This is a genomic window from Streptomyces sp. NPDC087844, assembly GCF_044742785.1.
Classification (GTDB): domain Bacteria; phylum Actinomycetota; class Actinomycetes; order Streptomycetales; family Streptomycetaceae; genus Streptomyces.
Genome location: NZ_JBIUVD010000032.1, coordinates 1 through 57,671, shown reverse-complemented (window position 1 = coordinate 57,671; position 57,671 = coordinate 1). Strand labels below are relative to the sequence as shown.

The following is a 57,671-nucleotide window of genomic DNA, read 5'->3' as shown; positions in this document are numbered from 1 at the left end:
CGAGACAGCGCAACTGCCGCAGTTCCACATCCATGACCCAAGCGTATAGATGGACCCATCGATGCATTTTGCGCATGCCCGCGACCGGCGCAGCATCGGAGCATGCACGCAGCCTCCGCGCCCTCACCGACGTCGCCCTCGCCGACGTCCATGCGGCACCTGCCCGCGGCGCCCACGACTCCGGCGCCCGGGGGCGGGCGCCTGGCGGCTCTGTGCACGCTGCTCGGCAGCGGTCTGTCCAACCAGACCGGCGCGGCGATCGGTTCGCTGGCCTTCCCCGTCCTCGGCCCCCTCGGTGTCGTCGCGGTACGCCAGTACGTGGCCGCGATCGCCCTGTTCGCGGTCGCCAGGCCCCCGCTGCGCTCGTTCACCAGGCACCAGTGGTGGCCGGTCCTGCTGCTGGCCCTGGTGTTCGGGACGATGAACCTGTCCCTCTACACCGCCATCGACCGCATCGGGCTCGGTCTTGCGGTGACCCTGGAGTTCCTCGGCCCGCTCGCCATCGCGCTGTCCGCCGCGCGCCGGCGGATCGACGCCTGCTGCGCGCTGGTCGCCGCGGCGGGCGTCGTCACCCTGATGCGCCCCCAGCCGTCGGCGGACTACCTCGGCATGGGCCTCGGTCTGCTCGCCGCGGTCTGCTGGGCCTCCTACATCCTGCTCAACCGCACGGTGGGCCGCCGCGTCCCCGGAGCGCAGGGCTCCGCCGCCGCGGCGGCCGTCTCCGCGTTGATGTTCCTGCCGGTCGGTGTCGTCCTGGCACTCCGGAACCCGCCGACACCCACGGCTCTGGGGTACGCCGTCGCGGCGGGCGTGCTCGCCTCCGCGGTGCCGTACCTGGCGGACATGTTCACCCTGCGCCGCGTCCCCGCCGCTGCCTTCGGCCTCTTCATGAGTGTCAACCCGGTACTGGCGGGTCTGGTCGGCTGGATCGTCCTGGGCCAGAGCCTGGGCCCCGTGGAGTGGGCCGCCGTCGGCGCGGTCGTCGCCGCCAACGCGCTCAGCATCCTCACGGCCCGGCGCTGAACCGGGCGGACGCCGCCTACTCGGCGTAGAACGTCGCGTCCGCCTTGGCCGCCGTCGTGTCGGCCGGCTGCGTGACGAGCAGGTACTCGTAGTGCCGGAGGTAACTGCCCGCCACGTTGTACGACTCGAAGGAGACGCCCGCGGACGCGTCGGCCAGGCCGGCCCGCCGGTAGAAGCTCGCGTCGCCCTTGAACGCCGTACTCCCGTCGCTCTTGTCCACCCACACCTCGCCGTTGGCGCGGTGGCGGAGGTAGTAACCGGGGAAGTTCGCCGATTCGAGCGAGACGGTCCCGGTGCCGGCCAGGCCGGTCACCACACGGAACTGCGAGTCGGCGAGGTTGGTGACGTTCGGCTCGATCTTCGCCCGGTACTCCCAGTGCCGGACGTACCGGTCGGGGAAGTTGTACGAGGAGAAGCGGACCGGGGTGACGCCGTCTGCCACCGGGATGCCGAAGTTCGGGGTGCCGTCGGCGTTCCAGTACAGCTTCTGGTAACGGGTGCGCCGGTTGGGGTCGTTGAGCGGGTCGCCGCTGATGTCCTTGTAGTTGCGGTCGTGGTAGACGAGGATGTCGGACTTGCCGTCCTCGGACGTGGTGAAGGTGTTGTGGCCCGGTCCGTACTGGCCGGTGGCCGCGTTGCTGGTGAAGACCGGGGTGGGCGTCTTGGCCCAGGACGCCGCGTTCATCAGGTCGGCGGAGGCGGACGCGGTCAGCAGGCCGAGGCAGTAGTTGCTGTCGGTGGCGCTCGCCGAGAAGGTCATGAAGACCTTGCCGCCGCGCTGGATGACCGCGGGGCCCTCGTTGACCGTGTGGCCGACCTTCTCCCAGGCGTTGGTGGGCCGGGAGATCATGACCGGGCTGCCGCTGACGGTCCAGGGGTCGGACAGCTTGGCCAGATAGATGTTGGTGCCGTCGCCGACCGCCGGGTCGTTCTGCGCCCAGCTCAGATAGCGGGTGGCGCCGACGGTGAAGGTCGTCGCGTCCAGCGAGAAGGTGTCGAGCGGGAGGGCGATACGGCCCTTCTCGGTCCAGGTCCCGGTCAGCGGATTGGCCGCGCCGGTCTCCAGGACGTACGGCCGGATCTTCCAGATGTCACTGGTGGAACCGGCGGCGAAGTAGACGTACCACTTGCCGCCGATGTAGTGGATCTCCGGTGCCCAGATGTGCGCGCCCATGTCACCACTGGCGTGCTTGGTCCAGATCGTCGTCTCGGCGGCCGTGGACAGCCCCTGGAGGGTGGTGGCCCGCCGCATCACGATCCTGTCGTACGCGGGCACGGTCGCGGTGAAGTAGTAGTAGCCGTCGGTGTGCTTGACGATGTGCGGGTCGGCCCGCTGCTCGGCGACGGGGTTGGTGTAGGTGACGGCAGGCGAGGCGGGTGCGGCGGCCTCGGCGACGCCGGAGGCCGGCGCGGCCAGGATGACGAACAGGGCCGTCACCACCCATGCGATCGTGCGTCTCACGGTGTTCCTCCCGGGTGGGTTCGCTCACATGCTGGGCTCACGTGGGTGCTCTTCGAGTGGACGACTGTTCGAAATACCGTACGGCGTGCGTAACTTCGACCAGAAGATAAGCAGGCGACCTGTACACGTCAACGGTTCCGACGCGATTGGTTTCCGCCCCCGAACCCCCGTTCGCGCAGTTCCCCGCGCCCCCGAAGGGGCGCGGGGAACTGCGCGGCCAACCCCCTTACGTCTTACGTCTTATGTCTTATGTCTTATGTCTTACGACGGGACGTCATCGTCCGTTGGATCAGGATGAACGCGCACAACAGCACACCCGTCGCGATCTTCGTCCACCACGAACTCAACGTGCCCTCGAACTGGATCAGGCTCTTGATCAGACCGAGCACCAGGACACCGAACAACGTGCCCACCACATACCCGGACCCGCCGGTCAACAAGGTGCCGCCGATGACGACCGCCGCGATCGCGTCCAGTTCGAGGCCCGTGGCGTGCAGCGGATCCCCGGACTGGATGTACAGCGTGAACAGCAGCCCGGCCAGCGCGGAGCAGAACCCGCTCATCGTGTACACCGCGATCTTCGTACCGCCCTGCGGAAGCCCCATCAGCAGCGCGGACTGCTCGTTGCCTCCGATGGCGTACACCCGTCGGCCGAAGCGCGTGTAGTGCAGGACGTAGAAGGCCGCGGCCAGTACCACCAGCGAGACGATGGCCCCGATCGAGAGGAACCCGCCCCCCAGGGACACCTGGGCCTGGGCCATGCTGCTCACCGAGGAGTCGCCGATCGAGATCGACTCCTTGCTGATGACCAGGCACAGGCCGCGGAAGAGGAACAGGCCCGCGAGGGTCACGATGAAGGGCTGGATCTCGAAGTTCTGGATCACATAGCCCATCAGGTAGCCGCCGAAGGCTCCGACGGCCAGGGCCATGGGGATGACGATCACCAGCGGCAGGCCCTGACGCTCCACCAGCCATGCCGTGAACATGGTGGTGAAGCCGATGACCGAGCCGACGGAGAGGTCGATGCCGCCGGAGAGGATCACGAAGGTGGCACCGACGGCCGCGACCAGCAGGTAGCTGTTGTCGATGAACAGGTTCAGGAACACCTGCGTCTCGGCGAACCCGTAGTTCTGGTACCGGCCGAGGCCGATGGCGTACATCACGAGGAAGAGCCCGGCCGTCACCAGGACGGGCAGGCGCCGGTCGGCGAGGACGCGTGCGGCTCTGCCCGGCGCACGGGTGTCCGGCGCCGCCGGCTTCCGGGTGGTCGTGGTCATCACGACACCTCCATCTTGCGTACGGTCTCGGGCGTCGCGGCTGCGTCCGCCGGGACCGCGGCCTGCTTGGCGTCCCCCTTGCCGCCGAAGCGACCGCCGCCGAACACCTTGGCGCGGAACTTCGGGGACTGCATCAGGCAGACGACGATGACGACGGCGGCCTTGAAGACCAGATTGGTCTGGGTGGGCACACCGATGGTGTAGATCGTGGTGGTGAGGGTCTGGATGACGAGCGCGCCGACGACCGTGCCGCCGATGGAGAACCGGCCGCCCAGCAGCGACGTACCGCCGATGACCACGGCGAGGATCGCGTCCAGTTCGATCCACAGACCGGCGTTGTTGCCGTCCGCGGCCGAGGTGTTGGAGCTGATCATCAGGCCCGCGATCCCGGCGCACAGCGCGCAGAACACGTACACCATGATCTTGATGCGGCGGGAGCGGATGCCGACCAGGCGGCTGGCCTCGGCGTTGCCGCCGACCGACTCGACGAGCAGGCCCAGCGCCGTGCGGCGGGTCAGCGCCACGGTGACGGCGACCACGGCGGCCACCACGAAGATGGAGAAGGGCAGCGTCAGCCAGTAGCCGCCGCCGATCAGTTTGTACGGCTCGCTGTTGACGGTGATGATCTGCCCGTCGGTGATGAGCTGGGCGACACCGCGGCCGGCGACCATGATGATCAGCGTGGCGATGATCGGCTGGATGCCCATCCTGGCGACCAGGAAGCCGTTCCAGAGGCCGCAGACGACCGCGGCCACCAGGCCGATGCCCATCGCGAGCAGCACTCCGGAGAGTGCCTCCTGGTCGGCCTGGTCACTGATGTACGAACAGGTCAGGGCGCCGGTGATGGCGACCACCGCGCCGACGGACAGGTCGATGCCCCCGGTGGCGATGACCAGCGTCATGCCGACGGCGACCAGGATGAGGGGCGAACCGAACAGCACGATCGAGACGAGACTGCCGTAGAGGTGGCCGTCGGTCATCTTGATCGAGAAGAAGTCGGGTGTGAAGGGAACGTTGACGAGCAGCAGGATGACCAGCACGGCGACCGGCCAGAACAGGTGATGACGGGTCAGCTGCCGCCATCGGGGAGTGGTGGTCACTGGTGCTCTCCGCTCGCGATGGTCTCCAGGATCCGGGTGGGGGTGATCTCGGGCCCGTTGGCCAGCTGGGCCACGAGCTTGCGGTCGCGCAGCACGCCGATGGTGTGGCTGAGCCGCAGGACCTCCTCCAGTTCGGCCGCGATGTACAGCACGGCCATGCCTTCCTCGGAGAGGGAGACCACCAGTTTCTGGATCTCCGCCTTCGCGCCCACGTCGATGCCGCGCGTCGGCTCGTCCAGGATCAGCAGCTTCGGCCTCGTGATCAGCCAGCGGGCGAGCAGGACCTTCTGCTGGTTGCCGCCGCTGAGTTGACCCACCCTGGCCTCGGGGTTGGCCGGCCGGATGTCCAGCGCCTTGATGTACTTGGCGACGAGTTCGTCGCGCTGGGCGACCGGGATGGGCCGGGTCCAGCCGCGGGTGGCCTGCAGCGCGAGGATGATGTTCTCCCGCACCGTCAGGTCGGGTACGAGGCCTTCGGTCTTGCGGTTCTCCGAGCAGAACGCGACGCCCGCGGCGATGGCGTCGTTCGGGGCGCTCATCGAGACCTGCTTGCCGCCGATGGTCACCTTGCCGGTGTCCGGCTGGTCGGCGCCGAAGAGCAGCCGGGCCAGTTCGGTGCGGCCCGAGCCGAGCAGTCCGGCGAGTCCGACGACCTCGCCCTTCTTGATCTCCAGGTCGAAGGGGGCGATGCCGCCGGTCCGGCCGACGCCGTCGGCCTTGAGCAACGACTCCCCCACATCGGCGTGGAGTTGGTGGTCGTGCAGCTCCTCCAGCTGGTCCAGGGCCTTGCCGATCATCAGCTGGACGAGGCCGACCTGGTCGAGGTCGCGGACCATGTGCTCGCCGACGAGGGTGCCGTTGCGCAGGACCGTCATCCGGTCGCAGACCTCGTAGATCTGGTCGAGGAAGTGCGAGACGAACAGGATCGCCACGCCGTCGCCCTTCAACCGCCGCATCAGGGCGAAGAGTTCGAGCACTTCGTCGCGGTCGAGGCTGGAGGTCGGCTCGTCGAGGATCAGCACCTTGGTGCCCGACCCCGAGCCGTCGCTGTCACCGGTCCCCACCGCCCGCACGATCGCGACCAGTTGCTGCACGGCCAGCGGGTACGAGGACAGCGGGGCCTCGACGTCGATGTCGAGGCCGAGCCGGTCGACCAGCTCGGCTGCCTCGCGGCGCAGCCGCTTCCACTGGATGCGGCCGAAGCGGGTGGGTTCGCGCCCGATGAAGATGTTCTCCGCCACCGACAGGTTGGGGCAGAGGTTGACCTCCTGGTAGACCGTGCTGATCCCGGCCTGCTGGGCCTGTGACGGGCTGTGGAACCGTACGGACGTGCCGTTCAGGGTGACGGTGCCGCCGTCCAGGGAGTAGACCCCGGTCAGCACCTTGATGAGGGTGGACTTGCCGGCGCCGTTCTCGCCGAGCAGGGCGTGGATCTCGCCGGGGAAGAGCCGGAAGTCGACACCCGACAGAGCCCGTACCCCCGGAAACTCTTTGACTATGCCCGTCATCTCCAGGACGGGCAGCGGCTCTGCCATGGCAGCGCTCCTCATGGATATTCGTTTCGGACCCGGATGGTCGTTCAGGTCCGGATGTTCGTTCAGGCCCGCAGGGAGCCCCCTCGGACGGAGGCTCCCTGGCGGTAGGTGCGGTCTATCAGTACGTGCCGGTCAGTACGTGCCGGTCAGTGCGTGCGGGTCAGTACTTGCGGGTCGGGAGGGCGTCCTTGGCCTGCTCCTGCAGGAAGTCGCCCTCCTTCGTCTTGATCCGGCGTTCGACCGTCTCACCGTCGTCGACCTTCTTGACGAGTTCCATCAGCTGGGGGCCGAGCAGCGGGTTGCACTCGACGATGCCGTTGATCTTGCCCTCGGACATCGCGACGAAGCCGTCCTTCACGCCGTCGACCGAGACGATCAGGATGTCCTTGCCGGGCTTCTTGCCGGCCGCCTCGATGGACTGGATGGCGCCCAGAGCCATGTCGTCGTTGTGCGCGTAGAGCACGTTGATGTCCGGGTTGGACTGCAGGAAGGCCGCCATGACCTGCTTGCCGCCGGCCCTGGTGAAGTCGCCGGTCTGGCTGACGACGACCTTCCAGTCGTCCTTGTGCTCGGCGTCCATGATCTCTTTGAAGCCCTTGGCGCGCTCGATCGCGGGGGCGGCACCGGTGGTGCCCTCCAGCTGTGCGATCTTCACGGCGCCCTTGTGGCCGGCCTTCTCCAGGACCTTCTCCAGCATCTTGGCCGCGCGGCGGCCCTCGTCGATGAAGTCGGAGCCGATGAAGGAGACGTACAGGGAGTCGTCGGAGGTCTCGATGGAGCGGTCGGTGAGGATGACCGGGATCTTCGCGGTCTTGGCCTCCTTGAGCACCGCGTCCCAGCCCGTGACGACCACCGGCGAGAAGGCTATGACGTTCACCTTCTGGGCGATGTAGCTGCGGATCGCCGAGATCTGGTTCTCCTGCTTCTGCTGGGCGTCGGAGAACTTGAGGGTGTAACCGGCTTCCTTGGCCGCTTCCTTGACGGACTTGGTGTTGGCGGTGCGCCAGCCGCTCTCGGAGCCGACCTGGGCGAAGCCGAGGGAGATCTTCTTGCCGCCACCGCTGCCGGCGTCGGAGCCGGAGGAGCCCTCGTCCTCCTTGGCACAGGCCGCCAGGCCGCCCGCGGCCGCCACGCCGACCGCCGCGGTGAGGAAGTTCCTTCTGTTGAGCATGTTCTTCTCCTTTGAAGAGCCGGCCCTGAAAGGCCTGCTGGTACTCGTGCTGCTCTCAGGGACACGTCCCACCATGTCCAGCATGTCGATCATCGTTCGAAATATCGGTCATACAGGGGTGGGTGGGAAATGGCCTTCGAGGTGGTGCGACAAACGGGCAGGCAGGGCTTCAGACAGGTGGAGCGCCCTGGTCGGAGGTGTACGGGAAGGTGCTGGCGCGGACGACGAGTTGGGGTTCGATGGCGATCCGCGGAGCCCCGGACGGCTCCCTGCCCTCGATGAGGTCCAGGAGCAGGGCGATGCTCCGTTTGCCGACCGCCGCGAAGTCCTGCCGGACGGTGGTGAGCGGCGGCGCGAAGAACTCCGACTCCGGAATGTCGTCGAAGCCCGCCACCGCCACGTCCTGGGGAGTGCGCACCCCCGCTTCCCGCAGGGCGCGCAACACACCGAGCGCCATCTGGTCGTTGGCGACGAAGACCGCGGTCAGCCCCCGGCCCAGCCAGCCGGCCAGTTCCTGGCCCGCCCGGTAGCCCGACAGCGGACTCCAGTCCCCTCGCAGGATCAACGGCGGTTCCACGCCCGCCGCTTCGAGGGTGGCCCGCCAGCCCGCGGCCCGGTCTGCGGCCTCCTGCCAGTCCTCGGGTCCGGCGAGGTGCCAGACCGTACGGTGGCCGGCGGCCAGCAGGTGACGGGTGGCCAGGCGGGCGCCCAGCCGCTGGTCCACGTTCACGCTGGGGATGCCCACCCCGGGCCCGCTGCCCACGGTCACCACCGGGAACGGGTGGCGCAGTTCCGCGAGGGCCTCGACCGCCGACCGCTGCGGGGCGATGGCGACGACTCCCTCCACCCCGCCCTCGCTGAGATGGTCCAGCGCCTCGGCCAGCTTGTCGACGGTCAGCTTGCGCAGACTGACCGTGGAGACGAGGTAGCCCTCGGCGCGTGCCGCCTCCTCAAGTGCGAAGAGGGTGCTGGCCGGACCGTAGAGCGTGGTGTCCGAGGCGACCACGCCCAGGGTCCGGGTGCGGCGGGTGACCAGGGCTCGTGCGGAGGAGTTCCGGCGGTAGCCCATCTCCTCGATCGCGTGCAGCACCTTGGCCCGAGTCTCGTCCCGCACGTTGGGGTGATCCCCCAGCACACGGGAAACGGTCTGGTGGGACACGCCCGCCAGTTGCGCGACATCGGCCATGGTGGGCGGCCGAAGCTGGGATTGTGCCATGCCGCACCTCCTTGGCGGTCGTATACCGAGAACTTCCTGTGCCGGACCAGTGCCGGACCTGTGCCGGCCCCGGATGTCGGCCGGTGATTGCGGAGGTCATTGTGAGCGCTAACAATTCATGCCGGTCAAGGGGGCCGACAGCAGTAGGCACGTCACGTTTGAGTAACGCGCCGGAAGCACACGGTTGCGCAGCGGTTGCGCGGGGCTCGCGTCCAGGCGCCGGTCCGGCATGCCTCCGGCACCGGTTCCGCACAGGTGAGGCAGAGGTATTGACGGGCTGCGGGCGCGGCCCTAGATTTCGGCACCGTAACCTCGAACCGCGAACGAGATACCGGACGTCGGCACATCGGACACCGCTGCCGGGCCGACAGCCGGTTCACCCTGCCCATAAGGCCAACTCACCTGCGGGGCAGGGCGGTTAGTGTGCACGGGTGACACAGATCAGCGTCGTCGACGACGGCACGGAATGGCAGAAGGACCTGGAACTGCGGCTACGCGCCTCTTACGCGCAGTCGGGGCTCGGTGCCGACGCGGCGGAGCGCAGGCTCCAGGACGTACGCGTCGGCAGTGACGACTGGACCCTCGCCGAGATCACCGACGCCTGGACCCGGGTGGGACATGTCGCCGTGGTCGTGGCCGACGACAACGGCACGCTCGCGGGCCGCGTCGTGGACCTTCACGTCGAGGCGCGCCACGCCGGCCGGGGGCACGAGCAGGCCGCCCGGGACTGGGCCGAGGAATGGTGCGCTGAGCGCGGTGCGACGCGACTGGACGTGCGGCTCACCGAACCCGCCGGCGAGCTGTTCGCCGGATACCGGGTCCGCGGTCAGCTCAGGTCGCGGTGTCTCGATTCGCCGCCGGAACGTGTCGACGGCGCCACGGCACGGCCGATGACACCGGCCGAGTATCCCGAGTGGCTCGCCGCCGAGAAGGTCGCCTACGTCGACGACATCGTCCGCTCGGGCATGTTGAGCCGCGAGGAGGCCGTACGCAAGTCCGACCGCGACTTCGCGAAGGTGATTCCCGAGGGCCTGTCGACACCCGACAACACGTTCCTGGTACTTGAGGCGGCGGGCGAGCGGATCGGCACCGGCTGGCTGAAGCACCGGTACCTCCCCGGGGTCACCTACGGCTACTCGCTGACCATCCAGGAGGAGCACCGACGCAAGGGGTACGGTCCGGTAGCGATGGCGGCCGGTGAACAGGCGACGCTCGCGGCCGGCGACTCGGCGCTGATGTTCACGGTGTGGGGCGGCAACGAGACGGCGATGAGGCTGTACACGCGCGCGGGCTATCAGGTCGTGGAGGAGAACCTGTCGATCGGCCTTCCCCGCTCCCTGGCCTGACGCGACTCACCCGGCACCCGGCACGCGGCGGGCCGCGCTCTGCCCCGGCCGCCGCACCTCGAACACCAGGTAGGGGCCACCCGAAGGTGACCCCTACCTGCGACGTTTCCGTCGGGACGACAGGATTTGAACCTGCGACCCCTTGACCCCCAGTCAAGTGCGCTACCAAGCTGCGCCACGTCCCGATGCGTTTCGTCGCGGTGAACCGCGTGAAGACGCAGGTGAACCTTACCGCACCCCGGCCGACCGACACCCGGGGTCGCCCGCGCCGCCCGCGCCGTTCAGGCTGATCGGGCCACTCGGCCACTCGGCCGGTCGGCCGGTCGGCCGGTCGGTCAGTCGGTCAGTCGGTCAGTCGGCGAACAGGCCCCGCGCCGTGGCCCGCGCGTCGAACTCCTCCAGGCGGGCCTGGGCGTCGGGCAAGCCGTCGCACATCGCCTCCAGGAGGACCTGCCCCAGGAGCATGGGGGCGCTCACCGTGTCGAAGACCAGGCCGGTGCCCACGGCGGCCGGCAGCAGCAGGTCGCTGTGGGCGGCCACCGGGGCGAACGTGCCGTCGGCGATCGTCACCACGGTCAGCCCGGCGTCCCGGGCATGGTCGAGCGCGGCCAGGAGCTCCGCCGGATGGCGCGGCAGCGCGAAGCACAGGAGCGCGCTCGCCCCCGCGTGACGGGCCGCGTCGATCCGGTCGGCGAGCAGCGATCCGCCCTCGTCGAGCAGGCGCACGTCGGGGTGCACCTTCGCGGCGAAGTAGGCGAAGCCGCGCGCCTGGGCCGCCGAGGCGCGCAGCCCGAGCACGGGCAGCGGCCGGGAGGCGGCGAGCAGCCGGCCCGCGTCGTCCACCGGCCCGGGGTCGGCCAGCAGGGACGCCAGCTGGAGCAGGTTGTCGACCTCGGCCCGTACCGCCTGCTGGTAGGGGTTGGCCGGCCGTGTGTCCACGGCCGGCCCGGCCGGTACGACGTCACGCAGATGTCTGCGCAGCGCCGGATATCCGTCGAAGCCGAGGGCGACCGCGAACCGGGTCACCGACGGCTGGCTCACTCCGGCCAGCTGGGCCAGCTCCACGCTCGACAGGAACGGCGCGGCAGCCGTCCGGCGGACCAGACAACGGGCGATACGCCGTTGGGTGGGCGTCAGCCTGCGTCCCTCGAAGAGCTGGTGCAGCCGCGTGGGCGCGACCGCCCCGAAGGACGCGCCGCCGTCGGCGCCCGCACCCGCACCCGCTTCCTCCGTGTCGCTCACCCCTGTCCCCGTCCGGGTCAGCCCGCGAGACCGGCCGACGTCAGCCACTCCTTCGCGACGTCGGAGGAGTCCTCCTTGTCGTTGCTGATCTTCTTCATCATGTCCAGCAGGTCCTCGGTGGTGAGCTTGGCCGAGATGGCGTTGAGCGCCGACTTGGCCTTGTCGTTCACCGCGGACTTGTAGACGAGGGGCGTGATGTTCTGCGAGGAGAAGAGGTTCTTCGGGTCCTCCAGGACCACCAGCTTGTCCTCGACGATGGCGGGGTCGGTCGTGTACAGGTTGGCGGCCTGCACCTTGCCGTCCTTCAGCAGCTTCAGCAGGGTGCTCTGGGCGCCCGCGTCCAGCGGCTGGAACTTGCCGAACTCGACGCCGTAGACGGTCTTGAGGCCGACCCCGCCCTGGGTGCGGGTCTTGAACTCGGAGCCGGCGCCGATGGTCAGGTCCTTCGCGATCGGCTTGAGGTCGGCCAGGGTCTTGAGCTTGTACTTTGCGGCGGTCTCGGCGGTGACCGTGACCGAGTCCTTGTCCTCGGCCGCGGCGGAGTCGAGTATCTCGACCGACTTGGGGAGCTTCGCCTTCAGCTCGGCGTTGATCTCCTCGGTGCTGGTCGCGGTGCTCTTCTCGTCGACCGCGACGGACAGCAGGGCGCCGTTGTACTCGGGGAAGACGGTGATGCCTCCCTTGACGACCTGGTCGTAGTAGACCTCGCGGGCGCCGATGTCGAACTTGCGGGTCACCTTCAACCCCTTGTCCTCCAGGGCCTGCGCGTAGATCTCGGCGAGCAGCTGGTTCTCGGGGAAGTTGGCCGAGCCGACGACGATGGACTTGCCGCCGCCGCTGTCGCCGCTGCTGCCTGTCAGCGGATTGTCGTCGCTGTCGTCGCCGCCTCCGCAGGCGGTGACGGTGAGGGAGAGCGCGGCGACGAGGCTGAAGGCAGCGGCGCGGTACGAGGCTTTCATGGATGTTCCCTTTCTCAGGTACGGCTCGGGTCTTGAGTGGGGCTCGGGTGCGGCCTGCGCGCGGCCCGGGTGCGCGGGAGGCCGGTGGTTCATGACTTGGCCACCACCGGCCGCAGCCCCGGCGAGACGACGGCGCGCCGCAGCGCGGTGAAGACGGCCTGGACGACGAGCGCCAGCGCCACGACGACGGCGGAACCGCCGATGACCAGTTGGTAGTCGTTGCGGGAGAGCCCGTCGACGATGTAGCGGCCCAGACCGCCGAGACCGGGGTACGCGGCCACGGTCGCCGTGGCCACCACCTGGATGGCGGCGACGCGCAGACCGAGCAGGATCAGCGGCATCGCCATCGGCACCTCGACCTTCAGCAGGACCTCCCAGCCGGTCATGCCCATCCCCTTCGCGGCGTCCCGGGCGTCGGGGTCGACGCCGCGGACTCCCTCGAAGGTGTTGATGAGGATCGGCGGGACGGCCAGTGCCACCAGGGCGACCAGCACGGGGGCGGTACTGAGGCCGGCGAGGGTCACCACGAGGACGACCAGGCCGAAGGTGGGGATCGCGCGGGCGAGGTTGGCGACGGTGGCGACGGCGAACGCGCCGCGGCCGGTGTGGCCGACCAGCAGGCCGAACGCCAGCCCGATCAGTGTCGCGAAGAGCAGCGACAGACCGCTGTAGGTCAGGTGCTCCGCGAGCCGGTGCGGGATGCCGTCGTCGCCGTGCCACTGCTCGGACGACGTCAGCCAGTCTCCGACGAGCCGGATCTGGTTCAGGAGATCGTTCACGCCTTCGCCCCCTTGCCGCGGGCCCACGGTGTGAGCAGCCGCTGCGCCAGGACGAGCAGTGCGTCGGTGACGAGGGCCAGCAGCATGATCAGTACGGTCGCGGTGATGATCGGGGTCGGGAAGTCGAGTTGCAGGCCCCGGGTGATGTAGTAGCCGAGGCCGCCCTGGCCGATCAGCTGTCCCACGGCGACGAGGCTGATGGAGGAGACCGCGGCGACCCGTACACCGGCGACGACGACGGGCACGGCGATCGGCAGTTCCACCTGCAGGACCCGGCGGATCGTGCTGAATCCCATCGCGGTGGCCGCCTGCCGTACCGGATCGGGCACCGAGGCCAGTCCGTCCACGACGTTGGGGATGAGCACCGACAACGTGTACAGGGTCAGCGGGATCATGACCGTGCGTTCGGTGAGCCCCGTATAGCGGACGAAGATCATGAACAGGGCCAGCGACGGGATGGAGTACAGGACGTTGGCCGCGGTCAGGGTGGGTGGGTAGACCCACCGGTAGCGGTGGCAGAGCATGCCGAGCGGTACGGAGATGATCAGTCCGAACAGCACCGGCAGGAGGCCGAGCCGCAGATGGACCCCGGTGTAGTGGGCCAGCTCACCGACATGGTCGCCGATCCAGACCCACCGTATGAGCGGCTCCCCGTCTCTCATCGGTCCCCACCGCCCGCGCTGTTCTTCTCCACCGAGCCGTCCTCGGGGCCGTCCTCGTCGGCGTCGCTCTTGGTGAGCTTCGTCGCTGAGCCGGCCGGTGCGACGGGTGCGGCCGGTGCGACGGGCGCGACCGCTTCGGCAGCTTCGGCCCCCGCCCCGCCCTCGGCCGAGGCACCCGCCCCGGCAGCCGTACTTTCAACCGTGCCGTCCGTCGCGTCGCCTGTCGTGCTGTTTGTCGTGCCGTCTGTCGCGTCGCCTGTCGTCCTGTCTGTCGTGCCGACGCGCGCCGAGGGCCCCGTTATGGCGGCGGACAACTCGTACGCGTCCGCCACCCCCGCGACCGCGCCCTGCGCGTCCACTCCCACCGCCAGGCGGGAGGGGGACAGCAGGGCCGCGTCGAGGGCGGCCCGTGCCGAGTCGCCGACCAGGGCGAACGTGTGGCCGAGCGGGGCGAGCGTCGCGTCCGCCAGGGTGCCACCGGGTGGAAGGTCGGTGACGGCGGCCCAGCCGAGGGGCCGCCGGGCGGCGTCGACGGCGAGCACCCAGGGCTCGCCCAGGGAGCGGGCGTCCGCGACGGGAGCGGTCACCGGCAGCACCGGGCCCTCGCGCAGCGGCAGACCGGAGGCCTGGACGAAGGAGAGCCGGCGGATACCGCGGTCCTGTCCGACGAAGTCGGCCACGAAGTCGTCGGCAGGGTGCGCGAGCAACCGCTCCGGCGTGTCGAACTGCGCGAGCTTCCCGCCCGTGCGGAACACCGCGATGTGGTCGCCCAGCTTGATGGCCTCGTCGATGTCGTGGGTGACGAACACGATCGTCTTGTGCAGCTCCTTCTGCAGCCGCAGGAACTCCGCCTGCAGCTCGCCGCGCACGATGGGGTCGACCGCACTGAACGGCTCGTCCATGAGCAGTACGGGCGGGTCCGCGCCCAGCGCCCTGGCCACCCCGACGCGCTGCTGCTGCCCGCCGGAGAGCTGGTACGGGTAGCGCTTGGCCATCGTGGCCGGCAGGCCCACCAGTTCCAGCAGCTCGGCCGCCCGCGACCGGGCCTTCTTCTTGCCCCAGCCGAGCAGCAGCGGCACGGTCGCGACGTTGTCCAGGATGGTCCGGTGCGGGAAGAGCCCGGCGTGCTGGATCACGTAACCGATACCCCTGCGCAGTTCGGGGGCGGCCACCTCCCGTATGTTCTGGCCGCGCAGGCTGACCGTGCCCGCCGACGGCTCCACCATGCGGTTGACCATCCGCAGAGTCGTGGTCTTGCCGCAGCCCGAGGGGCCGACCAGGACCGTGAGGCCGCCCTCGGCCAGCTCCAGGGACAGCGCGTCCACGGCTGTGGTGCCGTTGGGATAGTTTTTGCTCACCGCGTCGAATCTGATCAAAGCTGCCCCTTACCCGACTGCATATCGTCATGCAGAGTTGTTCGTGACTGAATTTCAGTCAATCCCCTTTTGTGAACGGGGCGTTACGTTCGTCCGAAGAAAGTGAGAGGACGCCCGAAATGACCGCTCTTGACCCCGTTTGGTTCACGTTCCTGAACGGTTCCGACATCGAACAGCTGGAACTGAGCGACACCGAGATCCTCGATGCCGTCGAACAGGGACTGCTCGCCCAGGGTCACGGCGAGACAGTTATCGAACCACGGGTGCACCTCACGCCCGACCCCGCCTTCAACGGCCACTTCAACGTCCTGCGTGGATATGTCGCCCCGCTCGGCATGGCCGGAGTGAAGATCGTGGGCGACTACGTCGACAATTACAAGTCCGGTCTGCCCTCCGAGATGGCCCTGCTGAACCTCTTCGACCCGCGTACGGGCATGCCGCTGGCCGTGCTGGACGCGACCGCGATCACCGAGATGCGGACCGGCGCGCTCACCGCGCTCGGCGCACGGCACCTGGCGAGAAGTGACTCCAAGGTGCTCGGTCACATCGGCGCCCGCGCCACCTCGTACTGGAACGTCCGGCTGCTCGACCGGATCTTCGACCTCGACGAGATCCGCGTCCACTCGCGCCGCCCGGAGAGCCGCGAGGCCTTCGCGAAGCGGCTGGAGGACGACCTCGGCAAGCCCGTGATCGTCACCGACGACTGGAAGTCGTGCGTCGAGGGCGCGGACATCGTCGTGGAGGCCTCCCGGCTGGAGCGGCCCGAGCCCCTGCTCAGGACGGAGTGGATCGCGCCGGGCGCGCTCGTCGTCCCGTACGGGACGATGAGCGCGGTCGAGCTCTCGCTCACCGACATCATGGACAAGGTCGTCGTCGACGACTGGGGCCAGTGCCGGTCCGGGCCCTTCGGTGCTCTGCGCGCGCACGTCGAGTCGGGCCGGCTCAGCGAGGCGTCCCTGCACGGCGAACTGTGCGAGATCGTGGCCGGCGACAAGCCCGGCCGGGAACGGTCCGACGAGACGATCCTGTTCTGGCACCGCGGTCTGTCCCTGTCCGACATCGCCCTGGGCGCGGCCGTGCTCGCGAAGGCCGGGGAGCGCGGACTCGGACAGAAGCTGCGGTTCTCATGACGGGTCCCTACCCCGCGGAATCCGAAGCAGTGATCGAACCAGTGACCGAGCCAGGGACCGAGCAAGGGACCGAAGCGGTGATCGTCGACGGACACTCCCTGTCCTGCGCGGACGTGGCCGCCGTCGCCCTGCGCGGTGCCCGGGTCGTCCTCGCGGACGAGGTGCTTCCCCGGCTGGCGCGCGAGCGCGCGGTGGTCGACGACGTGGTCGACCGCCAGGTACCGACGTACGGACTGACGACGGGGCTCGGCAGCCGTTCGTCGTACGCCCTGCCGCGCGACGAACTCGCGCGCTTCAGCGTGCGTACGGTGCGCGGCCGGGCCAACGCCGTCGGGGACCCGCTGCCGGCCCCCGTCGTACGCGCCGCCCTGATCGCCCGCGTCAACGGTCTGGCGGCCGGCGGCAGCGGGATCAGCCCCGCCATCGTGCCGCTGCTCGTCGGCATGCTCAACTCCCGCGTCCATCCGCTGGTCCCCGAGGTGGGTTCGATCGGTGCCTCGGATCTGTGCCAGATGGCCCATGTCGGCCTCGTGGTCATCGGCGAGGGCCGCGCCGAACTCTCCGGCGAGGTGCTCGACGGCGCGGCGGCCCTGCGCCGGGCCGGGCTGGCCCCCGCCGTACCGGGCCCCAAGGACGGGCACGTGCTGTGCAGCGCGAGCCCGCTGGCCGCCGGCCACGGCGGTCTCGTCCTCCACGAGGCCGCCACCGTCCTGCTGCTGGCCCAGGCGGTCACGGCGCTCACCTTCGAGGGCTTCCGGGCGAACACCAGCCCGCTCGATGCCCGGGTCCTGAGTCTGCGTCCGGCCCCCGGACAGTCCCGGGCGGCGGAGCGACTGCTCGCCCTCCTGGCCGACGGCGACCTCACGGACCCCCTGCGCGCCCGCCGCGTCCAGGACCCGATCAGCCTGCGCTGCGCGGCCCAGGTGCACGGAGCGCTGCACTCCGCGCTCGACTTCGCCGGCGCGGCACTGGATCCCGAGCTCAACGGCTGCGGCGACAACCCGGTGGTCCTGGCCGGCTCCGGCGGGAGCAGCAGTGGGTCCACCGACGAGGGCACCACTGGGCTCACCGGCGAGATCCTCTCCTCCGGCAACTTCCACACCCCGGCGCTCGCCCTGGCCTTCGACACTCTCGCGCTGGCCCTTACCCAGACCGCGGCGATCTCCGCCGAGCGTATGCGGCGCCTGCTCGACCCCGGGCTCAGCGGGTTGCCCGCCAACCTCTCCCCGTACGGCCCGGAACGTTCGGGCTTCGCACCACTGGCGAAGACGGCCCAGGCGCTGGTCGCCGAGATCCGCCTCCTGTCGGCGCCGGTGAGCACCGACCCCCGGCACGGCGCGGACGGTGTCGAGGACGACTCGACCAACGCCTCGCTCGGGGCGCGGCGGCTGTCGACCATGCTGGTCCGGCTGCGGCAACTGCTCGCCGTGGAGGCCGTGGCCGCCGCACAGGCGGTGGACCTGGCCGCGCCCGCCGTCCTCGGACGGGGACCGGCGCTGCTCCACCGGGCGATCCGCGAGCTGGTCCCGCCCCTGGACGACGACCGGCCCTGCGGCGTGGACGTGGACCGGGTGAACGATGACATCCTGGGGTCCGACGAGGTACGAAACGCCCTGCGCGCCCTGACGGAAGAAGCGTCGTGACCAACGTCGACGTACACCAGCACCTGTGGACCGGGTCGTTCGTCGCGGCTCTGCGGGCGCGCACCGAGCCGCCGTTCCTGGACGGCTGGACGCTGCACACCGCGGGTGAGCCGCCCTACGAGGTCTCCCCCGCCGACCACGACGTGGCCCGACGGGCCGAACGGGCGGTCGCGGACGGCCTCGGCAGGGCGCTGATCTCGCTCTCCTCCCCGCTGGGCGTGGAGTGGCTCCCCTCCGGCGAGGCGCGGCCACTGCTCGACGCGTACCACCAGGACGCGGCGGAGCTGCCCCGCCCCTTCGGCGCCTGGGCCGCCGCCGGTGTCCGGGACATCGACGCCGAAGCGACGGCCGGCTACCTGGACCTGGGGTTCGCCGGCCTCCAACTCCCGGCGAACGCCCTGGCCGACGCGGCGGGTTACGCACACTGCGCCCCGCTGCTCGATCTGCTGGCGGACCGGAACCTCCCCCTGTTCGTCCACCCGGGCCCGGCCGCCGACATCGCTGCGCGGCCGGGCTGGTGGCCCGCGATGGTGCCGTACGTGCAGCAGATGCACGCGGCCTGGTTCGCGTTCCGGGCGTTCGGCCGGCCACGTCATCCGCGGCTGCGGGTGTGCTTCGCGCTGCTGGCCGGTCTGGCGCCCCTGCACGGCGAACGCTTCGTGGCGCGCGCCGGGGCGGAGGGTCGCAAGGAGGTCGACCCGAACGTGTTCGTCGAGACCTCGTCGTACGGTCCACGGGCGGTGGACTCGATCGTCCGCGCCCTTGGCACCGGCGCGATCGTCCAGGGCTCGGACCGCCCGTACGCCGACCCCCCGCAGACCCCCGGCTACGGCCTGGGCGGAGCAGCGGCCTACGCCTTCCGCATCACGAACCCCCGCCGCCTGCTGACGGGCGAGGGCTGACACCCCACCCCGGAGGGGTACGGGGAATCGCGCGCCGACCGGGATCGGGCCGACGCCGCCAGGCGTCACCCTCCAGGGGCGCGGGGAACTGCGCGGCCGGCCACGACGCCCCCGCGGACGAGCATGCGCACCCAGCGGCAGCGCTACCGCTGCGGCGTAGGCGTAGGCGTGTCGTGCGTGCGGTACATCGCCTGGACGTCCAACTCCAGTTGCACCGACGGGCCGACCACCGCGATACCCCGCGCCACCATGGATCGCCAGTTCAGCGTGTAGTCCTCCGTCGAACCGCCCGAAGCGGCCGTGCACATGGGCCATGCCGACATGCTTGGCGATGAACCGGATCGCCGTGGGGGGCGGGTCGAAGAGCCAGTTGCCCGGCGCCGGCAGCTCCAGCCGCCTGGCGGGCTGCAGATGGATCCGTTCTCCGGGAGCGGCGGGCCCGGCCACCACGTCGACCGTCTCGCGGTGCGGATGCAGCCCCTCGGCGGCGACCATCAGGCTGTACCGGCCGGGCGGCAGCGCCGCGAGGAAGTAGCCGTACGGGTCGGTGGTGCCGCGGGCGCTCGGAGCTTCGGCGAAACGGCACGGAGCTCATGCCGATCCTCGCCCCGGACGCGCGAAGGCGGGTGTCTCGTAACGAGACACCCGCCCCCCGGGGCGACGGCACCACCGCCCTGGTCAGTACGTCCCGACCGTCACACGGTGACCCCGTCGATCTCGAAGGTCTGCACCGACGCGGCGGCGAACGGCACGCTCAGGCTCTTGCCGTTCAGATAGGTGTCCGAGCGGGCGGTGTAGAGGTCGCCACTGCCGGAGGTGAGCGTGTTCCAGCGCCGTACGAGTCCGCCCGTGCCACCGGTGACCGCGGAGAACCGGGACAGGTCGAAGGTGAGCGTCTGCGCGGCACCGGAGTTGACCGCCACGACGACCAGACGTTTCTGCGTCGCGTCGTGGGCGGCGACCGCGTATCCGACCCCGGTGTCGATGATGGTCATCCCCGGCCGGATGTGCCGGCTGAACTGGGCCATCACGTAGTACTTGGTCTGCACGGTCGTCGGCTGCAGCGTGCTCTGGTCGTACGCGATCATCGCCCAGCCGGTGGACGGGTCCATCACCTGCCAGTAGACCCATGCGGTCGGGTGCAGCCAGCGGAAGTCCAGGCACAGGTTGCTCGCCATGGTGAGGCCGGTGCCGTCGCTGTCCCCGGTCTCGGAGTTCCAGAGCTTCTTGCCGGCCGTCGTCACGACGTCCGAGTGGAGGAGGTCGCGACGGCCTCCCGAGCCCTGGTAGCCGTGCACGTTGACCTGTCCGACCAGGGCCTTCGTCGACGCCCCGAAGGAGTTCCAGGTCGTACGGGCCAGGTCGTAGCTCGTCTCGTCGGACGCCGAGAGCCTGACGCCGGACAGTCCGCGGGTGTCCAGTTCGCTGCGCATGTACGGGAGGACGGCCGCCTGGACCGTGGCGTCCATGTGGCAGCCCTCCTGCGTGCCCGTGGCGGTCCACCAGCTGGACGAGGGCTCGTTGAACGGGTCCACGGTCGCGAAGTTCACACCCCAGTTGTTCTTCGCGTACAGGGCGACGGCGGCCAGGTGGGAGGCGTGCTGGCGGTAGTTCCAGGACTGGAGGTTGTTGCCGCCGCCGGACGCGCCGGAGGGGTTGTGGTTGAGGCACATCCACCACATGGGCGAGTTGGCGAACAGCTCGGTGACGGCGCCTCGCTGGACCGCCTTGACCAGGGCGGCACGCTGGTTGGCGTCGGCCGTCCAGTCCCAGGCGGAGGACGTCGGATCCTCGTTGTTCCAGTCCTGCCAGAAGCCCTCGATCTGCTTGAACGCCGGGATGTTGGGCGAAGCGACCATGCTCTGACCGCCCACACTGTTCGGGCCGCACGCGCCGAGGTTGTAGCGGGCGATGTTCATCCCGAGGCCGGGCAGGGTCCTGCCCCCGTAGGCCACGGACTTGGTGGTGAACCAGATGTCGGCGAAGTCGTCACGTGCGCCGAAGACGTTGGCCCACCAGGCGAGGGAGGTCCCCCAACCCTCCCAACGCCCGTAGCTGGTGGCGGGGTTGACCGCGATGGTCGCGTCGGCCCGGGCGGTGCCTGTCGCCAGCGCACTGCCCAGCAGCGTGCCGCCCGCCGCCGCCAGCAGTGATCTGCGCTTGATCATGAGGTCTCCTGTCACGCTCATGCCACAACCTGCTTGAAGAATGGGGCGGCCGCAAACGGTTGTCGAGACGCATGACAGCGCTTTCTGTTTCGATAGCTTGCGGAACGCCCGGGTCACACGATTCACGGGCGTCCCGGCCTCACCACCGAGGGAGAACGCACTCCGCGTACCCCCCTCGAACTGCCCGACACCGTCGGCACCGCGTGGATGACGCGGGTACGCCATCAGGGCGCCGTCATCGGCGTGGTCGCCGTCATCGAACCGCCCGTCGGGCTGCCCGCACGGCCCGTCGCACCGCCCCGCGTCGCGCTCGCCGGGCGTTCGGCCCCCTGGCGGCACGCGACGAGCCGCGCGGCAGAACTGGCGCGCTCCCGTGAGCCCCTGCTGCCGACCGGGGAGCGGGGCACCGGAAAGGCTTTCCTGGCACGGAAGTTGCTCGCCGCGCGCGGCGCACAGGCGCCGCTGGTCGTGGACGCGTCGGAGCGGCCGGCCGCCGACGCGATCGACGGTTGGGCCGGGACGTCGATCGACGGCTGGGCCAAGACATCGGCGGACGGCAGGACCGTGGCGCCGGCCGCCGACCGCCCTCTCCTGCAGCGCCATGCCGAGCAGCTCACGCAGGCCGATGTCGCCTCGCTCAACTCCCTCCTCGACGCACACCCGCACGCACCTCTCCTGGTCACGGACACGCCCGGCACTCCCCCTGGCCCCTGCCTCCAGCGGCTGCTCGACGGCCTGGCCGCCCGCTCGGTGGCACTTCCGGCGTTGCGTGAACGCCCGCACGACATCGAAGAGTTGCTGGCGGAACTGACACCGAGGCCCGCACCGGGCGAGCCGCCCCTGACCTGGACCCTGGACGCGCTGCACGCCCTGGAGCGGCACGCATGGCCCGGCAACGTCACCGAACTCGGCCGTCTGGTGCGGGCGTTGGCCGAACAGCGGCGGACCACCGGGCCGGTGCGACGGGCCGAACTGCCGGACCCCGTCAGGGAAGGGCCCGCGGCACGGCCGCTGAGTCCGATGGAGCACGCCGAGCGCACCGCCATCCTGGACGCACCGCGCAGTCACGGCGGCAACAAGACGCGTGCGGCGGCGGCACTGGGCATCGCCCGCGCCACGCTGTACCGCAAGCTGCGCGGTCACCGGAGCTGAACGCCACGGCCGGGCGGAGCCGGAGAACGCCGCCGGGCGGCCGCGAAGGGCACGCGCCCTGGCAGTCGGTCGTGAGCCCCCTCCCCCTCCGCCTCCCGCGCTGCTAGCCTCCGGGCCGGGAACCGGTTGCCGAAAGTGTTGCCGCACTTCCCGGGGGAGAGGCGATCCATGACGAGGAAACCCGCCGGCGACAACGGAGGCCGGAGCACCGTCCGGGACGTGGCGGCACGGGCGGGCGTGTCCGCGTCCACGGTGTCGCGCGTGCTGGGCGGCGACTACCCGGTGAGCGCCACGACCCGGACACGCGTCATGCGGGCGGTCCGCGAGCTCGACTACGTGGCCGACGCCCGCGCCAAGGCCATCGCGGGCGCGGGCACCCCGACCCTCGCCTTCGTCCTGGACGACATCACGGGCCCGTCCTTCGCGCACATGGCACACGGCGTGGAGCGCGAGGCGACCCGGCTCGGCCATCTCTGTCTCGTCTGCAGCACGGACGGCGACGCCGACCGGCAGCTGGAGTTCATCGAGATGATGCGGGCCCAGCGCGCCGCCGCCGTGATCCTGGTCGGCGGCACCTCGGACACCGCCGAGTACCGCGCACGCATGGCCCGTATCGCCGACTCCCTGGCCACCGCGGGCTCCCGGCTGGTGCTCTGCGGCCGACCGCCCCTGGACCCGGGCGCTCCGGTGACGGTCATCGAGTACGACAACGAGAACGGGGCGTTCGCGCTCTGCTCCCATCTGCTGTCCCAGGGCCACCGTCGTGTCCTGTTCCTGGGCGGCAAACCCTCCAACACCACCGCCCAGGGCCGCGAACAGGGCTATCTGGCGGCCCACCGGGCCCGGGGCATCGACCCGGACCCGACGCTGCGCCTCTTCGGTGACTTCACCCGGGACTCGGGGCATCGCCTCATGCGCCAGGCCCTCGCGCGGAAAGTGGACTTCACGGCGGTGATGGCGTCCACCGACATGGTGGCCTCGGGCGCCCTGACCGCCCTGCACGAGGCCGGTCTGTCCGTCCCCCGGGACGTCTCCCTCGCCGGCTACGACGACATCCCCTTCGCCCGGGACCTGAACCCGCCGCTCACCACGGTCCACGTCCCCTACGAGGAACTGGGCCGCCTGGCGGTCCGTACCGCCCTGACCCGCTCACCGGACGCCCCCGACGAACACCTGCTCCTGGGCACCCATGTGACGGTACGGGCCTCGGTGGCGCCCCCGACCTGACCGGAGGGCCTGACGCCGGACGCCGGACGCCGGACACGAACGCCGAACGCCGAGCGCGCGGCGGCTACTTGGCGTAGAGCAGCGTCCCGAAGCCGAGCTGGTCGAAGCCGCCGCTGTTCGCCCCGTAGTCACCGCCGCCGCCCTCGGGCCGCACGCTCTCGGCCATGGCGGTGATGTACGGCACGGGCAGACCGCGTCTGCGGGCGTAGTGGTGGTGCAGGACGTCCCACACCGGCCTGACCTGCCCGCGGCCCGCCGCCGAGATCACCGTATGGGACTGCTGGGCACAGTTCTGGCCCGTCCCCCAGGTGTACGTCGTGAAAGGAACGTCCTGCCCCAGGTTGTACCTGGCGACGTACTGGGCGGCCTTCATGAACCGGTTGTCGTCGTAGCCGTACAGGTCGTCGCCCTGGGACCACGCCATCTCGCAGAAGGCGCCCAACTGGCCCATGCCCATCATGGTGTGGCCCTGGTCCCGCCCGCTCTCCTGCCACTGGGCGAGGCCCTGCGCGCCGTACACGAACGGGACGGCGCGCGCGAGGGAGCCGTTGCCCGCGCCGCTCTTGAAGTAGGTGACGGCCTGATCGTACTTGGCCGCGTCGTCGCAGAGGATGCCGATGGCCAGGATCGAGTTCATGGTGCAGAGATCCCAGTTGGCCCAGTAGTTGGTGACGCAGGCGTCGTTGTGCCCGGTGAGGAACTGGTTGTTGAGCGGATAGAAGACGTTCAGCATCATCCGCTTGAACCGGTCGAGGTCGAACCCGCTGTAGCCGCGCATGAGTTCGGCGGCGTTGGCGAACTGGTAGCCGTAGATCCCGGCGGCCAGGAAGCGGTCCGCGTTCCCGGTGACCGTGGTGAGCGTGGCCGACCAGGCGTTGAGGATGTCGCGTGCCGTGTCGCCGTGGGCGGTGGTGCCCGCGATCTTCCAGCGCAGGGCGTTCTGGTAGGCGGCGTGGATGTCGTTGTAGAGGGTGCCGTAGTTCTCGCCGGTGCCGCCGCGGACGACCGTGGCCGTCGGGCGCGGTGTCCAGCCGGCGGCCGAGTGGGGGTTGGCGGTCAGCCGGTTCCAGCCGGCCAGCCACGGCTGGTCACCCGCGGCGACCCGGACCTTGGCGCGGTTGAGTTCACCGTGGGCGTGCAGCATGCCCGGGTGGGTGAAGGCCGCCGGGGCCGCCGCTGCCGTGCCGCCGGTGAGGGCGGGGACCAAGGCGCCGACCGCGAGTGCGGCGGTGAGACCTCCGGCGGTCCTGAGCAGCCCGCGTCGACTCACACTCGTACCGGGTGTGCCGGATGTGCCGGACGTATCGGACGTACCGGTGAGGTGCTGGTGGGGGGATGTGCGGCTCGTCATGTGCATCTCCAGTCTTTCCTGTCGTTCAGGACGATGTCGGCGGGATGCCGGGCCGCGGGCGGTCGCCGCCACCCGCCCCGAGATGCCGCTCTCCTCCTGCGGGCCGGTGACGGAGACCGTGTAGTAGTACGTGCGATCCACCTGGATGTCTCGACCGGTGCGGGAGGAGAAGGACATCGGGCGCGGCCCGGAATTCTCGTCAGGGGCTGTGCACGGTGAGTTCGAGGGACTCGGTCGCGGTGCCCACGCCATTGGTGGCCGAGACGGTGACCGTGTGACTGCCGGGCTCTCTCGGGGTGCCGGAGATCAGACCGGTCGCCCGGTCGACGACCAGGCCTTTCGGCAGTCCTTCGGCGTCGAACGAGGTCGGCAGCCCGGTCGCGGTGACCAGATGGCAGAAGGCGTGATTGCCGACGGCCGTCACCCCGCCCGCGCTGGTGATCGCGGGTGCCGCGGTGGCGGCGGCCGTCGCCCCGTCGAGGAAGCGGAGGCCGTGTACGTGCTCGCCCGCGAACATCGGCACCATGTCCGTGGTCAGGAACCAGTCCGGCTTCTCCATCGCGTCGTGGACGACCGTGCCGTTGACGGTCAGATTCTGGAAGGTGACGTCCCTGACGGCCCGTTCGGCGTCGTAACCGGTCAGCATCGCCGTGCTCGCACGAGTGCCCTCGTACGTCAGGTCGCGCACGTACACGTCCTCGATGCCCCGGCCGGGCGCGGTGGTGTAGCGGTTGGCCATGACCCGCATGTTGATCAGCTGGCCCCAGGCGAAGTCCTCCACGCGGACGTCCTGGATCCGGACGCCCCGGACCAGGTTGTTGTCGCCGGGGTTCAGGGCGAAGCAGCCCTGGTACGGGATCTGCGGCTCCCGGTGCTGCAGGACGTCGATGCCGCTGAGGACGACGTTCTCGATGACCTCGGGCTCCTCGGGGTTGCCGTGGGTGCCGATATTGACCGGGTGGGCGGTGTCGGCCCACAGGACGGAGTTCCGGACGACGATGTTGCGGCAGTCGCCGTAGTAGTCCCAGCGGTGGCCGTAGACGGCGACGCAGTCGTCGCTGGTGCGCAGGAAGGCGCCCTCGATCAGGACGTCCTCGCTGCTGAACACGTCGACGCCGTCGCCCCACCGCCCGGAGCTGTAGGCGTGCAGATCGCGGACGGTGACCTGCCGGGACTGCCCGATGGTGCAGGCGTAACCGGACCGCGGGTCGAGGACGAGGATGCCGTCGATCTCGATGTTCCTGGAGAAGGCGACCTTGATGCCGCCGTCCGAGCCTGAGATGATCCCGCGGCCGGTCAGCCGGGCGTTCTCGACGTTCACGAACTCCACGCGTGCCTTCAGGACCGCCCCACCCGCCAGGTGGACCGTCGTTCCTCCGGGCACCTTCAGCACGTCGCCCGGGACGGTGTGGACGCCGGGGCCGAAGTGGATGACATCGGGGTCGCCCTCCTCGTACCACCCCGTCTCCTCGATCGGATTGGCGTGCAGGTGGAGGTTGTCGTGCAGGTCGCCGTCGGCCTCCACGGAGAGGTTGCGCGGCGCGGTGAGGACGAAGCCGACGGTGTCGCCGCTCACCTCGTACGGGATGTTGTACGAGAGGGGGCGGAGCCGGGCGGAGCCGATGGCGCCCTTGGACGAGGTGACCTCGACCTCCACCGTGCCGGCGAAGTCCAGGTTGGCGACCGAGGTGTTCCTGACGACCGCGGCACCGGTCCGTTCGTCGACGGTCCTGGTGCGGGCCCGCAGGACGGGCACCGCACACCAGTCGCCGTCGGGCGTACGGGCCTTGACGGCGAAGCCGGTGTTGCGCGGCAGTCCGTCCGGGACGGGGTGCACCACGAGCCGGTCGGTGCCGTGGACGTCGGTCATGGCGGGTCCTTGTCCGGGTGAGCTGGGCTTGGCCGGTAGGAGTGCCAACCGGTTGCCATCTGGGGCTGGGCAGAGCTTCTTCCCGGGCTGAACACCCGTCAAGGGCTTGCGCGGACTTTCGAAAGTTACCGGCGCAACCGGTTGCCGACGGGGCCTGGCGAGACGACCCGGTGCGCGCTCTCCCCGTACGAGCAGTGCCGCGTTAAAAGGCCACAAGACCGGACACATGAAACGCCTCGGAAAGCAACCACGCGGAACACGTGATACATCTCACCCGTATTTTGCAGTAATTCCGAGCCGTCTCCGACCGCTCGGGCGGGTGTACCTTTATGAGCGGAAAGTGGAATGACGAGAATGTGGGGTTTCAGAGGGCCCAGAGGTCCTGGTTCACGTTGGTTGACATTGCTTGAGTGTGCGCGGGGACTGAGGCCCGGGAAGAGATGCTGAGCGCGATGGAGACAGACCACCAGGAGCAGCCGGCCCTCGCGCTGTCTCCGGACGACGAGTCCGACGCCCCTGAACCAGTGCTCACGTCCGACGGCGCATCCGTCGACCAGGTGCGCGACTACCTGAAGGTGATCAGCCGCGTCCGGCTCCTCACCGCCGCGCAGGAGGTGGATCTCGCCAGACGGATCGAGGCCGGTCTGTTCGCCCAGCGCAAGCTCGACGAGGAGCGCGGTCTGGACCCCGTGTTCCGGCGGGAGCTGACCGCGGTCGCCGAGGACGGTCTGCGGGCGAAGTCCCACCTCACCGAGGCGAACCTCCGGCTGGTCGTGTCCATAGCCAAGCGCTACACGCGGCGCGGGCTCAACTTCCTGGACCTGATCCAGGAGGGCAACACGGGCCTGATCCGGGCCGTCGAGAAGTTCGACTACGTCAAGGGATTCAAGTTCTCGACCTACGCGACCTGGTGGATCCGGCAGGCGATTTCCCGCGCGCTGGCCGATCAGAGCCGCACCATCCGCATTCCGGTCCACGCGGTGGAAGCGATCAACAAAGTGGCCAGACTCCGTCGGGAATTGCTGCAGGAACTGGGCGTCGAACCCACCGTGCTGCAGATCGCGGAAAAACTGGATCTACCCGTTTCCAAGATCGTGGAACTCGACACCTACGTCAAAGAACCGGTTTCGCTGCATATGCCACTGGGCGAGGAGGGCGGCACCGAACTCGGTGACGTGATCGAGGACAGCGAAAGTGTCTCCCCCTTCGACGCGGTGTCGTTCCGCCTCCTCAGAGACACCATCCAGACCGTCCTCTCCGCCATGACCCCGCGCGAGGCAGGGATCATCACCCTCCGCTACGGGCTCCTGGACGGTCAGGCCAAGACCCTGGAGGAGATCGGCCAGGTCTACGGGGTCACGCGTGAGCGCATCCGGCAGATCGAGTCCAAGACGATGTCGAAGCTGCGCCACCCGTCACGCTCACAGGCGCTGCAGGACTACGTGGGCCTGGGCTGAGCCCCGCCCGGCCGCCCGCGGAGGAGCAGAGAAAGCCCCGCCGCGAGCGAGCCGGTGCCCTCTCACCTCCGTCGCCACTCCTTCGCCAGCAGTTCGTACGAGCGGACCCGGTCGGCGTGGTCGTGGGTGATGGTGGTGATCAGCAGCTCGTCGGCGCCGGTCGCCTCCACCAGTTGTTCCAGTTGACCCGCGACCCTGCTCGGGGAGCCGACGAACTGGGTGTCCACACGGTCCTGGACCAGTGCGAGGTCCGCTTCGGTCCAGACATGGGCGCGGGCCTCGTCGGGCGTGGGGAAGGGGATCGCGCCCTCGGCCGTGCGGATGCTGCGGACCCACGGACCGTATCCGGCGGCCAGTTCGCGGGCGCTCTCGTCGTCCTCGGCGACCACGACGTCGGCCGAGACGCTCACATACGGCTTGTCGAGTACGTCGGAGGGCTGGAACGCGGCCCGGTAGGCGTCGACCGCTTCCAGTACGGTCCCGGGGCTGACGTGGTAGTTCGCCGCGAAGCGCAGGCCGCCCCGGCCCGCGACCTCGGCGCTCTCGCCCCCGCTGCTGCCCAGGATCCACACCTGTACGTCGGCGCCCTCGCCCGGGACCGCATGGGCCTCGACGCCGTCCGCCGACCGGTAGGTGCCGGCCAGCAGCGCGAGGATGTCGTCGATCTGCTCGCCGTACTCCTGCGACTCGGCGTTCGGCTGCTTGAGCAGCGCCGACTGGAGGGCGACGCGGGGTGAGCCGAGCAGGTGCGCGAGGGAGAACTTGGGCGGGACGAGCAGTCCGTTGGGTGCCCGGCCGTCCACGACCGGGGTGGCGTCCGGCAGCGGCTCGACGGGTCCGCCGGGCGGCCTGCCGCCGGACCGGCCCAGGCCCAGGTCGAGGCGCCCGGGGTGCAGCGCGTCGATCAGCCCGAACTCCTCCACCGTGGACAGGGCGGTGCGGTGGCCCAGTTGCACGGCTCCGGAGCCGAGCCGGATCGTCGAGGTCGCGGACGCGGTGAGCGCGAGCACCACCGCCGGGGAGGTCCCGGCCACTCCGGGGTTGAGATGGTGCTCGGCGAACCAGTGGCGGGAGTAGCCGAGCTGTTCGGCCCGCCGGGCCAGATCGATGGAGTTGCGCAGCGCCTCTGCCGCGGTGGAGCCGGACGCCACCGGGACCAGGTCGAGGACGCCGAGAGGGATGTCTGACATGTGTACGGGTTCTCCTCAGCGGTCGGCGGCGACGGGTACCGGCGTGGGTCCGGTCCGCACCGGCCCCGGGGAAACGGCGGGTCGGGGATCTCGCGGCGCGGCACCGGGGTGAGGGACGTACCGCTCACCCGCGCCGAACCCGTCGAAGCGCAGCTCCTCGGCCGGCAGGGCGTTGTCGAGGACCTCGCGGAAGCGGTCGCCGGTGGACTTCCGGATGCCGGTCACCGGGTCCGGCGCGTGCCCGATCAGGGTGATCGCCGGGAACTTCACGAGGCGACCGCCCGCTCGTCCCGTGCCTCGGAGCCGGGCCGGGCGGAGGGCCGGGCCAGTCCCAGGTGGTCGCGCAGGGTCGTGCCCTCGTACTCCGTGCGGAAGACGCCGCGCTCCTGGAGCAGCGGGACGACCGTGTCGGCGAAGACGTCGAGGCCGCCGGGGGTGATGTGCGGGACGAGTATGAAGCCGTCGCCCGCGTCGGCCTGCACGAACTCGTTGATGGTGTCGGCGACCGTCTCGGCGGAGCCGACGAAGGCCTGGCGGTTGCCTGTCTCGATGACCAGGTCGCGGATGGACCACTTGTTGGCGGCGGCCAGCTCCCGCCACTCGCGGGCGGTGGCCAGCGGGTCGCGGTACATGCGCACCTGGGCCCGGCCGCGGGCGAGGGTGTGCTCACCGAGGTCGGGGTCGATGTCGGGCAGCGGCCCGTCCGGGTCGTACGCGGACAGGTCGCGGTTCCAGACGAACTCCAGGTGTTTGAGCGCGGTCGCCCCGCTGACCTGCTGCCGGCGCACCTCGCGGGCCAGTTCGGCGGCCTCCGCGTCCGTGTCGCCCAGGATGAAGGTCGCGGCGGGGAGGATCAGCAACTGGTCGGGGGTACGGCCGTGGCGGGCCAGGCGGCCCTTGACGTCCGTGTAGAAGGCCTGGCCCTCCTTGAGGGTGGCGTACCGGCTGAAGATCGCGTCGGCTCCGGCGGCGGCGAACTCGCGGCCCTCCTCGGAGTCGCCGGCCTGGAAGACGACCGGGCGGCCCTGCGGGGATCGGGGGACGTTGAACTGCCCCTCGATGTCGAAGTGCTGCCCCCGGTGGACGAAGGCCCCGGCCCTGGCGTCGCTCAGGAAGGCGCCGGTCGCCCGGTCGGCGACGATCTCGTCCCCGCGCCAGGAGTCGAAGAGTTCGTTCGCGGTGGCCAGGAACTCCTTGGCGCGGGAGTAGCGCTCCTCCTGCGGGAGGAAGCCGCCGCGGCGGAAGTTCTCGCCGGTGAAGGCGTCCCAGGAGGTGACGACGTTCCAGGCGGCGCGGCCGTCGGAGAGGTGGTCGAGGCTCGCGAACTGCCGTGCCACCTCGTAGGGCTCGTTGAAGGTGGAGTTGATGGTGCCGGTGAGGCCGAGGCGTTCGGTGACGGCGGCGAGCGCGGACAGGATCGTGAAGGTGTCGGGCCGCCCGACGACGTCCAAGTCGTAGATTTCGCCGCCCTGTTCCCGCAGGCGCAGCCCTTCCGCGAGGAACAGGAAGTCGAACTTCGCGCGTTCGGCGGTGCGCGCGAAGTGCGCGAAGGAGCTGAACTCGATGTGGCTGCCGGCCTGGGGATCGCTCCACACGGTGGTGTTGTTGACACCGGGGAAGTGGGCCGCGAGGTGGATCTGCTTGAGGGGCTTGCGGGGCTCGCTCATGTTCGTGGGTCCTTCCGGCTCAGGCGGGGGTGACGGCGTCGGCAGCCGCGTAACGGTTGGCCGGGCGTTCGAGCCCGAGCAGTCCGCGCAGGGTGTCGGCCTCGTACGCGTGCCGGAAGACGCCCCGGCGCTGGAGTTCGGGGACCAGGCCCCGGGTGATCGCCGGCAGGTCGTGGCCTGCGACGGCGGGGCGCAGCCGGAAGCCGGTCAGTCCGGCCTCGCTCAGCTCCTGCAGCAGGTCCGCCAGTTGGGTCGGCGTGCCGGTGAAGATCAGGGCGTCGCTCGTGTACGGGTAACCCGCGAGGGCGTCCAGCCGTTCCTTGCGGGCCGCGGCCTCGGCGGGGTCGTCGTCCAGGAAGACGACCAGGTCACCGAAGAGGTGCAGGGGCTCCCCCGCCCGCCCGGCCGCGTCCTGTTCGGCACGCACCACGGCGACGACGGCCCTGGTCTGCCCGGCGTCGTGCGGGGTGACGAACCCGAGGTCCGCGGAGCGGCCCAGCAGCCGGAACGGCGCACCGGTCACGGTTGCGTGGGCGAGCGCCCCGACAGGCGGCTGCCCCTGCGGCGGCCTGGGCGTGATCGAGGGTCCCTTGACGCTGAAGCGCGCACCCTCGAAGTCGATGTAGTGCAACTTCTCCCGGTCTACGAAGCGGCCGGTGGCGACATCCCGGATCTCCGCGTCGTCCTCCCAGCTGTCCCACAGCCGCCGCACCGCCTCGACGTAGTCGGCCGCCTCGTCGAAGAGGTCGACCGTCAACTCCTGTACGGCGGGGCTCGCCAGGTCCTCGATGCCGAACGACGGGACCGTACGGCGGCCGAAGTGCGCGGCCTCGTTGCGGCGGGCCGACACCTGGACGCGTACCCCCGCACGGCCGGTGCTCACATAGTCCAGCGTGGCGATGGCCTTCGCTGTGTGGAAGGGCTCCGTGTGGGTGGCCACCACTGTCGGCAGCAGACCTATGTGGCTGGTCAGCGGGGCGACACGGGCGGCGATGAGGACGGCGTCGAGCCGGCCGCGGACCTGGTCGGTCCGTCCGTCGGGTTCGGTGAAGTGCGAGGACTGGAGGCCGAGCGCGTCCTCGATGGTCACGAAGTCGAGCAGGCCGCGTTCGGCCTCGGTGACGAGGTCCGTCCAGTAGCCGGCGGTGAGCAGGTCCCGGGGACGGGCCACCGGTTCGCGCCACGCGGCGGGATGCCAGCCGGCTCCGTCGAGCGCGACGGCGAGACGCAGGGCGGGGGAAGAGGGCAGGGCAGAAGGAGGTACTGACGACACGACGGGGTGCCTTCCTGATCGACCGTGGAGGAAGCCGGCCCTCGCCGGAGGAGGGCGGGGCCGCGGAGGTACGGGTCAGGGACGACAGAGCGCGCCGGCGACGCGCAGGAGGTCGATGTGCTGCCGCGAGTACAGGCGTACGCGACGGCGCGGAGTGAGCTCGGGGACGCTGAGGCGGGGCACGCGGCGTGGTCGCACGTGCGTCACCTCCGTTCTGCGGCTCGGCGGACCCGGCTCCGTCCGGCCTCGTCCGCTCCTCGACGCACACAACAGTACGGCCGCGGCTTTTCTTCCGACAGCCTCGTCATTGATCTGCCCACGTGCTGAGACGTCGTCTCGCCCCTTCTTGACGCCCCCACACGGCGCACCGACACTTGCGGGGACGGTCACGATCGTCAGCGCCCGTCGGACGGGGTCCTCCCCCGTCCGTGCGGTCATCGGCCCCGGCCCGCTGACAGGCAACCCTTCCACCGCGACGGGGTGCCCCGGGTGACGACCTGGTTCCGCCGGTGTGGCGGGACAAGCGTGGTCTCGCCTCGTGCGAGCCCCGACCGGGACAGGTGGGAATTGCCCAGGAACGGCTTGACGAGGCGACTGCACATCGATCTGTTGCGCGTCTCCAGCGCTTACTAGTCCGCTGCCGGTCCACCCGGTCCGTGCGGTCCGTGCGGTCCGCTCGATCCGGACCCGTCGGCCCCGTGGACCCGCCGGACGTGCACGACACAGCGCAGTCACTCCGTTTCGCCACTGGTGCCCACAAGGCGGCCAGGGCTTCCGCGATTTCCTCTGGAGAGCCATGCCCGAGACAGTTTCCCGCGGTTCGAGCACAGGTACCTTCGAGACGGCCGCACGTACGGCCGTCACCGGCACGCCCGCCTGCGGCACGGTCGCACCGAGCACGACCGCACGTGCGCACCGCTTCCGCGGCCGCATAGGTGTCGGCCTCGCCGGTGGCTTCTACCCGGCGCCGCACCGCTATCAGCTGTATCTGTCCGAAGGCTGTCAGCGTTCGCTGCGCGTCTCGATCACCCTCGCGCTGCTGGGACTTGAGGACTCGACGGTCACCACCGTGCTGACCCGCCCCGCCGAGACGCCCGACGCCATCGCCTCGCTGCGCCGGGCCTACGAGGCGACCTGGCACCACTACGACGGCCCGCTCACCGCGCCGGCGCTGTGCGACCGGTGGAGCGGACGCGTCGTCAGCAACCACACGCCCGACATTCTGCGCGACCTCGCCGACCTCGCGGAACGCGCCGAACTCCGTGACGCCGAAGGGCCCGGCCTGCCCGCGCTGCGGCCGCCGGCCCTCGCCGCGGAGATCGACGCCCTGCGTGAACTCCTCGCCCGGGACGTCGCACCGGCCTCCCCGCCTCACGCCCGGGCGGCGACACTGACCCTGCTCGATCACCAACTGGCGTCCACTGCCTATGTGTTGGGTGATGCGATCACGGCCGCGGACGTGGATCTCTGGGTGGCGCTCGCCCACCTGGACACCGCCGACGGCGCCCTGTCCGCACACCTCCACCTGGACCGGTACGTCCGGCGGCTCGGCCGGCATCCGGCCTTCCTCGGCAGCGGGGGGACGGGTCGCTAGTCCGGTTCGTTCGGATCACTTCCGCCGGCCGGGGTTGTCGTTGATGATGTCCATGTGACTCACCGCATCAGCGCTCTGATCTCGGCCTTCGGCGTCCTTGCCAGCGTGATGCTGCTCGTTCTCGCCGTTCGTGAGTACCGCTCCGGGGCCTCGGCTCTCTGGCTCGTGGCTGGAGCCGTGCTCTTCCTCAGCGCTTCGTACACGCTCGTTCGGGACGCGCGGCGACTCCGCACCGGGCCGACCGCCTGACAGCAGCGCCGTTCCGACCAGCTCCGTCAGCCGTTGTTCGTGTGTGCCGGCCACCCGCCTTCGACCGCGAGGCACGCAAGCAGCGCGACACGGTCGAACGCTGCCTCAACCGCTTGAAACAGTGGCGCGGCATCGCCACCCGCTACGAGCAGACCGCGACCGTCTACCTGGCCGGACTCCGCATCGCGGGCATCTTCCTCCGGTCAGCGCGGTGATCCAGACGAAACTGCCTGGCTGTCACGGTTCGCCATGGCCTCCAGGGCGAGGCAGGTCGGTGTCCGGCCGGTCCACAGCGTGCCTGCGGTGCCTGATTCGACGTGCTCGGCGTACAGGCGGGCCTTGGCCTCGATCACCGCGAGGTTCTCCGTCATCTGGGCCAGTTCGGCCCGCACGCGGATCTCATGGGTGCGCAGGAGTTCAAGGCGTTGCTGTTCGTTGCCCGGGCCGGCGGCGACCAGTTCTGCGTAGCGTCGGATGTCGTTCAGCGGCATGCCGCAGGCGCGGAAGCGGTTGCAGAGCTGGAGCCATTCGACGTCGAAGGCGGAGTAGCGGCGCCGTCCGCCGCTGCTGCGTGCCACCGAGCCCAGTAGCAGTCCTTCTTTCTCGTAGTAGCGCAGGGTGTGGATGCCCAGTCCGGTGCGCTCGCTGACCTCGCCGATCGTGAGGCTCTCGTCACTCATCCCCGCTCCCTTCCTTGACCTAGACCGAGGTCTAGATCGTAGCGTCGTCGTTGACCTCGTACAACGACAACCCCGGAGCATGCACCATGCCTCTTTCCCTTGACCCCGAGCTGGCCGCCGTGTTCGCCGCCAGTGCCGGTGACACGCCGCCCGAGCCGTTGGCGCCCGGTGACTGGAAGACCTGGCGGGACAGCGTTGCCGCCGTCTACCCGGTCCTGACCTCCGGCCTCGACCGGCCCGAGGTCGGGCATCAGGTGTTCAGCGCGGCCACGCGGGACGGCGCGCAGATCGATCTGCACTGGTTCACCCCGTCCGGCGTCGCCGGTCCGACCGCGGCCGTCGTTCACGCTCACGGGGGCGCCCTGATCGCCGGCGAGGTGGCGCACTTCGCACCGTTCATCGCCCAGTACGTCGCCGCCGCCGGTGTGCCGTTCTTGTCGGTGGAGTACCGGCTGGCCCCGGAGGTGGCCGGCTCGACCCTCGCCGACGACGTGTACACGGGGCTGACCTGGCTGATCGAGCACGCGGACGAGCTGGGCGTGGATGCGGCCCGGATCGCGGTGATGGGCGAGAGCGCCGGCGCCACCCTGGCGGCGACCACGGCGATCCGCGCCCGCCAGGACCACATCGGCCTGGCTCGGCAGATCCTCATCTACCCCTTGCTCGACAACAGTGACACCCCACTCGCCCCGCACCTGCACGCCTTCTCCGCCGACCTGCACACTCTCAAGCACACCGCCTGGCAGCTTGTGCTCGGCGACGCCCACACCGACGACGCGCCCGCGACGATCGTCCCCGCACGCCTTCAGGACTACACCGGCCTGCCTCCGGCCTACCTGGAGGTCGGCGAGCTCGACGCCTTGCGGGACGAGACCGTCGCCTACGCCCAGCGGCTGTGGTCGGCCGGCGTCAGTGCCGAACTGCACGTCCTGCCCGGCCTGAGCCACGGCTGGGACCACTTCGCACCCGGTATCTCCCTCCACGCCCCGGTCCACGCCCGCCGCGTCACCCTCCTCAAGTCCCTCTGAAAAGCTGACGGCAAGGAAAACCATGAGTACCCATGACCTGCGCAAGCTGTACCTCGACTACATCGAGGCCATCAACGCCCGGGAATTCCACCGGATGGCCGAGTTCGCCCACGACACCCTCGTCTTCAACGGGGAGCCGGTCTCGCGGGACGACTACGTCGCCACCATGCGGCAGCACATGGACGCCGTGGACAACTTCGTCTGGCGCCTTGACGATCTCGTCATCGAGGGCGACCGGGTGGCGGCCCGGCTCACCGACACCGGCACCCCCGTCAAGCAGTGGCTCGGACTGGAGCCCTCCGGCCGGAGCGTCACCTTCACCGAGTACGCCTTCTACCACTTCCGCGACGGACGCTTCGAGGACATGTGGTACCTCCTCGACGCCCCGACGATCCAAGAGCAACTGACCGCCCGCGGCTAATGCTCTGACCGGAGAGATTCGCCGAGACTCAGCCACCACACCCCCAACGATCGGACGGACGTCACCGCACATCCAACCGTCCCCGTCACCAACCAACGGACCTTCCCGCTCAGAGCACTGGACGGCCGCCCGGCCGCTGTCGCGAACACGGTGTTTCCGTTCTGCGAACAGGAGGCCTGGGCCGACGACACGCCTCTCCCGCCGGTGTGAGCATGTGCGCATGATCAAGGGAGAAGCCAGGAATGAAGTCGGGGAAGAAGCCGGCGAAGAGGTCGGGGAAGGGACTCGCGCCGCCCGGCGGGGGCCGGCGGTCCGCTGGGTGACCGAGGAGTGGGACGCGCCGGCCCCGGCCCGGCTGCGGGAGCGGATGTCCGCCGAACTGGCCCCGCGCTACGCGCCGGTCGAGCACCGGCGGGTACGTGTGCCGCGACCCGCGGCCGAGGAGATCGTCGTCACCTGGGTCGCCCACGCCGACGACGTGCCGGTGGCCACCGCCTCGTTGCGCGGGCTGCCCGACCGGCACGAGGTGAAGCGGGTGTTCGTGCACGCCGACCGCCGCGGCCGGGGTCTGGCGCGAGCGGCCCTCGCGGCGGTGGAGTCGACCGCGCCGGCCCTCGGTGTCGCACGGCTGTGGCTGCGGACGGGCGCGCTCCAGCCGGAGGCCCGGGCGCTCTACGCGCGGGAGGGCCGGCAGGAGGTGCGGCCGTACGCCCCGTACGACCGCGATCCGTTCAGTGTCTGCTTCACCCAGGCGCTGACGGGGCCGACGGAGATGCCGCGGTCACGCCGGCTCCTGGCCCGCAACGCCCCCTCAGGCAGGGCGGATCACGCTGTGGATCGCCGCCTCGCCGGCCCAGTAGATCGACTCCTCGCGGATGGCGACGCCCGGGCTCGGTGCGTGGATCATCATGCCGTTGCCCGTGGCGATTCCGACGTGTCCGACCTGTCCGCTGAAGAGAACCAGGTCACCGGGCCGGATGTCCGGGACCGGAACCATCGTGCCGGCGGTCGCCTGGTCCTGGACGGAACGCGGGAGCACGACTCCGGCTACCTTCCAGGCGGCCTGCGTGAGACTGGAGCAGTCGTACGAGCCCGGCCCCATCGAGCCCCATACGCACGGCTTGCCGATCTGAGCGCGTGCGAAGTCGACGGCCCTGACGCCCTGCCCGCCGTACCCGGGGTCGGGCACGGCATACGTGGGCGCGGCATACGTGGGAGAAGGCACGCCGTAAGCGGGGTTGGTCGCGTTCTGCATGTCGAGGGCGACACCCGTGGCGATGGGCGTGCTCGCGTCGACGTACATGCTCGTGTCGGTCCGCTGGACACCCGCGTACTGGGCACCGGCGTACTGGTCGACCCCGAGGTACACACCGTCGCCGATGCTCAGGTCGGCGGCGACACCGGCCCCCGTGCCGGGCATGCCGGGGTACATGTCCGTGCCCGCCCGCATGTCCGTGCCGATGGCCGGCTGCTGCCACGCGTCCATGCCGGTCGTGGTCCCGTGGTGGCTCGGCGCCTGGGCTGCAGGGCCCCAGGCGCCTTCGATCGCCTGGAAGGGCCGCAGTTCCGTGACAGGTGCGCTGCGCCGGCCCGCATGTCCGGCCAGCAGGTCACGGGCCTGTCCGAGCTTCCGCTGGTTCCGCTGCTTCGACGTCCTCAGTGTCGCCTGCGTCGGTCCGCCGGACGGCCCGGGCAAGGCCCTTTCGGCCGCCTGGCGCTGGGTGGGGACGGCCGGCAGCGCGGCGACGGGACCCGCGGTCAGCTCGGCGACGGGCCTCGCGGTCAGTTCCGCGACGGGTCCGGCGGCACCTCCGGCACCGGGGCCCGCACTCGGACCGGCGGTCAGCTCCAGGACGGGCTTGTCGGAACCCTCGCGCGCCCCGCGCCCCTCACGTCCACCGCCGCTCGGACGGCCGCCCGCATCGGCGGACCGCGTCCCGGCCGAGCCCCGGTCCGGCATCCTGTCGGGCGGCAGCACCGCCGGGAAGACGGGGCCCAGCTGCGAGCGGCCCACGTCGAACCACTGCTTCGCGACGTCCGGCAGCGGAGCGGCGGCATCGGTGGCTCCGCCCCGGCCGCCCCTGTCCCCGGACGTCGGCCTGCCCGTGTCGCGCGTCGCCGTGCTCATGGCACGGGTCACGTTGAAGTTGCCGGTGGCGTTCTCGACCCGGTCGTAGAGATTGGTGATCCGCTGCTGTACTTCCTCGCGACTGGGTTCGTCGCTCCGCTGGGCGGGAATGCCTGCGGGGGTGAACTGGTCCACGGATGCGGGGGCCGCCTTCACGGGGGCGGAGCGGGACATGCCGGGGAGGCCGGTGCCTCCGGGGCGCTGCGTTCGTTCCGGCGCGATGGGGGACGACTCCTTCCGTGCACCGCCTGCCGGGTCGGCTGTCGGGTTCGGGCGGAAGGTTCCGAAAGGCATGCCCTACGACCTCTGCCCGCTGGACAGTTGGGTCGATTCACCCTGAAAGTCGACTGGACCTCCGGCTCCGGCCGCCACGAGGGCCTGTCGGATTCGGCGGAGACCGCGCGACCCGGCGGGGTTCACCGGAGGGAGTCGTACGGCCCAGCGGCCAACTTAGCCAACTTGTGTGTCTCGCGTGAAGATTGAAGTACGAAGTGTCCGATATGTAATTGTGACCTTCGTCGTACCCGAAGGTGACCTTGGGCCTATGACCACCTCACCGCGACCGGTCCGTCACTCGTGGTTCACCCGGGCCCAAGCGGCTGCGTCGGTCGAGCCGTCCGCCTCGGTGGCCGGTTACGCGTAGGGCGTGAGGAACTCGTGGACGGACAAGGCCCTGTTCACGATGCGCGTGTCGCCCATCCAGCCGTAGAAGCCCTGCCCGAAGCTCTCGTCGAACTGGGTGGCTCCGAGCACGAACGGCTTGCCGAGGGTGGCGATGCCGGTGGACGGCTGCGAAGGATTGCGGGCGATCTTCGAGCCGTCCACGTACATCACCGTACGGCGGCCGTCGTTGACGAGGGCGAGGTGCATCCAGCGGCCCACGGGCACCGCGTGGCTCCATGACGTGGGGTCGGCGTCCTGGCGCTGGGGATAGACCACGAACTGGAGGAACCGCTCGGGTGAGAGGTTGAGGCTGCAGGTGGGTTCCAGCGGCGACCAGCCCGTGGTCTTGCCCGCGTCCCCGTTGCGCCCCTCCCAGCTGAGGATGCCCATCCAGGAGTGGTCGCCCTCGAAGGGCTCGGGCAGCCTGATGAAGGTCTCGATGGTGTAGCCGCGGGTGAACTTCTCGCTGTTCAGGGCGGCCCGGGCGGCGGTCGTCAGGATCGCGCCGCGGTCCGGGCTCTTGCCGCCGTCGAAGCGGAGACTGGCGTGCGCCGGCTGGCCGGGGTGGTGGTCGGCCGACCAGGTGAGCGCGTCGGGCCCGCTCGAAGCCAGCCGGCTGACGGCCAGGTCGTTCCCGTTGCCGGTGAGGTCGCGTACGACGGCGCCGTCCGCGACGGGCTTGCCCGCGGTGCCGCCCGCCGAGGTCCCGGCGGCGTCGAAGCGCCAGTACGCGACCGTGCCGCGCGGCATCACCGCGGAGGCGGGCCGCGGCTTCGGCACGGCGACGGGGGCGAAGCCCTCGAACCGCTCGTCGAAGTCGATGTCCAGGCTGAACCGGTCGGCGTCACCCGTCAGTTCGATGGTCTCGGCCTCCAGCGGCGACCGCTTCGCGGAGTCCCTGGCGAGGAGCCACGGCGAGAAGGTCTCGACGTCGACGACCCCGCGGGCCAGGTCGAAGCCGTACGTACGGATCATGCCGGCGCCGCCGTAGTAGCGGTCCTGGTAGTTGGTGATGTGGACGTGGACATCGTTGTCGGAGTCGTTGCGCAGGACCGTGCGGCCCGGTGGCCAGTAGTGGCCGCCCAGCGCCAGGAAGATCTGGTCGTTGCCGCGGACGAGGCCGTCCCACAGGCGCTTGCCGTTGTCCGACAGCTGCGCCTTGCCGTCGTCGTCGGCCCAGGCGATGTCATGGGTGGTGAGGACGGCGGGCAGCGTGGGGTGCGCGTCGAGAACGCCCTGCGCCCAGGTCAGGCCCTTGTCCGAGATCCGCCAGTCGAGGGCGAGGACCAGCCAGGACCGGTCCGCCGCCTTGAGCACGTGGTACGTGTTGTAGCCGTCGGGCGAGGCGCCGCGGTAGGTCGGCATGGACTTGTAGCGGGCGGGCCCGAAGGCGGCGAGGTACGCGGAGTCGCCCCGCTGGTCGTCCCCGGAGTCGATGTCGTGGTTGCCCGCCAGGACGCTGTAGGGCACCTTGCCGTGGATGGTCCTGAAGGTGTCGGCGGCGCGTGCGATCTCGTCCTCGGTGCCGTGCTCGGTGACATCTCCGAGGTGCGTCATGAAGGCGATGTTCGCCTCCCCGCGCTCGGCGACCAGGTGGCGGAATGCCTCCCGCAGCGGAGCGGGGTCGGTGCTGTCGGCGTCGAAGAGGTACTGGGTGTCGGGCAGGACGGCCAGCACGAACCGCGGGCTCCGCGGGTCGAAGCGGGCGGCGTGCGCGGCGGAAACCGAGGCATGGGCGGCGGCGGAAGCCGAGCCGGACGCGGCCTGCGCGGAGGCCGCGAAGGCGGCGGCACCCGCGCCGGCCACGGGCAGGGCTGCCGCGACGCGCAGCAGCGCGCGTCTGTGCAGGGGATTCTGGGGTTCTGCCGCAGTCATGGACACTCCGTAGGACGAAACCGGTTGGCAGCCCGTACGCTCCTCACCCGCCACGGCCGGGCGATGGCGGGAAGTTGAACGTCTGCCGCCTGCCGTCCGGACGTTTGGCGGCGGTCAGCGCGAGGTCCAGGCCCGGGGTGTCCGGTAGGCCCGGGTCTGCGCCCAGCGCGGGCTCCCGGCCGTACGGGCCGGCTCGTCGGGTTCGGCGCGCTCGGCGCGTCCGTGCACCACGGCGAGCACGGCCGCCACCTCCTCGTCGGTGGGCGCTCCGCGGACGAAGGTCAGCAGCGGGATCTCGGGGGTGTCCATGGTCTCCTGCGCCGTCACATCGGAAGGTTGCCGTGCTTGCGGGAGGGGAGCCGCGCGTCCTTGGAGCGCAGCATCGCCAACGCGTCCACCAGCACGGCACGGGTGTCGGCGGGGTCGATCACATCGTCGACGAGCCCGCGCTGCGCCGCGTAGTAGGGGTGCATGAGCTCCTGCCGGTACTCCTTGATCCGCTGGGCCCGGACCGCCGCAGGGTCGGGGGCGGCCGCGATCTCACGCCGGAACACCACGTTCGCCGCGCCCTCGGCACCCATCACGGCGATCTCGTTGGTCGGCCACGCGAACGAGAGGTCGGCACCGATGGATCGTGAGTCCATCACGATGTAGGCGCCGCCGTAGGCCTTGCGCAGGATCACCTGGACGCGCGGCACCGTCGCGTTGCAGTACGCGTAGAGCAGTTTCGCGCCGTGCCGGATGATGCCGTCGTGTTCCTGGTCCGTGCCCGGGAGGAAGCCGGGCACGTCGACCAGTGTCACCAGCGGAATGTTGAAGGCGTCGCAGGTCTGCACGAATCGCGCCGCTTTCTCCGAGGCGTGGATGTCGAGTACTCCGGCCATGGCCGCGGGCTGGTTTCCGACGATTCCGACGACGTGCCCCTCGAACCGCGCGAATGCGCAGATGATGTTGGTGGCCCAGCGGGAATGCGTCTCGAAGAATTCACCGTGATCGACGATCTCCTCGATCACGGCACGCATGTCGTACGACTTCTTCGGGTCCGGTGGAACGACGTCGAGCAGCGCTTCGGAACGCCGTTCCGGCGGATCGTCCGCGAGAGCGACCGGCGGAAGCTCACGGTTGTTGGACGGCAGCAGGGAAAGCAGATACCGGACCTCTTCGAGGCATTCCTTCTCGCTGTCGCAGACATGGGTGGCGGCTCCGGAGACCGAGCCGTGCACCTGCGCGCCGCCGAGTTGCTCGTGGGTGACGTCCTCACCCGTGACCGCTTTCACCACGTCCGGACCGGTGATGTACATCTGCGCGGTGTCGCGGACCATGAACACGAAGTCGGTGAGCGCCGGGGCGTAGGTGGCGCCTCCGGCGCACGGCCCGAGGATCACACTGATCTGCGGGATCACTCCCGACGCGCGGACGATCCGGCGGAAGATCCCGCCGTAGCCGGCGAGCGCGGTGACGCCCTCCTGGATGCGTGCCCCGGCACCGTCGTTCAGGCTGACCAGGGGTGCGCCCGCCGCCTCGGCCAGGTCCATCACCTTGTGGATCTTCTCCGCGTGGGCCTCGCCGAGGGAGCCGCCGAAGATGCGGAAGTCATGGGCGTAGACGAACACGGTCCGGCCCGTCACCTTGCCCCATCCGGTGACCACGCCGTCGGTCGACGGGCGCCGGTCCTGCAGGCCGAACCCGGTGGCGCGGTGCCTGCGCAACTGCTCGATCTCGCGGAAGGTGCCCGGGTCGAAGAGCAGGTCCAGCCGCTCACGGACGGTCAGCTTGCCCCGGGCGTGCTGTTGCCCGGTCGCGCCCGGCGAAGGGCCCCGCTCGGCCTCCGCCCGGATCTGCAGCAGCTCGGCGACGCCCGAGCGCATGTCGGGCGGCCCCTCGTCCGTCTCGGCGGCCGGACCCGGAACTTCCTCCGTGCCCTTCACATCCGCCGATTCCCCCGCGACCATGGTCATACAGTTTCTCCCCGCCGGTTACCGAGGCCGAAAGCGGCCAGGAAAAGATCCGGACAGCCTCAAGGTCTCCCAGCCTTCGACGCCGGTTCAAGAACCCCCGGCTTTCTTAGGGGAGGTTAGGGGTTGGGTTGAATTCCCGGTGACGGCATCATGATCGAATGCCCGCTCTGCAGCCCGCAGGAGAGATGAACGCCATGACGCACTCGCTCGTCGACAGCAACGCATGGGTCCGGCGCTTTCGGCCGGCCCCGGACGCCGGATCCCGTCTGGTGTGTTTTCCGCACGCGGGTGGCGCGGCGAGCTTCTATTTCCCCGTGGCCCGGACGCTGCATCCGCGGGTGGATGTGCTCGCCGTCCAGTATCCGGGGCGCCAGGAACGTCGCTCCGAGGAACCTCTCACCGACATCGAGACCCTGGCGGATCTGAGTTTCGCGGCGCTGCGGCCCGTGCTCACCGGGCGACCGGTCCTGTTCGGACACAGCATGGGAGCCGTCGTCGCGTTCGAGGTGGCCCGGCGGATGGAGCGCGAGGACGGTGTCCCGCCCGCCGCGCTGGTGGTGTCGGGACGGCGGGCACCCTCGCGCCGCCGGGAGGAGTCGGTGCACCTGCGCACCGACGAGGGCGTGATCGCCGAACTGAAACTGCTGAACGGCACCGACAACTCCCTGCTGGACGACGAGGAGTTGGTACGGATGTTCCTCCCGGCACTGCGCGCCGACTACCGCGCCGTCGAGACCTACACGTACACGCCCGGTCCCCCGCTCGGCTGCCCGGTCACCGTGTTCACCGGCGACCGGGACCCGCAGGTGACGATGGACGAGGCGCTGTCGTGGCGGGAGCACACCACCGGGCCGTTCGATCTGCAGGTCTTCGAGGGCGGCCACTTCTACCTGAGCTCCGATCCCGCCACGACCCTGGACCGGCTGGAGTCGGTGCTGCGCGCACACGGCACGGAGCCCGCGGCGTCATGACCGTCGAGGAGCGCGAGCCGATCGCGATCGTCGGCATGGCGTGCCGGCTCCCCGGGGCGCCGTCCCCGGCCGCGTTCTGGACGCTGCTGCGGGACGGTGCGAGCGCGATCACCGAGGTCCCGGACGGCCGGTGGGACCCTGCCGCGCCGGGGCTGGACCGGCCCGGTCTGCGCCACGGCGGTTTCCTCGACGACATCGACGGGTTCGACGCCGGTTTCTTCGGTATCTCGCCGCGCGAGGCGACGACGACCGACCCCCAGCAGCGGCTCGTGCTGGAGCTGGCCTGGGAGGCGCTGGAGGACGCCGGGATCGTACCGGCGAAGCTGCGGGAGAGCCGCACGGCGGTGTTCGTCGGCGCGATGTCGAGCGACTTCGCCGCCCTCGTCCAGGATCCCCTCGACATCACCCGGCACACCCTCACCGGTGTCCAGCGCGGCATCATCGCCAACCGCGTCTCCTACACGCTGGGGCTGCGCGGTCCGAGTATGACGGTGGACTCCGCGCAGGCGTCCGCGCTGGTCGCCGTGCATCTGGCCGCCGAGAGTCTGCGCACCGGCCAGGCTGAGTTCGCGCTCGCCGGCGGGGTGAACCTCAACCTCGTCCCCGAGAGCGCCGCCGCGGTCGCCGGGTTCGGCGGGCTGTCCCCCGACGGCCGCTGCTTCACCTTCGACGCGCGGGCCAACGGTTATGTGCGCGGCGAGGGCGGCGGAGTCGTCCTGCTCAAGCCGCTGGGGAGGGCGCTGGCCGACGGCGACCACGTGCACGCGGTGATCCGGGGCAGCGCCGTCAACAACGACGGCGCCACCGACGGGCTGACCGTGCCGAGTCCCGCCGCGCAGTCCGAGGTGATCCGGCTGGCCTGCCGCCGGGCGGGCGTGGCCCCCGAGGCGCTCCAGTACGTCGAACTGCACGGCACCGGCACCCGGGTCGGTGATCCGCTGGAGGCGGCGGGCATCGCGGGCGCGCTCGCCGACGCCGCGTCCAGGGCACCGGTGCACGTCGGGTCGGCCAAGACGAACGTGGGTCACCTGGAGGGGGCCGCGGGCATCGTCGGCCTGATCAAGGCGGTACTGAGCGTCGCGCACGGGGAGATCCCCGCCAGCCTCAACTTCGAGACTCCCCATCCCCGTATCGATCTCGACCGGCTGGGACTGCGCGTGCAGCGCGAGCGCGGTCCCTGGCCCCGGCCCGGCGAGCCGCCGCTGGCCGGGGTGAGTTCGTTCGGGATAGGCGGGACGAACTGTCATGTCGTGCTCGGCGCCGCCCCTGACGGACCGGCGGGCGCCGTGCGGGCCGAGCCCGATGCCCGCCCCGTCCTGTGGACGGTCTCCGGCCGGACGGCCGGGGCCCTGCGCGCGCAGGCCGCGCGGCTCAAGGCGCAGCTGGTACGCGGACCGCGGTCCCCCGGTGACGTCGGCTGGTCACTGGCCACCGGCCGCACGCACTTCGAGCACCGCGCGGCCGTCCTCGGCACCGGCGGGGAAGCCCTCCTGGACGGCCTGGACGCCGTCACCACCGGCCGTGACGTCCCCGGTGTGTTCAGGGCGACGGCCGGGAGCCCCGGTGGCGTGGTGCTGGTCTTCCCGGCCGGGAGTCCGGTGGAGACCGGGACGACGCGCGAACTGATGGCCCTGTCACCGGCGTTCCGCACGGCGATCGGCATCTGTGCCGACGCGCTCGACGCCCGTACCGGCTGGTCCCTGACGGACGTCCTGAACGGGGCCCCCGGGGCCCCGCGGCCGGACCGCGACGACGTCGCGGGGCCGGCCCGGTTCGCCGTCGCCGTCGCCCTCGCCCGGCTGTGGGAGTCCCTGGGCGTCCGTCCGGAAGCGGTCGTGGGCGACGCCGAGGAGGAGGTCGCCGCCGCACACGTCGTCGGGGCACTGACCGTCGAGGACGCCGCCCGGATCGTCACGGCCCGCGCGCACGGCACGGCGCCCGGCCCGGTCACGCCCCGGCCGTCCGCGGTCGCGTTCCACTCGTCCGTCACCGGCGGCATCCTGGACACGGCCGCTCTCGACACCGCCTACTGGTCGCGCCGGACCCCCTCGCCCTCGCGGACCGACGCCGTGATCCGTGCGCTGGCGCGTACCGGGCACCCCACGTTCCTTGAGGTGAGCCCGCGGGCCGTGCGCGGCGCGGACGACTGGCGGACACTGCTGGGCGGTGACACCGCCGCGACCGTCGTCCGTGCGCCGCTGCGGGACGGGGCCGTGCGGTCCTCGCTGCTCGAAGCGGTCGCCGAACTGCATGTACGCGGTCACGCGGTGTCCTGGCCGGGTGTGTTCGCCGCGCACGACCCACGGCGTGTGCCCCTTCCCACCTACGCCTTCCAGCGGGAGCGGCACTGGCCGTCGCGGGAGCGGCCCGCGCCCGCCGAGCCGTCGGCCGGGGAGCGGCAGAGGGACCTGCTGGACCTCGTCCGATCCCACTCGGCCGCCGTACTCGGGCACGTCGGCGCGGAGGCGGTCGACGCCGAGAAGACGTTCAAGGACCTCGGCGTCGACTCGATGCTGGCGGTCGAGCTGAGCGAACGGCTCGCCGCCGCGACCGGTCTCCCGGTCCCCGCCACCATCGTCTACGACCACCCCACGCCCGCCGGGCTCGCCGCCCACCTCAGGGAGCGCCGGGGCCTCGGCGAGGACGCCGACAGCCGGCCGCTCCCGGCGGCGGCGGACGGCGACCCGATCGCGATCGTGGCGATGGGCTGCCGCTACCCGGGCGGCGTCGGCTCCCCGGGCGAGCTGTGGGAACTGGTGACCGCGGGCACGGACGCCATTTCCGACTTCCCCGCCGACCGCGACTGGGACCTCGACGCCCTGTACGCCCCCGAACCCGGGACTCCCGGCCGGACCTATGTGCGGCGCGGCGGTTTCCTCGACGGGGCCGACGGGTTCGACGCGGCGTTCTTCGGGATCAGTCCGCGGGAGGCGACCGCGATGGACCCGCAGCAGCGGGTTCTGCTGGAGGTCGCCTGGGAGACGCTGGAACGGGCCGGAATCGACCCGGGCACGCTGCGCGGCAGCGGCACCGGCGTGTTCGTGGGCGCGACGGCCCAGGAGTACGGGCCCCGGCTCCAGGACTCCTCCGAGGGCCTCGGCGGTTATCTGCTCACCGGCGGCTCACCGAGCCTGGTCTCCGGGCGCATCGCCTTCACCCTGGGCCTTGAGGGGCCGGCGGTGACGATCGACACCGCCTGCTCGTCCTCGCTCGTCGCGCTGCACCAGGCGGCGCAGTCGCTGCGGCAGGGCGAGTGCTCGATGGCGCTGGCGGGCGGCGTCGCCGTGATGGCCACCCCCGGCATGTTCGTGGAGTTCAGCCAGCAGCGCGGCCTGGCCCCCGACGGCCGGTGCAAGCCCTTCTCGGCCGACGCGGACGGCACCGCGTGGAGCGAGGGCGCCGGCCTGCTGCTGCTGGAACGGCTGTCGGACGCCGAGCGCAACGGTCATCCCGTGCTCGCGGTGGTGCGCGGCAGCGCGGTGAACCAGGACGGCGCCAGCAACGGGCTGACCGCGCCCAGCGGCCCGGCCCAGCAGCGGGTGATCCGTCAGGCGCTCGCCGCCGCCCGGCTGGACGCCGCCGACGTGGACGCCGTCGAGGCGCACGGCACCGGCACCGCGCTCGGCGACCCGATCGAGGCCCAGGCGCTCATCGCGACGTACGGACAGGGCCGGGACCGGCCGCTGTGGCTGGGTTCGCTGAAGTCCAACATCGGGCACGCGCAGGCCGCCGCCGGGGTGGGGGGCGTCATCAAGATGGTGCTGGCGATGCGGCACGGCCTGCTCCCCCGCACGCTGCACGCCGGCACCCCGTCCCCGCACGTCGACTGGTCGCGGGGGAAGGTCGCCCTGCTCGACCGGGCGGCGCCGTGGCCCGGGACCGGGCGGACGCGCCGGACGGCGGTCTCCTCGTTCGGCATCTCGGGCACCAACGCGCACGTGATCCTCGAACAGGCTCCGGTGCGCCCGAGGACGCCGCGCGCCGTCACGGCGCCCCTGCCGTGGCCGCTGTCGGCCAGGTCCGAGGAGGCGCTGCGCGTCCACGCGGCACGGCTCCATCGGTTCATCAGCGGGCGGCCCGCTCTGGACGCGGCCGACATCGGCTACACCCTCGCCACCGGCCGCGCGGAGTTCGAGCACCGAGCGACGGTGTTCGGCGAGAGCCGCGACGAACTGCTCACCGGGCTCCGCGCCCTGGCCGACGGCCGGCCGTCCGAGGCGGTCGGCGGGGCCGCGGGCGGTGGGACACCCGCCTTCCTGTTCACCGGCCAGGGCTCCCAGCGCCCGGGCATGGGCCGAGAGCTGTACGAGACGTATCCGGCGTTCGCGGAGGCGTTCGACCAGGTCTGCGCCCACATCGACCCTCATCTGGACCGTCCGCTCAAGAGTGTGGTGTTCGCCGCGCCCGGCACTCCCGAGGCGGCGGCCCTGCACCGGACGCAGTACACCCAGCCGGGACTGTTCGCGCTCCAGGTCGCCCTGTTCCGGTTGCTGGGGTCGCTGGACGTGACACCCGGCCATCTGCTCGGCCACTCGCTCGGCGAGGTGAGCGCGGCCCATCTCGCCGGTGTGCTCACGCTGTCCGACGCGTGCGTCCTCGTCGCGGCGCGGGCCCGCCTCATGCAGGAGGCGCCCGCGGGCGGCGCGATGGTCTCGGTCCAGGCCGGTGAGGACGAGGTGGCCGACTCGCTGCCGGGCGGGGTGTCGGTCGCGGCGGTGAACGGACCGAGGGCCACCGTCGTCTCCGGCGACGAGGACGCGGTCCTCGCCGTCGCCGCGCACTGGGAGGAACGCGGCGTCAGGGCACGGCGGCTGACGGTCAGTCATGCCTTCCACTCGGCCCACATGGACGGGATGCTGGAGGAGTTCCGGCGCGTCGCCGAGACACTCACGTTCCGGCCGCCGGCGATCCCGGTCGTGTCCAACGTCACCGGAGCCGTCGCCGGACCCGAGATCGCGACGCCCGGCTACTGGGTCCGGCACGTCCGCGGAGCCGTCCGGTTCGGGCAGGGCGTGCGGACCCTGCGGGCCGAGGGCGTGAGCACCTGTCTGGAGCTCGGGCCCAGCGGGGTGCTCTGCGCCCTGGCGCAGACCGTGCCGGCCGGACCCGAGGGAGAGGCGGCCGTTCCGGTCCTGCTCCCGCTGCTGCGCCCGGGCAGGTCCGAGGCCCACACACTCACCGCCGCCCTCGCCCGGGCCCGGGCGTCAGGGGTGAACTGGGGCGCCGCGGGGGACGTACGGCTGGTGGAGCTGCCGACCTATCCGTTCGAGCGGCGGCGGTACTGGCTCCGGGCCCCTGCCCCGGCGGGCAGCGCGGCCGGGCTCGGGCTCGACGACGCGGGGCACGCGCTGCTGTCGACCGCGACCGAACTGCCCGACGGGGGCCACCTGTTCACCGGGCGGATCTCGCCGGCGGCCCAGCCGTGGCTGGCCGACCACACGATCCTCGGCACGGTGCTGCTGCCCGGTACGGCCCTGGTGGAACTGGCGATGCACGCGGCGGGTGCGACCGGCTGCGACGAGGTCGAGGAACTGGTACTGCACACCCCGGTCACGTTCACCGCGGACGGCGCGGTCCTGCTGCAACTGGTGGTGGGCGCGGCGGACGGGACGGGCCGGCGGCCGGTCCTCGTCCGCTCGCGCCGCCAGGAGGAACCCGCGTGGACCCGCAACGCGGAGGGGACGCTCGCGGGCGCCCTAGCAGGCGCCGACGCCGTCCCCGCGTACGGGTGAGAACGGCCGTACGGCGTCGGGGAGTTCACCGCCGGACAGCACCGCGGCGAGCGCGTCCGCGGTCACCGCGCACAGCTGCACCCCGATGCGGAAGTGCCCGGTGGCGAGCAGCAGGTCGGGGACGGACGTGGCGCCGATCAGCGGGCGGTCGTCCGGCGAGCCGGGCCGCAGCGCGGCGCTCATCTCGGCGAACGCCAGACCGGTGACCTCGGGCAGTACCGCGCGGGCCCTGTCGAGGAGTTCGGCGACGCCGCCCGCCGTGACGGTCGTGTCGTAGCCGAGCTCCTCGTAGGTCGCGCCCACGACCAGTTCGCCGTCGGCACGCGGCACCAGGTACACCGCCGAGCCGCCGACGAGGCCCCGGGTGGTGCGGTTGAGGAACGGTTCGTCGGAGCGCAGGCGCATGATCTGTCCCTTGACCGGCCGGATCTCCGGGACGACACCGGGCGGCAGGCCACCGAGCAGATGGGTCCAGCAGCCTGCCGCGAGGACGGTACGGTCGCCGGTCACCGTGCCGCCCCCGGCGAGCCGTACGCCGGTGGCGCGGCCCTCGATCAGCACGTCGGTGACCCGCTCGGTGACGCGTGTGCCGCCGAGCCGCTCTATCGCGGCCAGCAGCGCCGCGGTCAGCCGCCGGGGATCGACCGCCCCGTCGTCGGGGGCGAGGAGACCGCCGCGCACCGACGGGGCGAGTTTCGGTTCGTACGCGCGGCATTCCCCGGCGGTGAGGGTCTCGGTCCTGATTCCGTGCCCCTGGTGGAAGCGGTGCGCGCGGTCGAGGTCCGCGACGGCTGCCGCGTCGAGGGCGACGTCCAGGACGCCGTCGCGGCGGTGTCCGGTGGGCCGGCCGGACACCTCCTCCAGTTCCGCGACGAACGAGGGATAACGGTCGCGGGAGGCCAGGTACAGGCGCCGGAGGGGTTCGTCGTCGTAGAGCTGCTCGTTGGCGGGCGGGAGCATGCCCGCCGAGGCGTACGACGCCCGGCTCGCGGGCTCGGGGTCCACGACGGTGACGGCCAGTCCCTGGGCGAGCGCCCGCCACGCCGTGGCGAGGCCGATCACACCACCGCCGACGATCACTGTGTGCATGTCCGGTCCCTTCGTCGGGTGCGCGGCCCGCCGCGCGGGCCGCCGGTCAGGCGAGCCGCCGCGCGAGGTGCCCCGCCAGCGCGGCGGGGCTCGGGTGGTCGAAGGACAGGGTGACCGGCAGGCGCAGTCCGGTCGCGGTCGCCAGCCGGCGGTTCAGCTCCAGGTTGGTGAGCGAGTCCAGGCCGATCTCGCGGAACTCCAGGCCGGGGTCCACGCCGTCGGGGGCCAGGTGGCCGAGGACGGCGGCGACCTCGGCGCGGACGAACTCCAGGACGGCGGCGGCGCGTTCGGCCCCGGGCAGTCCCGCGAGGCGCTCGCGCAGCGCCTCGGCCTCGGCGGGCCGCCCGGCCGGGGTCCCACCGGACGCGGGGGCGGCCAGGTCCCGGAGCATCTCGGGGAGGGACCCGGCGCCTCGGCGCAGCGCCTCGTCGTCCAGCCGGACGGGGGCCAGCGCGGGCTCCGTCCGGGAGAGGGCCGCGTCCAGCAGGGCGAGACCCTGGGCGGCGGAGAGGGGCGCCAGTCCGTTGCGCCGCATCCGGGCGAGGTCGGCGGTGCCCAGTTCCGCGCCCATGCCGTCCGCCCACAGGCCCCAGGCGAGCGAGACGCCGGGGAGGCCGATGGCACGGCGGCGGTGCGCGAGGGCGTCCAGGAAGGTGTTGGCGGCGGCGTAGGCGGCCTGTCCCGCGCTGCCGATCAGCCCGGACACCGACGAGAACAGGATCAGGTCGCAGCGGGTCAGCTCGTGCAGGTTCAGCGCCGCGTTGGTCTTGGGGCGCAGTACGCGTTCGACCTTGCGCGGGGTGAGTTCGGCGACGGTGCCGTCGTCGACGGCGCCCGCGGCGTGTACGACGGTGGTGAGCGGATGCCGGTCGGGCACGCTCGCCAGGACGCGCTCCAGGGCCGCGCGGTCGGCCGCGTCGCAGGCCACGACCCGTACGTCCGCTCCGAGTCCGGTCAGTTCCGCCGCCAGCTCGCCGGCCCCGGGAGTGGCGGGGCCCCGGCGGCCGAGCAGCAGGAGGCGGCGGACACCGTGGCGGCGTACGAGGTGGCGGGCCACGAGGGCGCCCAGGGCGCCCAGGCCGCCGGTGACGAGGACTGTCCCTCCGGTGTCGGGGCGGCGCGCGGACGATGCGGGCGGGCAGCGGACCAGGCGCGGGCGCGACAGGCCGCCGTCGCGGGCGGCGAGCTGGGGCTCCCCCGCCTCCACGCCGGACACCAGGGCGCCGCCGAAGGACTCGACGTCGTCCACGTCCACCAGGTGGAATCTGCCGGGGTGTTCGGACTGGGCGGCGCGCACCAGGCCCCACACGGCGGCGCCGGCGAGATCGGGCACGTCCTCTCCGGTACGCGCCGCGGCGGCACCCCGGGTGACGAAGACCAGGCGGGCGCCGCCCAGCCGTTCGTCGGCGAGCCACTCCTGCACCAGGACGAGCGCCCGCTGTGTCGCGGCACGCGCCTCGGCGCTCTCGTCGGTGCAGGAGACCACGACGATGTCGGGAACGGTGTCGCCGTCGCGCAGACCGGCGTCCAGATCACGCAGCGAAGGGTAGATCCCGGGCTGTCGGCCGGCGGCCTTCAGGGCGCCGGTCACGCCGAGGTGGTCGGTGCCGAGGAAGGCCCAGTGCGCTTCCGCCGGGGCTTCGTCGGACGGCACCCGCACGGTGTTCCAGGTGACGCGAAGGAGGGTGCCGCCCTGGCCCTCGCGGTCGAGCTGCTCGGCGGTGACCGGGCGGAACGCGAGCGAGCGGACCGAGGCCACCTCCCGCCCCTCGGTGTCGGTGAGGGTCAGCGACACCGCGTCGTCACCGCTCGGTGCCATGTGCAGGCGGACGTCGCGGGCGCCGGAGTTCCGCATCCGCACCCCTCGCCAGATGAACGGCAGCAGCAGTGCGTCCGGCCGGTCCTCGGACGGCAGCAGCGCTCCGTGCAGGGCGCCGTCGAAGAGGGCGGGGTGCAGGAGGTAGGAGGCGGCTCCGCCGGTCGCGCCGTCCAGCGCGATGTCGGCGAAGATCTCCGCGCCCCGCCGCCAGGCCGCGCGCAGCCCACGGAACGCGGGGCCGTACTGGTATCCGCGCGCGGCGAGCAGGGCGTACAGGTCGTCGGTGCGCACCGGGACGGCCCCGGCGGGCGGCCAGGGTCCGGCAGCGGAGGGGACGTGGTCGGCCGGGTCGTTCATCGCATCTCCCGCGTGCTGGTCAGGGACGGCTCTGCGGCGGATTGAGGATCGCGACGGTGACCTCGCCGTGGCTGTCGCCGCCCCGGTCGTCCCAGTAGCGGCACTTGGTGCGGATCACCACGAGGGCGTCGCGGATGTCGCTGCCGTCCCACTCGGCGACGTCGGCCACCTCGATCTCGCCGTGGAACAGGCGTGCGCCCATCGGCCGGCGGAACGTGCTGCGGAAGTCGGTGATGAGGATGTCGCCGAGCTGGCGGGCCCAGAAGTCGTCCATCGTCCAGCGCGCGAACGGTTCCAGCACGCTCTCTTGGACGGATTTCGCGATGAGGTAATAGAACATCTGGTTGTAACAGATGTTGAACTCGACCGAGTTGAAGTGTCCGGTGTCGTCGATGTAGCACGACTCGGGGATCTGGAAGGTGCAGGCGGCGCCGACTCTGTGCCGGCCGTCGGGGCCGCTGTCCACGCCGACCACGGCCGACTTCAGGTATTCGCAGTTCTTCGCCCGGTAGGGGCGCAGCACCTGGGCCAGCAGATCCTCGTCGGTGGGGTAGCGCAGCCCCGGGTCGGCCGTGCGGTCCCTCGTTTCCGCCATTGCCGGTCTCTCCCTCTCAAGGTCGTTCCGAGCAGGTCGTTCCGAGCAGATCGTTCCGTGCGGAGCGTGTTCCTCAGGTCGTCGTGTTTCTCAGGTCGTCGTGTTCCTCAGGTCGGTGTCGTGCGGCGGGCGGCCCGGAGCAGGTCCTCGACGCCCATGCCCCTGATCTCCTCGGTCCGCTCGTCGTGGCCCGGCACCGGCCGGGGCGGCGAGGTGTGCCCTGATTCCGGCGGGCCGGTCTCCGTGAGGCGGAGCAGGGTGTCCAGCAGCCCGGACTCGCGCAGCCGGGCGAGCGGGATCGTGGCGAGTGCCGACCGGACCGAGTCCTCGTCCGGGGCGGGCCGCGCCCCCTCGGGGAGCAGTTCGGACAGCAGGAACTTCGCCAGTTCGGCGGGCGTGGGGTAATCGAAGGTGAGTGTCGCGGACAGCCGCAGCCCGGACGCGGCACCCAGCCGGTTCCGGAGTTCGATCGAAGCGAGCGAGTCGAGTCCTAGCGCCGTGAACGGGGCCCCGGGGTCGATGGCGGAGGGATCGTCGTGCCGGACGGCCGCGACCTCGGCGCGGACCAGGCCGAGCAGGAGCGACTCCCGCTCGTCCTCGCCCGCGAGAGCGGCGAGCCGCTGTTCGAGGGAGGGTCCCGCGGCGGCGGCACGGGCGGGTGCGGCGGGTGCGGGTGGTACGAGGCCGCGCAGCAGCGCCGGTATGTCGTCGCGGGCGGCACGCAGCGCCGCCGCGTCGAGCCGGATCGGCACCGGCAGCGTCTCGCGGGCCGCCAGCGCGTCGTCGAACAGCGCCAGCCCCTCGGCCGGTGACAGCGGCGGGACTCCCGAGGCGCGGACGCGGCCGCGGTCGGCCTCGCCGAGGCGTCCACCCATGCCGGCGCTCTCGTCCCACAGCCCCCACGAGAGGGACGCCGCGGGCAGGCCGAGCGAGCGGCGGTGTACGGCGAGCGCGTCCAGGAAGGTGTTGGCGGCGGCGTAGTTGCCCTGGCCGGCGCCCATCATCAGGCCGCTGACGGAGGAGAACAGCACGAACGCCGACAGGTTCGCCTCCCGCGTCAGTTCGTGCAGGTTCCAGGCGGCGTCGGCCTTGGCGCGCAGCACCACGTCCAGCCGGGCCGGGGTCAGCGAGCCGATCAGCCCGTCGTCCAGGACCCCCGCCAGGTGCAGCACCGCGGTGAGGGGCCGGTCCGCCGGGATCTTGGCCAGGAGGGCGGCCAGCGCGTCGCGGTCGGCCGTGTCGCAGGCGGCCACCTCGGTCTCGGCGCCGAGTCCGGTCAGTTCGGCGGCCAGGGCCGCGGCCCCCGGTGCCGCCGGGCCGCGGCGCCCGGCCAGCACCAGCCGTCGGACACCGTGCGCCGAGACGAGGTGGCGTGCCACCAGTGCGCCGAGCCCGCCGGTCCCGCCGGTGATCAGGACGGTGCCGTCGGGATCCCAGGTCGGCGGGGCCGTGGGTCCTGCGGCCTTCACCAGCCGGGGCACCAGCGCCCTGCCGTCGCGTACCGCGATCTCGGGTTCGGTGACGGGGAGCGGCGGTGCCGTGCCGCTGGGGCCGTCCAGGTCCAGCAGGACGAACCGGCCGGGGTTCTCCGCCTGCGCCGCCCGGACCAGGCCCCACACCGGTGCCTGCCGCACGTCGATCCGGCCGTCGCCGGTGTCCACGGCACCGCCGGTCACGATGACGAGTCGGGAGCCGGCGAACCGCTCGTCGGCCGGCCAGCCCCGCAGGACCTCCAGCACCGCGGTCGTGGTCGCGCGAACGCCGAGGGGGACGTCACCGTCACCGGAAGGCGCCGGGCAGGGGAACAGCACGAGTTCGGGCACGGGTGCCGCCGCTTCCGCCAACGCGGTGAGATCGGCGTACCGGGGCGCGTCGTCGGCCCACGGGGCGAGCGGGCCGACCGGGCCGGTGCCCACGACGGCGAACCGGCCGGCGGTGTCGGCGGGGCCGGGTGGCAGCGGGGTCCAGCCGACACGGAACAGCGGGCCGCGGCGGGTGCGCGTGAGCCCTTCCGCCGACAGGGGCCGGGTGACCAGGGAGTGCACCGTCGCCACCGGTCGGCCGGACTCGTCGGCGAGCAGGATCGACGTGCCGTCGCCGTCCGCGGCCCGGCGGGTGAGCACGCGCACGGCGGACGCGCCCGTGGCGTGCAGCGTCACGCGTTCCCAGGAGAAGGGGACGCTCGTCGTGCCGTCGTCGTCCAGGGCGTCCGCGTGCAGCGCCGCGTCCAGCAGGGCGGGATGCAGGGCGAACCGTGCCGCGTCGTCGCGGGCCGCGTCCGGCAGAGTGATGTCGGCGAAGACCTCGGCACCGCGGCGCCACGCGGCCCGCAGGCCCCGGAAGGCCGGGCCGTAGCCGTAACCCCGGCCGGCGAGCAGCTCGTAGGCGTCGGTGACGTCCAGGGTGTCGGCCCCGGCGGGTGGCCAGGCGGCGAGGTCGAACGCGGGCTCCTCGGCTTCGGCCGCCAGTACACCGGTGGCGTGCCGGGTCCAGGGCAGGTCGGGCTCGCCCTCGGGGCGTGCGTGGACGGCGACCGTCCGGGCGCGGGTGCCGTCCGGCTCGTCCACGGTGACCCGCAGGGCCACCGCGCCCCGGTCGGGCAGCACGAGCGGTGCCTCCAGCGTGAGTTCCGTGAGCGTGCCGCAGCCGACGTGGGCGCCCGCCGTGAGGACCAGGTCCACGAAACCGGTGCCGGGCAGCAGCACCGAACCCAGCACGGCGTGGTCGGCCAGCCAGGTCTGGACGTCCGCCGACAGACGGCCGGTGAGCACGACCCGGCCCGAGCCCGGGGTGTCCAGCGCGGCGCGCAGGATCGGATGGTCGACCGGTTCCAGCCCGGCGAGACCGACGTCGCCGGGGGCGGGATCACCCGCGTCGAGCCAGAAGCGGCGCCGCTGGAAGGCGTACGTCGGGAGGTCGATCGAGGCGTCACGGGGCCGTCCCGCGAAGAAGGCGTCCCAGTCCACGTGCGCGCCACGGACGTGGACCGCGGCCACCCCGGACACCAGCTGGTGCTCCTCGGGCCGGTCGCGGCGCAGCAGCGGGACGAACGCGATGTCGCTGCCGCTGTCGACGCACTCCCTGCCCATCGCCGACAGGACCGCGTCGGGGCCGGTCTCGACGAACGTGGTCACGCCGAGGCCCGAAAGGAACTTCACACCGTCGGCGAACCGGACCGGTGCCCGGACGTGACGCACCCAGTGGTCCGCCGAGCCCTGATCGGTGATCCCGCCGGTCAGGTTGGACACGACAGGGATGTGCGGACGGTTGTACGTGAGCGTCTCGGCGACGCGGCGGAAGTCGTCCAGCATCGGTTCCATCAGCGGGGAGTGGAAGGCGTGGGAGACCCGGAGGCGGGTGGTCCGCACGCCGTCGGCGGCGAGCCGGGCGGCCGTGTCGAGCACCGCGTCCGTCTCACCCGAGATCACCACCGAGGACGGGCCGTTCACCGCCGCGATCGCCACCCCGTCGCTCAGCAGGGGTTCGACCTCCGCCTCGGCGGCCCGGACCGCGACCATGGCCCCGGTGCGCGGCAGTGCCTGCATCAGCCTGCCGCGCGCCGCGACCAGCGTCGTGGCGTCCTTCAGCGACAGGACACCCGCGACGTGCGCCGCCACGATCTCACCGATCGAGTGACCGAGCAGGTGGTCGGGCCGCACTCCCCAGGATTCCAGCAGCCGGAACAGCGCCACCTCGACCGCGAACAGCCCGGCCTGCGCCCAGACGGTCTCGTCGAGCAGTCGTGGTTCGTCCCGTTGGGCTCCGTCCCGTTCGGTTTCGTCCCGTTCGGTTTCGTCCCACAGCACCTCGCGCAGGGGGCGTTCCAGCTGCCTGTCCAGCAGGGCGGCGACCGCGTCGAACGCCTCGGCGAACGCGGTGAACCGCTCGTACAACTCCCGTCCCATACCGGGTCGTTGCGCGCCCTGGCCGGTGAACAGGAACGCGAGGCCGCCGCCGGCCGCCGGTCCCCGGAGCACGCCGTGCGACGGGTCCTGCCCGACAAGGGCGTCCAGTTCGCGTGCCAGGGCCTCGTGGCCGGACCCGACGAGCACCGCGCGGTGTTCCAGGGCGGCGCGGGAGGTCGCCAGCGCGTGTCCGACGGCGGCGGGGTCCCGTGTGCCGAGGTCGTCCAGTCGCTCACGCAGCCGGACGGCCTGAGCTCGCAGGGCCTCCGGTGTGCTGCCCGCGAGCACCCACGGGACCGTACCGCCCGCAGTGGGCGCGGGTCCGGGGTCCGGCTGCGGGGCGGGTTCGGCGGCTTCGATGACGACGTGGGCGTTGGTGCCGCTGATCCCGAACGAGGAGACCCCCGCCCGCCGCGGACGGCCATCCAC

The 57,671-nt window shown here is 71.4% G+C and carries 40 protein-coding genes, 1 tRNA gene, 6 pseudogenes and 2 riboswitches (1 of these 49 running past the window's edge); of the genes and pseudogenes, 16 read left to right on the top strand and 31 right to left on the bottom strand.

Going from position 1 to position 57,671, the window contains the following annotated elements:
- Nucleotides 1–34: the 5' portion of a LysR family transcriptional regulator gene (locus ACIOKD_RS38985; protein ID WP_402093015.1), read on the bottom strand. Its footprint begins 821 nt before the window's first position; only the first 34 of its 855 coding nucleotides appear in the window; its start codon is at nt 32–34; the stop codon falls past the left edge of the window.
- A 68-nt stretch (nt 35–102) separates the two neighbouring features.
- Between ACIOKD_RS38985 and ACIOKD_RS38980 the strand changes: the two genes are divergently transcribed.
- Complete coding sequence (locus ACIOKD_RS38980; RefSeq protein WP_402093014.1) at nt 103–1,023, top strand: EamA family transporter; 921 nt, start codon at nt 103–105, stop codon at nt 1,021–1,023.
- A gap of 16 nt (nt 1,024–1,039) precedes the next feature.
- On the opposite strand, the gene ACIOKD_RS38975 is transcribed toward ACIOKD_RS38980, so the two are convergent.
- From ACIOKD_RS38975 to ACIOKD_RS38950, 6 genes are all read right to left on the bottom strand, one after another.
- Nucleotides 1,040–2,485, bottom strand: coding sequence for a family 43 glycosylhydrolase (locus tag ACIOKD_RS38975; RefSeq protein ID WP_402093011.1), 1,446 nt, complete (start codon nt 2,483–2,485; stop codon nt 1,040–1,042).
- Nucleotides 2,486–2,739: 254 nt separating this feature from the next.
- On the bottom strand, nt 2,740–3,762 hold the full coding sequence (gene yjfF / locus ACIOKD_RS38970) for a galactofuranose ABC transporter, permease protein YjfF (protein WP_402093010.1): 1,023 nt from the start codon (nt 3,760–3,762) through the stop codon (nt 2,740–2,742).
- Nucleotides 3,762–4,862, bottom strand: a complete 1,101-nt coding sequence (locus ACIOKD_RS38965; protein WP_402093009.1) for an ABC transporter permease — start codon at nt 4,860–4,862, stop codon at nt 3,762–3,764. The genes yjfF and ACIOKD_RS38965 overlap by 1 nt, the downstream gene beginning before the upstream one ends.
- Nucleotides 4,859–6,397, bottom strand: a complete 1,539-nt coding sequence (locus ACIOKD_RS38960) for a sugar ABC transporter ATP-binding protein (RefSeq protein WP_402093008.1) — start codon at nt 6,395–6,397, stop codon at nt 4,859–4,861. The genes ACIOKD_RS38965 and ACIOKD_RS38960 overlap by 4 nt, the downstream gene beginning before the upstream one ends.
- Nucleotides 6,398–6,557: 160 nt before the next feature.
- Nucleotides 6,558–7,568, bottom strand: a complete 1,011-nt coding sequence (locus ACIOKD_RS38955) for an ABC transporter substrate-binding protein (protein ID WP_402093006.1) — start codon at nt 7,566–7,568, stop codon at nt 6,558–6,560.
- A 169-nt stretch (nt 7,569–7,737) separates the two neighbouring features.
- Nucleotides 7,738–8,784, bottom strand: coding sequence for a LacI family DNA-binding transcriptional regulator (locus tag ACIOKD_RS38950; RefSeq protein WP_402093004.1), 1,047 nt, complete (start codon nt 8,782–8,784; stop codon nt 7,738–7,740).
- Nucleotides 8,785–9,215: 431 nt separating this feature from the next.
- On the opposite strand from ACIOKD_RS38950, the gene ACIOKD_RS38945 reads away from it, so the two are divergent.
- Nucleotides 9,216–10,130, top strand: a complete 915-nt coding sequence (locus ACIOKD_RS38945) for a GNAT family N-acetyltransferase (protein WP_402093003.1) — start codon at nt 9,216–9,218, stop codon at nt 10,128–10,130.
- A gap of 111 nt (nt 10,131–10,241) precedes the next feature.
- On the opposite strand, the gene ACIOKD_RS38940 is transcribed toward ACIOKD_RS38945, so the two are convergent.
- The 6 genes and pseudogenes from ACIOKD_RS38940 to ACIOKD_RS38915 form a co-directional block, all read right to left on the bottom strand.
- A tRNA-Pro gene (locus ACIOKD_RS38940) sits at nt 10,242–10,315 on the bottom strand.
- Between the two features lie 166 nt (nt 10,316–10,481).
- Nucleotides 10,482–11,393 (bottom strand): MurR/RpiR family transcriptional regulator, encoded by a 912-nt coding sequence (locus tag ACIOKD_RS38935; RefSeq protein ID WP_402093040.1) that lies wholly within the window; start codon nt 11,391–11,393, stop codon nt 10,482–10,484.
- A complete protein-coding gene (locus tag ACIOKD_RS38930; RefSeq protein ID WP_402093002.1) occupies nt 11,390–12,331 on the bottom strand; it encodes an ABC transporter substrate-binding protein in 942 nt (313 codons plus the stop codon). Before ACIOKD_RS38930 ends, ACIOKD_RS38935 begins: the two co-directional genes overlap by 4 nt.
- An 89-nt stretch (nt 12,332–12,420) precedes the next feature.
- On the bottom strand, nt 12,421–13,110 hold the full coding sequence (locus ACIOKD_RS38925) for an ABC transporter permease (protein WP_402093001.1): 690 nt from the start codon (nt 13,108–13,110) through the stop codon (nt 12,421–12,423).
- Entirely contained in the window at nt 13,107–13,772 is a 666-nt protein-coding gene (locus ACIOKD_RS38920; protein ID WP_402093000.1) for an ABC transporter permease, read from the bottom strand. Before ACIOKD_RS38920 ends, ACIOKD_RS38925 begins: the two co-directional genes overlap by 4 nt.
- A gap of 295 nt (nt 13,773–14,067) precedes the next feature.
- A pseudogene (locus ACIOKD_RS38915) lies at nt 14,068–15,148 on the bottom strand (ABC transporter ATP-binding protein); the annotation flags it as partial.
- A gap of 119 nt (nt 15,149–15,267) precedes the next feature.
- Here ACIOKD_RS38915 and ACIOKD_RS38910 point away from each other — a divergent pair.
- Genes ACIOKD_RS38910 through ACIOKD_RS38900 form a run of 3 tightly spaced genes read left to right on the top strand, consistent with a single transcriptional unit; the run spans nt 15,268 to nt 18,823 of the window.
- Complete coding sequence (locus ACIOKD_RS38910; RefSeq protein WP_402092998.1) at nt 15,268–16,278, top strand: ornithine cyclodeaminase family protein; 1,011 nt, start codon at nt 15,268–15,270, stop codon at nt 16,276–16,278.
- 41 nt (nt 16,279–16,319) lie between these two features.
- Nucleotides 16,320–17,921, top strand: coding sequence for a histidine ammonia-lyase (hutH, locus tag ACIOKD_RS38905; protein WP_402092996.1), 1,602 nt, complete (start codon nt 16,320–16,322; stop codon nt 17,919–17,921).
- A complete protein-coding gene (locus ACIOKD_RS38900; protein WP_402092994.1) occupies nt 17,918–18,823 on the top strand; it encodes an amidohydrolase family protein in 906 nt (301 codons plus the stop codon). The genes hutH and ACIOKD_RS38900 overlap by 4 nt, the downstream gene beginning before the upstream one ends.
- A gap of 143 nt (nt 18,824–18,966) precedes the next feature.
- Here the strand turns inward: ACIOKD_RS38900 and ACIOKD_RS38895 are convergent.
- Nucleotides 18,967–19,387: pseudogene (locus ACIOKD_RS38895) on the bottom strand (hypothetical protein); the annotation flags it as partial.
- A 131-nt stretch (nt 19,388–19,518) separates the two neighbouring features.
- On the bottom strand, nt 19,519–20,991 hold the full coding sequence (locus tag ACIOKD_RS38890; RefSeq protein ID WP_402093039.1) for a beta-1,6-galactanase: 1,473 nt from the start codon (nt 20,989–20,991) through the stop codon (nt 19,519–19,521).
- A 180-nt stretch (nt 20,992–21,171) separates the two neighbouring features.
- Between ACIOKD_RS38890 and ACIOKD_RS38885 the strand changes: the two are divergent.
- Nucleotides 21,172–22,143: pseudogene (locus ACIOKD_RS38885) on the top strand (helix-turn-helix domain-containing protein); the annotation flags it as partial.
- A 168-nt stretch (nt 22,144–22,311) separates the two neighbouring features.
- Nucleotides 22,312–23,370 (top strand): LacI family DNA-binding transcriptional regulator, encoded by a 1,059-nt coding sequence (locus ACIOKD_RS38880; RefSeq protein WP_402092993.1) that lies wholly within the window; start codon nt 22,312–22,314, stop codon nt 23,368–23,370.
- A gap of 64 nt (nt 23,371–23,434) precedes the next feature.
- Here the strand turns inward: ACIOKD_RS38880 and ACIOKD_RS38875 are convergent, their stop codons facing one another.
- Both ACIOKD_RS38875 and ACIOKD_RS38870 read right to left on the bottom strand, forming a co-directional pair.
- Complete coding sequence (locus tag ACIOKD_RS38875) at nt 23,435–24,721, bottom strand: alginate lyase family protein (RefSeq protein WP_402092992.1); 1,287 nt, start codon at nt 24,719–24,721, stop codon at nt 23,435–23,437.
- Between the two features lie 199 nt (nt 24,722–24,920).
- Nucleotides 24,921–26,591 (bottom strand): putative Ig domain-containing protein, encoded by a 1,671-nt coding sequence (locus ACIOKD_RS38870; RefSeq protein ID WP_402092991.1) that lies wholly within the window; start codon nt 26,589–26,591, stop codon nt 24,921–24,923.
- Nucleotides 26,592–27,010: 419 nt separating this feature from the next.
- On the opposite strand from ACIOKD_RS38870, the pseudogene ACIOKD_RS38865 reads away from it, so the two are divergent.
- Nucleotides 27,011–28,048 (top strand): annotated as a pseudogene (locus tag ACIOKD_RS38865) (RNA polymerase sigma factor); the annotation flags it as partial.
- A gap of 62 nt (nt 28,049–28,110) precedes the next feature.
- On the opposite strand, the gene ACIOKD_RS38860 reads toward ACIOKD_RS38865, so the two are convergent.
- The 5 genes and pseudogenes from ACIOKD_RS38860 to ACIOKD_RS38840 form a co-directional block, all read right to left on the bottom strand.
- Nucleotides 28,111–29,238, bottom strand: a complete 1,128-nt coding sequence (locus ACIOKD_RS38860) for an MsnO8 family LLM class oxidoreductase (protein WP_402092989.1) — start codon at nt 29,236–29,238, stop codon at nt 28,111–28,113.
- A gap of 60 nt (nt 29,239–29,298) precedes the next feature.
- Nucleotides 29,299–29,508, bottom strand: a pseudogene (locus ACIOKD_RS38855) (hypothetical protein); the annotation flags it as partial.
- A complete protein-coding gene (locus tag ACIOKD_RS38850) occupies nt 29,505–30,905 on the bottom strand; it encodes an NtaA/DmoA family FMN-dependent monooxygenase (protein WP_402092988.1) in 1,401 nt (466 codons plus the stop codon). The gene ACIOKD_RS38850 and the pseudogene ACIOKD_RS38855, both read right to left, overlap by 4 nt.
- A 19-nt stretch (nt 30,906–30,924) precedes the next feature.
- Nucleotides 30,925–32,178: an LLM class flavin-dependent oxidoreductase gene (locus ACIOKD_RS38845; RefSeq protein ID WP_402092987.1), complete on the bottom strand. Its 1,254-nt coding sequence runs from the start codon at nt 32,176–32,178 to the stop codon at nt 30,925–30,927.
- 75 nt (nt 32,179–32,253) lie between these two features.
- Complete coding sequence (locus tag ACIOKD_RS38840; protein ID WP_402092986.1) at nt 32,254–32,376, bottom strand: putative leader peptide; 123 nt, start codon at nt 32,374–32,376, stop codon at nt 32,254–32,256.
- A gap of 186 nt (nt 32,377–32,562) precedes the next feature.
- A riboswitch (SAM riboswitch) is annotated at nt 32,563–32,710 on the top strand.
- A 264-nt stretch (nt 32,711–32,974) separates the two neighbouring features.
- On the opposite strand from ACIOKD_RS38840, the gene ACIOKD_RS38835 reads away from it, so the two are divergent.
- Genes ACIOKD_RS38835 through ACIOKD_RS38825 form a run of 3 tightly spaced genes read left to right on the top strand, consistent with a single transcriptional unit; the run spans nt 32,975 to nt 34,236 of the window.
- Complete coding sequence (locus tag ACIOKD_RS38835; RefSeq protein ID WP_402092985.1) at nt 32,975–33,772, top strand: glutathione S-transferase family protein; 798 nt, start codon at nt 32,975–32,977, stop codon at nt 33,770–33,772.
- Between the two features lie 54 nt (nt 33,773–33,826).
- The gene (locus ACIOKD_RS38830) at nt 33,827–34,021 is read left to right on the top strand and encodes a hypothetical protein (protein ID WP_402092983.1); all 195 of its coding nucleotides are present in this window, start codon (nt 33,827–33,829) and stop codon (nt 34,019–34,021) included.
- A 41-nt stretch (nt 34,022–34,062) separates the two neighbouring features.
- On the top strand, nt 34,063–34,236 hold the full coding sequence (locus tag ACIOKD_RS38825; protein ID WP_402092982.1) for a hypothetical protein: 174 nt from the start codon (nt 34,063–34,065) through the stop codon (nt 34,234–34,236).
- Here the strand turns inward: ACIOKD_RS38825 and ACIOKD_RS38820 are convergent.
- A complete protein-coding gene (locus ACIOKD_RS38820) occupies nt 34,225–34,701 on the bottom strand; it encodes a MerR family transcriptional regulator (RefSeq protein WP_402092980.1) in 477 nt (158 codons plus the stop codon). The genes ACIOKD_RS38825 and ACIOKD_RS38820 overlap by 12 nt on opposite strands.
- 86 nt (nt 34,702–34,787) lie before the next feature.
- On the opposite strand from ACIOKD_RS38820, the gene ACIOKD_RS38815 reads away from it, so the two are divergent.
- The 3 genes and pseudogenes from ACIOKD_RS38815 to ACIOKD_RS38805 form a co-directional block, all read left to right on the top strand.
- Nucleotides 34,788–35,729 (top strand): alpha/beta hydrolase fold domain-containing protein, encoded by a 942-nt coding sequence (locus ACIOKD_RS38815; protein WP_402092979.1) that lies wholly within the window; start codon nt 34,788–34,790, stop codon nt 35,727–35,729.
- A 22-nt stretch (nt 35,730–35,751) separates the two neighbouring features.
- The gene (locus ACIOKD_RS38810; protein WP_402092977.1) at nt 35,752–36,150 is read left to right on the top strand and encodes an ester cyclase; all 399 of its coding nucleotides are present in this window, start codon (nt 35,752–35,754) and stop codon (nt 36,148–36,150) included.
- A 220-nt stretch (nt 36,151–36,370) separates the two neighbouring features.
- A pseudogene (locus ACIOKD_RS38805) lies at nt 36,371–36,826 on the top strand (GNAT family N-acetyltransferase); the annotation flags it as partial.
- A gap of 135 nt (nt 36,827–36,961) precedes the next feature.
- Here ACIOKD_RS38805 and ACIOKD_RS38800 read toward each other — a convergent pair.
- The 4 genes from ACIOKD_RS38800 to ACIOKD_RS38785 all read right to left on the bottom strand — a co-directional run bounded on the left by ACIOKD_RS38800 (nt 36,962) and on the right by ACIOKD_RS38785 (nt 42,684).
- Nucleotides 36,962–38,452 (bottom strand): C40 family peptidase, encoded by a 1,491-nt coding sequence (locus tag ACIOKD_RS38800; protein WP_402092976.1) that lies wholly within the window; start codon nt 38,450–38,452, stop codon nt 36,962–36,964.
- Between the two features lie 56 nt (nt 38,453–38,508).
- Nucleotides 38,509–38,681: riboswitch (cyclic di-AMP (ydaO/yuaA leader) on the bottom strand.
- Between the two features lie 230 nt (nt 38,682–38,911).
- Entirely contained in the window at nt 38,912–40,816 is a 1,905-nt protein-coding gene (locus ACIOKD_RS38795; protein WP_402092974.1) for a LamG-like jellyroll fold domain-containing protein, read from the bottom strand.
- Between the two features lie 114 nt (nt 40,817–40,930).
- On the bottom strand, nt 40,931–41,143 hold the full coding sequence (locus tag ACIOKD_RS38790) for an acyl-CoA carboxylase subunit epsilon (protein ID WP_402092973.1): 213 nt from the start codon (nt 41,141–41,143) through the stop codon (nt 40,931–40,933).
- Nucleotides 41,140–42,684: an acyl-CoA carboxylase subunit beta gene (locus ACIOKD_RS38785; protein WP_402093037.1), complete on the bottom strand. Its 1,545-nt coding sequence runs from the start codon at nt 42,682–42,684 to the stop codon at nt 41,140–41,142. The genes ACIOKD_RS38790 and ACIOKD_RS38785 overlap by 4 nt, the downstream gene beginning before the upstream one ends.
- 284 nt (nt 42,685–42,968) lie before the next feature.
- On the opposite strand from ACIOKD_RS38785, the gene ACIOKD_RS38780 reads away from it, so the two are divergent.
- Both ACIOKD_RS38780 and ACIOKD_RS38775 read left to right on the top strand, forming a co-directional pair.
- Complete coding sequence (locus ACIOKD_RS38780) at nt 42,969–43,745, top strand: thioesterase II family protein (RefSeq protein WP_402093035.1); 777 nt, start codon at nt 42,969–42,971, stop codon at nt 43,743–43,745.
- A complete protein-coding gene (locus ACIOKD_RS38775) occupies nt 43,742–49,477 on the top strand; it encodes a type I polyketide synthase (protein ID WP_402092972.1) in 5,736 nt (1,911 codons plus the stop codon). Before ACIOKD_RS38780 ends, ACIOKD_RS38775 begins: the two co-directional genes overlap by 4 nt.
- On the opposite strand, the gene thiO is transcribed toward ACIOKD_RS38775, so the two are convergent.
- The 4 genes from thiO to ACIOKD_RS38755 form a co-directional block, all read right to left on the bottom strand.
- Nucleotides 49,442–50,566: a glycine oxidase ThiO gene (thiO, locus tag ACIOKD_RS38770; protein WP_402092970.1), complete on the bottom strand. Its 1,125-nt coding sequence runs from the start codon at nt 50,564–50,566 to the stop codon at nt 49,442–49,444. The genes ACIOKD_RS38775 and thiO overlap by 36 nt on opposite strands.
- A gap of 46 nt (nt 50,567–50,612) precedes the next feature.
- The gene (locus tag ACIOKD_RS38765) at nt 50,613–52,742 is read right to left on the bottom strand and encodes a type I polyketide synthase (protein ID WP_402092968.1); all 2,130 of its coding nucleotides are present in this window, start codon (nt 52,740–52,742) and stop codon (nt 50,613–50,615) included.
- Between the two features lie 19 nt (nt 52,743–52,761).
- On the bottom strand, nt 52,762–53,337 hold the full coding sequence (locus ACIOKD_RS38760; RefSeq protein WP_402092966.1) for an FcoT family thioesterase: 576 nt from the start codon (nt 53,335–53,337) through the stop codon (nt 52,762–52,764).
- A 107-nt stretch (nt 53,338–53,444) separates the two neighbouring features.
- Nucleotides 53,445–57,671 (bottom strand): SDR family NAD(P)-dependent oxidoreductase (locus ACIOKD_RS38755; RefSeq protein ID WP_402092965.1); only part of this gene is annotated, 4,227 nt, incomplete at its 5' end.

Excerpts from the sequence above, each read along its gene's own strand:
- ACIOKD_RS38775 (WP_402092972.1), top strand. The coding sequence starts at position 43,742 with ATGACCGTCGAGGAGCGCGAGCCGATCGCGATCGTCGGCATGGCGTGC.
- ACIOKD_RS38955 (WP_402093006.1), bottom strand. The coding sequence starts at position 7,568 with ATGCTCAACAGAAGGAACTTCCTCACCGCGGCGGTCGGCGTGGCGGCC.
- ACIOKD_RS38875 (WP_402092992.1), bottom strand. The coding sequence starts at position 24,721 with ATGACGAGCCGCACATCCCCCCACCAGCACCTCACCGGTACGTCCGAT.
- ACIOKD_RS38780 (WP_402093035.1), top strand. The coding sequence starts at position 42,969 with ATGACGCACTCGCTCGTCGACAGCAACGCATGGGTCCGGCGCTTTCGG.
- yjfF (WP_402093010.1), bottom strand. The coding sequence starts at position 3,762 with ATGACCACGACCACCCGGAAGCCGGCGGCGCCGGACACCCGTGCGCCG.
- ACIOKD_RS38980 (WP_402093014.1), top strand. The coding sequence starts at position 103 with ATGCACGCAGCCTCCGCGCCCTCACCGACGTCGCCCTCGCCGACGTCC.
- ACIOKD_RS38870 (WP_402092991.1), bottom strand. The coding sequence starts at position 26,591 with ATGACCGACGTCCACGGCACCGACCGGCTCGTGGTGCACCCCGTCCCG.
- ACIOKD_RS38810 (WP_402092977.1), top strand. The coding sequence starts at position 35,752 with ATGAGTACCCATGACCTGCGCAAGCTGTACCTCGACTACATCGAGGCC.
- thiO (WP_402092970.1), bottom strand. The coding sequence starts at position 50,566 with ATGCACACAGTGATCGTCGGCGGTGGTGTGATCGGCCTCGCCACGGCG.
- ACIOKD_RS38910 (WP_402092998.1), top strand. The coding sequence starts at position 15,268 with ATGACCGCTCTTGACCCCGTTTGGTTCACGTTCCTGAACGGTTCCGAC.
- ACIOKD_RS38835 (WP_402092985.1), top strand. The coding sequence starts at position 32,975 with ATGCCCGAGACAGTTTCCCGCGGTTCGAGCACAGGTACCTTCGAGACG.
- ACIOKD_RS38815 (WP_402092979.1), top strand. The coding sequence starts at position 34,788 with ATGCCTCTTTCCCTTGACCCCGAGCTGGCCGCCGTGTTCGCCGCCAGT.
- ACIOKD_RS38785 (WP_402093037.1), bottom strand. The coding sequence starts at position 42,684 with ATGCGCTCGGGCGTCGCCGAGCTGCTGCAGATCCGGGCGGAGGCCGAG.
- ACIOKD_RS38765 (WP_402092968.1), bottom strand. The coding sequence starts at position 52,742 with ATGAACGACCCGGCCGACCACGTCCCCTCCGCTGCCGGACCCTGGCCG.
- ACIOKD_RS38800 (WP_402092976.1), bottom strand. The coding sequence starts at position 38,452 with ATGTCCCGCTCCGCCCCCGTGAAGGCGGCCCCCGCATCCGTGGACCAG.
- ACIOKD_RS38795 (WP_402092974.1), bottom strand. The coding sequence starts at position 40,816 with ATGACTGCGGCAGAACCCCAGAATCCCCTGCACAGACGCGCGCTGCTG.
- ACIOKD_RS38920 (WP_402093000.1), bottom strand. The coding sequence starts at position 13,772 with ATGAGAGACGGGGAGCCGCTCATACGGTGGGTCTGGATCGGCGACCAT.
- ACIOKD_RS38930 (WP_402093002.1), bottom strand. The coding sequence starts at position 12,331 with ATGAAAGCCTCGTACCGCGCCGCTGCCTTCAGCCTCGTCGCCGCGCTC.
- ACIOKD_RS38960 (WP_402093008.1), bottom strand. The coding sequence starts at position 6,397 with ATGGCAGAGCCGCTGCCCGTCCTGGAGATGACGGGCATAGTCAAAGAG.
- ACIOKD_RS38860 (WP_402092989.1), bottom strand. The coding sequence starts at position 29,238 with ATGTCAGACATCCCTCTCGGCGTCCTCGACCTGGTCCCGGTGGCGTCC.
- ACIOKD_RS38760 (WP_402092966.1), bottom strand. The coding sequence starts at position 53,337 with ATGGCGGAAACGAGGGACCGCACGGCCGACCCGGGGCTGCGCTACCCC.
- ACIOKD_RS38950 (WP_402093004.1), bottom strand. The coding sequence starts at position 8,784 with ATGGCACAATCCCAGCTTCGGCCGCCCACCATGGCCGATGTCGCGCAA.
- ACIOKD_RS38850 (WP_402092988.1), bottom strand. The coding sequence starts at position 30,905 with ATGAGCGAGCCCCGCAAGCCCCTCAAGCAGATCCACCTCGCGGCCCAC.
- ACIOKD_RS38820 (WP_402092980.1), bottom strand. The coding sequence starts at position 34,701 with ATGAGTGACGAGAGCCTCACGATCGGCGAGGTCAGCGAGCGCACCGGA.
- ACIOKD_RS38880 (WP_402092993.1), top strand. The coding sequence starts at position 22,312 with ATGACGAGGAAACCCGCCGGCGACAACGGAGGCCGGAGCACCGTCCGG.
- ACIOKD_RS38890 (WP_402093039.1), bottom strand. The coding sequence starts at position 20,991 with ATGATCAAGCGCAGATCACTGCTGGCGGCGGCGGGCGGCACGCTGCTG.